Origin of the sequence: Mycobacterium sp. E136, from assembly GCF_001666865.1 — a bacterium.
Taxonomy (GTDB): Bacteria; Actinomycetota; Actinomycetes; order Mycobacteriales; family Mycobacteriaceae; genus Mycobacterium.
Genome location: NZ_LZJE01000370.1, coordinates 1 through 45,778 on the forward strand (window position 1 = coordinate 1; position 45,778 = coordinate 45,778).

42 protein-coding genes, 1 tRNA gene and 1 pseudogene are annotated in these 45,778 nt (G+C 67.2%); 18 read left to right on the forward strand and 26 right to left on the reverse strand.

The genetic code is table 11. The annotated features are described in order from the left end of the window. Nucleotides 1-186 (forward strand): annotated as a pseudogene (locus A5698_RS28250) (enoyl-CoA hydratase-related protein); the annotation flags it as partial. Here the strand turns inward: A5698_RS28250 and A5698_RS25130 are convergent. Next, nucleotides 123-542 carry an enoyl-CoA hydratase-related protein gene (locus A5698_RS25130; protein WP_084792615.1) on the reverse strand — a complete coding sequence of 140 codons (420 nt, stop codon included), beginning with the start codon at nt 540-542 and terminating at the stop codon, nt 123-125. The pseudogene A5698_RS28250 and the gene A5698_RS25130 overlap by 64 nt on opposite strands. Before the next feature lie 51 nt (nt 543-593). Between A5698_RS25130 and A5698_RS25135 the strand changes: the two genes are divergently transcribed. From A5698_RS25135 to A5698_RS25150, 4 genes are all read left to right on the forward strand, one after another. Next, entirely contained in the window at nt 594-1,157 is a 564-nt protein-coding gene (locus A5698_RS25135; protein WP_068302638.1) for a TetR/AcrR family transcriptional regulator, read from the forward strand. Between the two features lie 85 nt (nt 1,158-1,242). After that, the gene (locus tag A5698_RS25140) at nt 1,243-1,707 is read left to right on the forward strand and encodes a ribonuclease FAU-1 family protein (protein ID WP_197506889.1); all 465 of its coding nucleotides are present in this window, start codon (nt 1,243-1,245) and stop codon (nt 1,705-1,707) included. Continuing rightward, nucleotides 1,695-2,477: an Fpg/Nei family DNA glycosylase gene (locus A5698_RS25145; RefSeq protein WP_068302550.1), complete on the forward strand. Its 783-nt coding sequence runs from the start codon at nt 1,695-1,697 to the stop codon at nt 2,475-2,477. Before A5698_RS25140 ends, A5698_RS25145 begins: the two co-directional genes overlap by 13 nt. 86 nt (nt 2,478-2,563) lie before the next feature. Then, the gene (locus A5698_RS25150; RefSeq protein ID WP_068302554.1) at nt 2,564-3,088 is read left to right on the forward strand and encodes a hypothetical protein; all 525 of its coding nucleotides are present in this window, start codon (nt 2,564-2,566) and stop codon (nt 3,086-3,088) included. Between the two features lie 4 nt (nt 3,089-3,092). Here A5698_RS25150 and coaE read toward each other — a convergent pair whose 3' ends face one another. Together coaE and rpsA are read right to left on the reverse strand one after the other, a co-directional pair. Further along, entirely contained in the window at nt 3,093-4,304 is a 1,212-nt protein-coding gene (coaE, locus tag A5698_RS25155) for a dephospho-CoA kinase (protein ID WP_068302558.1), read from the reverse strand. Nucleotides 4,305-4,377: 73 nt separating this feature from the next. Next, nucleotides 4,378-5,826, reverse strand: a complete 1,449-nt coding sequence (rpsA, locus tag A5698_RS25160; RefSeq protein WP_068302562.1) for a 30S ribosomal protein S1 — start codon at nt 5,824-5,826, stop codon at nt 4,378-4,380. Nucleotides 5,827-5,993: 167 nt separating this feature from the next. Between rpsA and A5698_RS25165 the strand changes: the two genes are divergently transcribed. Next, a complete protein-coding gene (locus A5698_RS25165; RefSeq protein WP_068302565.1) occupies nt 5,994-7,160 on the forward strand; it encodes a PrsW family intramembrane metalloprotease in 1,167 nt (388 codons plus the stop codon). 3 nt (nt 7,161-7,163) lie between these two features. On the opposite strand, the gene polA is transcribed toward A5698_RS25165, so the two are convergent. After that, nucleotides 7,164-9,836, reverse strand: a complete 2,673-nt coding sequence (polA, locus tag A5698_RS25170) for a DNA polymerase I (protein ID WP_084792618.1) — start codon at nt 9,834-9,836, stop codon at nt 7,164-7,166. A 143-nt stretch (nt 9,837-9,979) separates the two neighbouring features. Further along, nucleotides 9,980-10,318, reverse strand: a complete 339-nt coding sequence (locus tag A5698_RS25175) for a hypothetical protein (protein ID WP_068302640.1) — start codon at nt 10,316-10,318, stop codon at nt 9,980-9,982. Nucleotides 10,319-10,459: 141 nt separating this feature from the next. On the opposite strand from A5698_RS25175, the gene A5698_RS25180 reads away from it, so the two are divergent. The 4 genes from A5698_RS25180 to A5698_RS25195 are packed head-to-tail and all read left to right on the forward strand — an operon-like array spanning nt 10,460 to nt 12,975. Further along, nucleotides 10,460-10,897, forward strand: a complete 438-nt coding sequence (locus A5698_RS25180; RefSeq protein ID WP_068302570.1) for a Zn-ribbon domain-containing OB-fold protein — start codon at nt 10,460-10,462, stop codon at nt 10,895-10,897. Then, nucleotides 10,894-12,093, forward strand: coding sequence for a lipid-transfer protein (locus A5698_RS25185; protein ID WP_067088437.1), 1,200 nt, complete (start codon nt 10,894-10,896; stop codon nt 12,091-12,093). Before A5698_RS25180 ends, A5698_RS25185 begins: the two co-directional genes overlap by 4 nt. Further along, a complete protein-coding gene (locus A5698_RS25190; protein WP_068302573.1) occupies nt 12,083-12,757 on the forward strand; it encodes a YwaF family protein in 675 nt (224 codons plus the stop codon). The genes A5698_RS25185 and A5698_RS25190 overlap by 11 nt, the downstream gene beginning before the upstream one ends. Next, nucleotides 12,754-12,975, forward strand: coding sequence for a DUF167 domain-containing protein (locus tag A5698_RS25195; RefSeq protein ID WP_068302644.1), 222 nt, complete (start codon nt 12,754-12,756; stop codon nt 12,973-12,975). The genes A5698_RS25190 and A5698_RS25195 overlap by 4 nt, the downstream gene beginning before the upstream one ends. Here the strand turns inward: A5698_RS25195 and A5698_RS25200 are convergent, their stop codons facing one another. The 6 genes from A5698_RS25200 to A5698_RS25225 form a co-directional block, all read right to left on the reverse strand. Continuing rightward, a complete protein-coding gene (locus A5698_RS25200; RefSeq protein WP_068302576.1) occupies nt 12,976-13,743 on the reverse strand; it encodes an ABC transporter ATP-binding protein in 768 nt (255 codons plus the stop codon). Continuing rightward, nucleotides 13,727-14,554 (reverse strand): ABC transporter ATP-binding protein, encoded by an 828-nt coding sequence (locus A5698_RS25205; protein ID WP_068302578.1) that lies wholly within the window; start codon nt 14,552-14,554, stop codon nt 13,727-13,729. Before A5698_RS25205 ends, A5698_RS25200 begins: the two co-directional genes overlap by 17 nt. Next, on the reverse strand, nt 14,551-15,720 hold the full coding sequence (locus tag A5698_RS25210; protein WP_068302581.1) for a branched-chain amino acid ABC transporter permease: 1,170 nt from the start codon (nt 15,718-15,720) through the stop codon (nt 14,551-14,553). The genes A5698_RS25205 and A5698_RS25210 overlap by 4 nt, the downstream gene beginning before the upstream one ends. After that, nucleotides 15,717-16,763 (reverse strand): branched-chain amino acid ABC transporter permease, encoded by a 1,047-nt coding sequence (locus A5698_RS25215; RefSeq protein ID WP_067088376.1) that lies wholly within the window; start codon nt 16,761-16,763, stop codon nt 15,717-15,719. The genes A5698_RS25210 and A5698_RS25215 overlap by 4 nt, the downstream gene beginning before the upstream one ends. 82 nt (nt 16,764-16,845) lie before the next feature. Beyond that, complete coding sequence (locus tag A5698_RS25220) at nt 16,846-18,060, reverse strand: branched-chain amino acid ABC transporter substrate-binding protein (protein ID WP_068302584.1); 1,215 nt, start codon at nt 18,058-18,060, stop codon at nt 16,846-16,848. A gap of 187 nt (nt 18,061-18,247) precedes the next feature. Next, the gene (locus tag A5698_RS25225) at nt 18,248-18,880 is read right to left on the reverse strand and encodes an ANTAR domain-containing response regulator (RefSeq protein WP_067088372.1); all 633 of its coding nucleotides are present in this window, start codon (nt 18,878-18,880) and stop codon (nt 18,248-18,250) included. Nucleotides 18,881-18,959: 79 nt separating this feature from the next. On the opposite strand from A5698_RS25225, the gene A5698_RS25230 reads away from it, so the two are divergent. Next, nucleotides 18,960-19,033 (forward strand) — tRNA-Leu (locus A5698_RS25230). A 50-nt stretch (nt 19,034-19,083) separates the two neighbouring features. Further along, nucleotides 19,084-20,385 carry an adenylate/guanylate cyclase domain-containing protein gene (locus tag A5698_RS25235; protein ID WP_084792617.1) on the forward strand — a complete coding sequence of 434 codons (1,302 nt, stop codon included), beginning with the start codon at nt 19,084-19,086 and terminating at the stop codon, nt 20,383-20,385. On the opposite strand, the gene A5698_RS25240 is transcribed toward A5698_RS25235, so the two are convergent. The 8 genes from A5698_RS25240 to A5698_RS25275 are packed head-to-tail and all read right to left on the reverse strand — an operon-like array spanning nt 20,360 to nt 27,573. After that, nucleotides 20,360-20,809, reverse strand: a complete 450-nt coding sequence (locus tag A5698_RS25240) for an SRPBCC family protein (protein WP_067088370.1) — start codon at nt 20,807-20,809, stop codon at nt 20,360-20,362. The genes A5698_RS25235 and A5698_RS25240 overlap by 26 nt on opposite strands. A gap of 50 nt (nt 20,810-20,859) precedes the next feature. Beyond that, on the reverse strand, nt 20,860-21,351 hold the full coding sequence (locus tag A5698_RS25245; protein WP_067088368.1) for a Dps family protein: 492 nt from the start codon (nt 21,349-21,351) through the stop codon (nt 20,860-20,862). Between the two features lie 38 nt (nt 21,352-21,389). Next, nucleotides 21,390-23,141, reverse strand: coding sequence for a DUF2339 domain-containing protein (locus tag A5698_RS25250; protein ID WP_068302587.1), 1,752 nt, complete (start codon nt 23,139-23,141; stop codon nt 21,390-21,392). A 43-nt stretch (nt 23,142-23,184) separates the two neighbouring features. Then, nucleotides 23,185-23,841 (reverse strand): response regulator, encoded by a 657-nt coding sequence (locus A5698_RS25255; RefSeq protein ID WP_068302590.1) that lies wholly within the window; start codon nt 23,839-23,841, stop codon nt 23,185-23,187. Next, complete coding sequence (gene macS / locus A5698_RS25260; protein WP_068302593.1) at nt 23,814-24,941, reverse strand: MacS family sensor histidine kinase; 1,128 nt, start codon at nt 24,939-24,941, stop codon at nt 23,814-23,816. Before macS ends, A5698_RS25255 begins: the two co-directional genes overlap by 28 nt. A 4-nt stretch (nt 24,942-24,945) precedes the next feature. Further along, entirely contained in the window at nt 24,946-25,698 is a 753-nt protein-coding gene (locus A5698_RS25265) for an amino acid ABC transporter ATP-binding protein (RefSeq protein WP_067088433.1), read from the reverse strand. Between the two features lie 5 nt (nt 25,699-25,703). Continuing rightward, a complete protein-coding gene (locus A5698_RS25270) occupies nt 25,704-26,636 on the reverse strand; it encodes an amino acid ABC transporter permease (protein WP_067088360.1) in 933 nt (310 codons plus the stop codon). 10 nt (nt 26,637-26,646) lie between these two features. After that, complete coding sequence (locus A5698_RS25275; protein WP_068302600.1) at nt 26,647-27,573, reverse strand: ABC transporter substrate-binding protein; 927 nt, start codon at nt 27,571-27,573, stop codon at nt 26,647-26,649. 181 nt (nt 27,574-27,754) lie between these two features. Between A5698_RS25275 and A5698_RS25280 the strand changes: the two genes are divergently transcribed. The 6 genes from A5698_RS25280 to A5698_RS25305 all read left to right on the forward strand — a co-directional run bounded on the left by A5698_RS25280 (nt 27,755) and on the right by A5698_RS25305 (nt 34,509). Next, entirely contained in the window at nt 27,755-28,357 is a 603-nt protein-coding gene (locus tag A5698_RS25280; protein WP_068302602.1) for an HdeD family acid-resistance protein, read from the forward strand. 62 nt (nt 28,358-28,419) lie between these two features. Next, the gene (locus A5698_RS25285) at nt 28,420-29,874 is read left to right on the forward strand and encodes a cytochrome ubiquinol oxidase subunit I (RefSeq protein WP_068302605.1); all 1,455 of its coding nucleotides are present in this window, start codon (nt 28,420-28,422) and stop codon (nt 29,872-29,874) included. A 13-nt stretch (nt 29,875-29,887) separates the two neighbouring features. Further along, nucleotides 29,888-30,928 carry a cytochrome d ubiquinol oxidase subunit II gene (gene cydB / locus A5698_RS25290; RefSeq protein ID WP_068302610.1) on the forward strand — a complete coding sequence of 347 codons (1,041 nt, stop codon included), beginning with the start codon at nt 29,888-29,890 and terminating at the stop codon, nt 30,926-30,928. Between the two features lie 23 nt (nt 30,929-30,951). Beyond that, entirely contained in the window at nt 30,952-32,502 is a 1,551-nt protein-coding gene (gene cydD, locus A5698_RS25295) for a thiol reductant ABC exporter subunit CydD (RefSeq protein ID WP_068302652.1), read from the forward strand. After that, the gene (locus tag A5698_RS25300; RefSeq protein WP_156670889.1) at nt 32,495-33,985 is read left to right on the forward strand and encodes an ATP-binding cassette domain-containing protein; all 1,491 of its coding nucleotides are present in this window, start codon (nt 32,495-32,497) and stop codon (nt 33,983-33,985) included. Before cydD ends, A5698_RS25300 begins: the two co-directional genes overlap by 8 nt. Next, nucleotides 33,982-34,509, forward strand: coding sequence for a DUF4190 domain-containing protein (locus A5698_RS25305; protein ID WP_067088347.1), 528 nt, complete (start codon nt 33,982-33,984; stop codon nt 34,507-34,509). The genes A5698_RS25300 and A5698_RS25305 overlap by 4 nt, the downstream gene beginning before the upstream one ends. On the opposite strand, the gene A5698_RS25310 is transcribed toward A5698_RS25305, so the two are convergent. The 7 genes from A5698_RS25310 to A5698_RS25340 form a co-directional block, all read right to left on the reverse strand. Further along, nucleotides 34,510-35,370 (reverse strand): acyl-CoA thioesterase II, encoded by an 861-nt coding sequence (locus tag A5698_RS25310; protein ID WP_068302615.1) that lies wholly within the window; start codon nt 35,368-35,370, stop codon nt 34,510-34,512. It abuts the gene before it with no gap. Continuing rightward, nucleotides 35,367-36,785, reverse strand: coding sequence for a pyruvate kinase (pyk, locus tag A5698_RS25315; RefSeq protein ID WP_067088343.1), 1,419 nt, complete (start codon nt 36,783-36,785; stop codon nt 35,367-35,369). Before pyk ends, A5698_RS25310 begins: the two co-directional genes overlap by 4 nt. A gap of 26 nt (nt 36,786-36,811) precedes the next feature. Then, nucleotides 36,812-38,329, reverse strand: a complete 1,518-nt coding sequence (locus tag A5698_RS25320) for a glutamate synthase subunit beta (protein ID WP_068302618.1) — start codon at nt 38,327-38,329, stop codon at nt 36,812-36,814. Then, complete coding sequence (gltB, locus tag A5698_RS25325; RefSeq protein WP_068302620.1) at nt 38,322-42,863, reverse strand: glutamate synthase large subunit; 4,542 nt, start codon at nt 42,861-42,863, stop codon at nt 38,322-38,324. Before gltB ends, A5698_RS25320 begins: the two co-directional genes overlap by 8 nt. Nucleotides 42,864-42,946: 83 nt before the next feature. Beyond that, entirely contained in the window at nt 42,947-43,357 is a 411-nt protein-coding gene (locus A5698_RS25330; RefSeq protein WP_068302622.1) for a DUF2752 domain-containing protein, read from the reverse strand. After that, nucleotides 43,347-43,784, reverse strand: coding sequence for an NINE protein (locus A5698_RS25335; protein WP_068302626.1), 438 nt, complete (start codon nt 43,782-43,784; stop codon nt 43,347-43,349). The genes A5698_RS25330 and A5698_RS25335 overlap by 11 nt, the downstream gene beginning before the upstream one ends. A 193-nt stretch (nt 43,785-43,977) precedes the next feature. Further along, nucleotides 43,978-45,405, reverse strand: coding sequence for an HNH endonuclease signature motif containing protein (locus tag A5698_RS25340; RefSeq protein WP_068302629.1), 1,428 nt, complete (start codon nt 45,403-45,405; stop codon nt 43,978-43,980). Nucleotides 45,406-45,778: the final 373 nt, after the last annotated feature.

Below are 45,778 nucleotides of genomic sequence, written 5' to 3' on the forward strand. Positions count from 1 at the left end.
CCGGTCGTCGCCGCGGCGCACGGGTGGTGCCTGACCCTCGGCATCGAGCTCCTGCTGGCCGCAGACATCCGCATCGCTTCCGAGGACACCCGGTTCGCCCAACTCGAAGTGCAACGTGGCATCTATCCCTTCGGTGGCGCGACGACGCGGCTGCCGCGGGACGCGGGCTGGGGCAACGCGATGCGGATGTCTGCGGCCAGCAGGAGCTCGATGCCGAGGGTCAGGCACCACCCGTGCGCCGCGGCGACGACCGGCTTCGTCCACGGTCGTCCGTCGTTGCGCCAGGGATTGCGCGCGTCGGCGGGCCACTCCATCACGCCGCCGACCAACCGAGGTGCGACGTCGACGAGATCCAGGGCTGCGGTGAAGTGGTCCCCCATGGCGTAGAGCACACCGACCCACAGCTCGTTGTCGCGTTCCAGCCGCTCGTAAGCGCGACCCAGCTCTTCCAGCATTTCGATGTTGAAGGCATTTCGCTTCGCGGGCCTGTTGAGCCCCATCAGGAGGAGGTGGCCGCGTCGCTCGACTATGACAGTTGGCATAATACAGAGCTTACTATGATGGTCGTCATAGCCAGTGACAGTCGCAGCAAGATGATTCAGAGTGCCGCCCTGCTGTTCCGCGAGAACGGCTACAGCGGCACCGGTTTTCGTGACGTCGTCGCCCACAGCGGGGCGCCGCGCGGTTCGATCTACCACCACTTCCCCGGCGGCAAGGAACAGCTCGCCGCCGACACGGTGGCCTGGGCGGCCGACGTGATCGAACGCCGGATCCAGCGCGCGACCAAAAGCGGCGATCCCATCGCGGCGCTCGACATGTTCGTCGAGTCCTGGCGGGAGATCCTCGAGGACAGCGCTTTCCACGCGGGATGCCCGGTCGTCGCTGTCGCCGTGGAGGCCCATGCGGGATCCGCGGCGACCAGCGCGGCCGCCGAGGCGTTCACGCGATGGCAGGACCTGATCGCGAAGTCGTTGCTCGATGCGGGTGTCGGTCGCGCCGAGGCTCGCCGATTGGCCACGCTCGTGATCGCCGGTGTCGAGGGAGCGATCCTGTTGTCCCGGGCCCGGCGCGACATCCGGCCGCTGCGCGACGTGCATCGGGCTCTGGAGGAAACGCTGCAGACCGCGATCTCCCCGCATGGTCGCGCCGACCGCTGACCCTCCCTATCCTGATCTCATCCACGCTCCCAAACACGAGACGTTCGACCTCGCCGCCCGCACCAACACCGATCCAAAGGGCATCGTGCGGGCCGTCGACGTCTACACGGTCCATCCGTGGGGCCTCTACATGGCCCGGCCGACCCCGGGGCGAGCGCAGTTCCACTACCTGGAGTCCTGGCTTCTGCCGTCGCTGCGGCTGCGGGCGACGGTGTTCCACTTCAACCCCGGTCACGAACGGGACCAGGACTACTACCTCGATGTCGGCGACTACCGGCCGGGTCAGCAGGTCTGGCACTCCGAGGACCACTACCTCGATCTGGTGGTCCGCACCGGGCGAGGTGTGGAACTGCACGACGTCGACGAACTGCTCACCGCGGTGCGCCACAACCTGCTGACGCCCGAGACCGGCGAGCGGGCGGTCCAGACCGCCGTGGCGGCGATCGACGGTCTGTCCCGCCACGACTACGACCTCAACCGCTGGCTCGCGGCCCAGGGCATGCCGCTGATCTGGCGGGGCGACGAGTACCAGCTGCCATGCCCGAACTAGCCGACGTCGAAGGCTTCCGCCGGGACCTGGCGCGCGCGCTGCCCGGGCGCCGTGTCCGCGGCGTCGATGTGCGCGATGCGGGAGTGCTGCGCAACACCAGCGCACGATCGCTGACCCGCAACCTGACCGGCCGTACCTTCGGCCGGCCCCGCCGGCACGGCAAATGGCTGATACTGCCGACGGATGGTTCCGCGCTGCTGGTGCACAGCGGGATGACCGGCAAGCCGTACTACGTGGACGGCGACGACGACACCAGACACGTGCGGCTGGTCATCGACCTCGACCGGGGCGAGTTCCGCTACGCGGACCTGCGCAAGCTCCGCGGCGTGTGGCTGCTGCCCGCCGACGAAGACATCGGCGAGGTGACCGGCGCGCAGGGACCCGACGCCTTGCATCTCGACCTGCGTACGTTCCGCGAGCTGCTGCGGGGACGGCGGGGACGCCTGAAACCGACGCTGATGGACCAGGCCGTCGTCGCCGGCCTGGGCAACCTTCTCGTCGACGAGATCCTGTGGCGCACGCGGCTGTCGCCGAAACTGCCGGTGCCCGCGCTGGCCGACGACGACGTCAAACGCCTCCACGAGTCGATGCGGCGCGTGCTCGACACCGCGGTCCGGCACGGCCGGGTGCCGGACCTGCCGCGGTGGCTGACCGGCAATCGGGACACCGCGGACCCCACGTGTCCGCGCTGCGGCACCCGGCTCGCCCGCGGCCGCATCGCCGGTAGGACGTCTGTGTGGTGCCCGCACTGCCAGCCGGAGCCCGAGTAACGAACCGCCTGCACACAGCGATCTTGATCCCGATGGACACCGCTTCGAATTTGTCTGCGCAGGTACGGTCGGTATTCTTTCGTCCCATGGGCCCCACCAATCGCATGTGGACCGCTGGCGTCGCGGTCGCGGCCATGCTCGTGGGCTCGGTGTTGTCCGCGGGAGCCGCCACGGCGCAACCGAGCGTCGAGACCGAGGTCGCACCCGCGCCTCCGGCGCCCGGGATCCTGCACAACGTGATCTACCGGGCCCGTGCGGACGGCACGTCCCGCGGTGCGGTGGTCGCGTACAAGATGGACGACCAGAACGTCAACAGCGCGCAGCCGACGCTGCTGCCGGGCCAGACGTTTGAGGTGAACGCGGTGCTGGCCGATCCGAAGCTGGCCGGCATGGAGATCTCCATCGAGTGGCCCTACGGCTCCAACCTGCACTGCGAGATCCTCGTCGACGACCAGGTGGTGGCCAAGGCCGACCAGTTCATCGCGCCGCGCCTCCTGCGGCCGAAGGACGACCCGATGTACGGGGTGCTGCAGTGCGGCGCGCCGCTGAACCTGCCGGCCGACGGGGCCGCGCCCGCGACGCCCGGCGTCGGCACACCGCCACAGGCCTAGCGCCTCACGGTCGCCAGCCCGTGGCGTCGGCCCAGTCCCACGCGCGCCGGTACGCGTCGAGGAACCAGGGCTCCTTGGCCTCGGCGTACGCGCCCACAGAGACATGCCCCTCCCCGGCCACCCGCCGTTTCAACGACAGGTAGTCGGCCTGGACACCGGGGTTGGCCCGCACCCAGTCGACGAAGAGAAGCGCGAACTGCTGCCCCGGCCACCCGTCGACACGGACATGGACGTTGGTCGGCCGGCCAGGGTCGGCGGAGCTGTGAACACGCTTGTGCCACAACGATTCATCGTTGGAGTGATCGAATTCACCGACCGTGCTGCGCGCATCCGGCTTACCGACGTCGGTCGTGATCGGCAGTCGAACGTAGCCCGCCGCCTTCAGCGCATCTTCGAGTTCGTCGGCGTCTGCGAGCGACCTGACCGTCACCTGGATGTCGATCACGTCCTTACCGTCCATCCCCGGCACCGCGGTGGAGCCGATGTGGTCGATGCGCACCGCGCGGTGTCCGCAGGCCGTGTTGAGCCGCGCCACGATGCGCCGCGCCTGGTCGGGCCACGACGGGTCATACGGCACCACAGCGGGTTTCGACTGCGCAGGCCTGTTCTCGTGCACGTTGCGGGCGAACGGCATTATGCGCTCGTGCCACAGCACACGGGCCTTCTCGACCAGTTCCCCCGCCGTACCGGAGTTGTCGAGCCAGACGTCGGCGACGGCGCGGCGCTGTTCCTCCGTGGCCTGCGCGGCGATCCGCGCACGGGCGTCCTCCTCGGTGAAGCCCCGATGCTCGATGAGGCGCGCGATCCGCGTCTCGGTGTCGGCGTGCACGATCATCACCAACGGAAACATCGGCGCCATACCGGATTCGACGAGCAGCGGGATGTCCTCGATGATCACGGCGTCCTCCGAGGCGGCCGCGATCAGTTCCGATCGACGGTGGGCCACCAGCGGATGCACGATCCCGTTGAGGGTCTGACGCTTCTCCTCGTCGCTGAACGCGATCGCCGCGAGCGCGGGACGATTCAACGCGCCGTCGTCGTGCAGGATCTCGCGGCCGAACGCGTCGACCAGCTTGGCCAATCCCTCTGTCCCGGGTTCGACGACCTCGCGGGCGATCACGTCGCCGTCGACGACGATCCCCCCGAGCTCACTGAACGTCGCGGACACGGTCGATTTCCCGGCGCCGATCCCGCCGGACAGCCCAATGCGCAGCACCGCACCAGTCTGTCAGGGCCGGTCGACGACGAAGGCCCCGGCTCACCGAGCCGGGGCCTTCGATCGTGATGACTTAGGCGTTGCCTGCGAGCTTCTCGCGCAGCGCCGCGAGCTGGGCATCGCTGGCCAGCGAGCCTCCCGCGGACTGCTCCTCGCCGCGTGATGCACCGTTGGATCGCGAAACGGACGCCTCCGCAGCTTCAGCTTCAGCGGCGGCGACCTTCTCCATCTGCGCGGTGTGCATCTTGTGGCGACGCTCGGCCTCGGCGTAGCGGGACTCCCACTCCTCCCGCTGCTTCTCGTAGCCCTCGAGCCATTCGTTGGTCTCGGGATCGAAGCCCTCGGGGAAGATGTAGTTGCCCTGCTCGTCGTAGCTGTCGGCCATGCCGTACTTCGACGGGTCGAACTCCTCGGTGTAATCCTCGTTGGCCTGCTTGAGGCTCAGCGAGATGCGGCGACGCTCCAGGTCGATGTCGATGACCTTGACCATCGCGTCGTCGCCGACCTGCACCACCTGGTCCGGGACCTCGACGTGCCGCTCGGAGAGCTCCGAGATGTGCACCAGACCCTCGATGCCCTCCTCGACGCGAACGAACGCGCCGAACGGCACCAGCTTGGTGACCTTGCCCGGCACGATCTGGCCGATCGCGTGGGTACGCGCGAAGTGGCGCCACGGATCTTCCTGAGTCGCCTTGAGCGACAACGAAACCCGCTCGCGATCCATGTCGACGTCGAGCACCTCGACGGTGACCTCGTCGCCCACCTGAACCACCTCGGACGGGTGGTCGATGTGCTTCCAGGACAGCTCGGAGACGTGCACCAGGCCGTCGACACCGCCGAGATCGACGAACGCGCCGAAGTTGACGATGCTGCTGACGACACCCTTGCGGATCGCGCCCTTCTGCAGCTGGTTGAGGAACTCGCTGCGAACCTCGGACTGGGTCTGCTCCAGCCAGGCGCGGCGGGAGAGCACCACGTTGTTGCGGTTCTTGTCGAGCTCGATGATCTTGGCCTCGATCTCCTTGCCGATGTACGGCTGCAGATCGCGGACACGACGCATCTCGACCAGCGACGCCGGCAGGAAGCCGCGCAGGCCGATGTCGAGGATCAGGCCGCCCTTGACGACCTCGATGACGGTGCCCTTGACGGCCTCGTCCTTCTCTTTGAGCTCTTCGATGGTGCCCCAGGCCCGCTCGTACTGAGCGCGCTTCTTGGACAGGATCAGGCGGCCTTCCTTGTCCTCCTTGGTGAGGACCAGAGCTTCGACCTCATCACCGACGGACACAACCTCGTTGGGGTCGACGTCGTGCTTGATGGAGAGCTCACGGGAGGGAATGACGCCTTCGGTCTTGTAACCGATGTCGAGCAGGACCTCGTCACGGTCAACCTTGACGATGGTTCCCTCGACGATGTCGCCATCGTTGAAGTACTTGATGGTCTTGTCGATGGCGGCGAGAAAGTCCTCGCTCGAGCCGATGTCGTTGACGGCTACTTGCGGCGAGGTGACGGAGGGACTTGGCATGTGGTGGGTTGCTCCGGACAGGTTTGATCGTAGGGACTAAGGGACTCGAGTTATTGGTGTTACCCGCCGCAGAAGAATGCAAAAACCACAGACAGGTACCCGTAGAGGTTACTCGACTGGGCACATGCTGGACAAACCCGGTCCCCACAGGCCGCTAGTCTGCTCTGGTGTCACATCCCGGCGCACCGCATCCCGCCTGGCTTCCAGCACCGCCGTTCCAACGCAAAGTCCGCAAGGTCGGGGCACCCCTCGCGGTGCTCATCCTGCTCGGCACCGTGGCCGGACTGATCATCGTCGGCCTGACCGCGCTGAACCCGGTCGGCGCCGGCATCGGGCTGGTCCTGTCGAGCCTGGCCATGGTGGTCGTGGTCCTGGCGTACGTATGGCTGGACCGGTTCGAGCCCGAACCGCCGCGGTTGTTGGCCTTCGCGTTCCTGTGGGGCGCCTCGGTCGCGGTGGTGCTGTCCGTGCTTCTGGGGCTCTACCTCGAGTCGCTGATCGTGCGGGGCGACTCCGACGGCGTCAGCGCGGTGTCGGTGGTGGTCATCGCGCCGATCATCGAGGAAGCGGCCAAGGGCGCGTTCCTGCTGGTCATGATGACCGGACGGCGCCGCCGTGAGCTGAACTCGCTGACCGACTGCCTGGTCTACGCCGGGTTGGTCGGCGCCGGCTTCGCCTGGCTGGAGGACATCCTCTACATCGCCAGCGGTGAATCGCTCGGCGACTCGCTTCTGACCGCAGCGCTGCGCCTGGTGATGGCACCGTTCGCGCATTCGCTGTTCACGACGTTCTTCGGCATCGGCGTCTACTTCGCGCTGCAGCGCCGCACGACGGCCGTCAAGGTCGGCGTCCTCGCGCTGGGCTATCTGGCGGCGGTGTTCACCCACGCGCTGTGGAACGGGTCGTCGCTGCTGGGCATCGGCTGGTATTTCGGCGTCTACCTCTACTGGATGATGCCGCTGTTCGCGTTGGCGATCGTCCTCGGCGTGCAGAGCCGCCGGCGCGAGCAGGCGATCGTCGCCGGCAAGCTCCCCGGCATGGTGCAGGCCGGTCTGGTGACTCCCAACGAGGCCACGTGGCTGGCCTCGCTTCGACAGCGCAAGCTGGTGCTCGCGCAGGCCGGTAGGCAGGGCGGACGACCCGCGCGCAAGGCGGTCAAGCGGTTCGCCGCCCAGGTCGTCGAGTTGGCGTTCGTGCGCGACCGCATCGACCGCGGGTTCGGCGACCCGCGCGTGCAGGCGATGCTGGTCGAGGAGGCCTACGCCCTCTACGCCGTACGCGCGTCGACTCCGGCGCTACACGCCCTGGCCGGGTACCGCGCACCGGCACGCTGACGATCAGTGGGCTGCGGTGTCCCAGCTGCGGCCGTAGCCGACCGACACCTCCAGCGGCACGTCGAGCGGATAGGCGTTGCCCATCTGCTCGCGGACCAGGGCCTCGAGCGCGTCCCGCTCCCCCTCGGCGACCTCGAAGAGCAGTTCGTCGTGCACCTGCAGCAGCATGCGCGACTTCAGGCCGGCGTCCTTGAGCGCGGTATCGACGTTGATCATCGCGACCTTGATGATGTCGGCCGCGCTGCCCTGGATCGGCGCGTTGAGCGCGGCACGTTCGGCGGCCTCGCGCACGTTGCGGTTGCTGCTGTCCAGCTCCGGCAGGTAGCGCCGCCTGCCGAACACGGTCGAGGTGTAACCGTCCTTGCGCGCCTGATCCACCACGTCGCGCAGGTAGTCGCGCACCCCACCGAACCGGTCGAAGTACTGCTCCATCTGCACCTTGGCCTCTTCGGTCGAGATCTTCAGCTGCGCGGCCAGCCCGTACGCGCTCAGTCCGTAGGCAAGCCCATAGGACATGGCCTTGACGCGGCGCCGCAGCTCCGCGGTGACCTCATCGATGGGTACCGAGAACGCGCGTGATGCGACGAAAGAGTGGAGGTCTTCGCCGGTGTTGAAGGCCTCGATCAGCCCCTCGTCCTTGGACAGGTGCGCCATGATCCGCATCTCGATCTGGCTGTAGTCGGCCGTCATCAGCTCCGAATAGCCCTTGCCGACGACGAACGCGTCGCGGATGCGCCGGCCGGCATCGGTGCGGATGGGGATGTTCTGCAGGTTCGGCTCGGTGGACGACAGCCGGCCGGTCGCCGCGATCGTCTGATTGAACGTGGTGTGAATGCGGCCGTCGGACGCCACGGAATTGAGCAGCCCGTCGACGGTGACCTTCAGCCGCGTGGCGTCCCGGTGCGCCAGCAGATGCTGCAGGAACGGGTGGCCGGTCTTGTCGAAGAGCGACTGCAGGGCGTCGGCGTCGGTGGTGTAGCCGGTCTTGGTGCGCTTGGTCTTCGGCATCTCCAGCTCGTCGAACAGCACCACCTGCAACTGCTTCGGGGAGCCGAGGTTGATCTGCTTGCCGATCACCGCGTACGCCGCCTCGGCCGCGTCGCGGATCAGGTCGGCGAACTCGCTCTGCAGCTGGCCGAGCTGCTCGAGATCCACCGCGATGCCCGCCGTCTCCATCTCGGTCAGCACGCGCTGAACCGGCAACTCCATGTTGTTGAGCAGCGCCAGTGAGTCGATGCGAGCGAGCTCCTCGTCGAGCGCGTCGGCCAGGTCCATCACGGCGCTGGCCCGCAGGATCACGGTCTGCACCGCCTGGTCGTCGACGCCCCCCGCTTCGTTCAAGCTGTCGTCGAGCAACGAAAGCTGTTGTTGCTCAGGGTTTTCAGCGCGAAGCTCACGCTTCAGGTACCGCAGCGACAGATCGTCGAGCGTGAAGCTGCGCTGACCGGGCCGGACCAGATATGCCGCCAGTGCGGTGTCGGAGGTGACGCCGGCGAGCTTCCACCCGCGGCCCTCGAGGTCGTGCATCGCCAGCTTGGCCTCATGCAGGGCCTTCGGCGGGCCGGGGTCGGCGAGCCAGGACGCCAGGGCGGCCTCGTCCTCGGTGGTCAACGTCGAGGTGTCGATGTAGCGTCCGTCGCCGTCCGGGGCGACGATGCCCAACGCCGTCGCGTCGGCGTCGAAGGCCAGATGCGTGCCGACGACCGCCAATCCGAACCGCTTGCCCGAGCTGTGCTCGGCGAGCCACGCCGCGAGCTCCCCCGGCTCGAGCGCCTGCCCGCGCACATCGAAGCCCTGGTCGACCTCGGGATCCGCGGAGGCCAGCGTGTCGAACAGCCGATCGCGCAGGACGCGGAACTCGAGATCGTCGAACAGCCGGTGGATCTGGTCGCGGTCCCACGGCTGCATGCGCAGGGTGTCGGGCGTTTGGGGCAGCGGCACGTCGCGGACCAGATCGGTCAGCTCGCGGTTCAGCACGACGCTCGACAGGTTGGCCCGCAGCGCGTCGCCGACCTTGCCCTTGACGGTGTCGACGTTGTCGACCAGCGCCTGCAACGAGCCGAACTCCGCTATCCACTTGGTCGCCGTCTTCTCCCCGACGCCGGGGATGCCGGGAAGGTTGTCGCTGGGGTCACCGCGCAGGGCCGCGAAATCCGGGTACTGCTGCGGCGTCAACCCGTACTTCTCGACCACTGCCTCCGGCGTGAACCGGGTCAGCTCGCTGACGCCCTTGCGCGGGTACAGCACCGTGACGTCGTCGCTGACGAGTTGCAGCGAGTCACGGTCGCCGCTGACGACCAGCACCCGGTAGCCGCCCTGCTCGGCCTGCGTGGCGAGTGTGGCGATGATGTCGTCGGCCTCGAAGCCCGGTTCGGCGAGCACCGTGATGCCCAGCGCGCCGAGCACCTCCTTGGTGATGTCGATCTGCCCGCGGAACTCGTCCGGCGTCGTCGAGCGGCCGGCCTTGTACTCCGGGTATTTGTCCACGCGGAACGTCTGCCGGGATACGTCGAACGCGGCCGCGATATGACTGGGCTGCTCGTCGCGCAGCAGGTTGATCAGCATCGCGGTGAACCCGTACACCGCGTTGGTGGTGAGCCCGCCCTGCGTCTTGAAGTTCTCGGCGGGCAATGCGTAGAACGCCCGGTAGGCCAGCGAATTGCCGTCGAGCAACATCAATGTCGGCTTCTGGTCGGTCGATTCCGACCCTGCCTTCTGGGATGCCGTCTTCTTGCCGGTGGCGGTGGTGGCTGGGCTCACGGCCCTACTCTAGGCACCGCCGCCGACACCAACATGCCCGCGGGCGGTTGCCGATGGGGTCAGTAACCGAGGAGCTTGCGGAACTGCTGACCGACGGCCATCGACTGGCCCATTCGCTGCACCCAACCGTCGAGGGCCGCCTTCGTGTCGCCCAGATTCCAGCCGCGCTCCGAGGCGATCGCGATCATGCCGGCTTCGTCGGTGACGCCGCGCGCACCGGCCTCGCGGGCGAGGTCGGCGTAGTCCTGAAGCGAGACGCCGTGGATCGGCTCCCAGATCGGGTCGTCGGCGGCCACCGACCGCGTCGACGGACCTCCGAACAGCGCGGTGTCGATCGGACCCGCCCCGCGCACGTGCACCATGCCGTCCGCGGACCTGGCCTTCCTGAACAGTCCCATCATTTCCTCCGATCTCCGTTGTCCGGCGGCGGATCCGACCGGCGGAACCCACTCCACCCCGCGCCGACGGCTACCGATCCCAACCTCCCGCTGAACTGGAACACGTTTCAGTTCTGCTTAGTGACTCGGTACGCTGAGCCGGTGTCAGCTTCCACTCAGTCCGCGATCGACGGCTGGTTCGCCACCGACGGATCCGGAGCGCCCTATCTGATCGGCGGCAAGTGCCACCAGTGCGGCACGTATGTGTTCCCGCCCCGTGCCAACAACTGCCCCAACCCCGCATGCGACGGTGACGAGCTCGCACAGGTTCCGCTGTCGCGGCGCGGGACGCTGTGGAGTTACACCGAGAACCGCTACGCTCCCCCGCCGCCGTATCCGGCGTCCGATCCCTTCGAACCGTTCGCGGTAGCGGCGGTGCAGCTCGCCGACGAAGGGCTGATCGTGCTCGGCAAAGTCATCGAAGGCACCTTGGCCGCCGACCTGAAGGTCGGGATGGAGATGCAACTGACCACGATGCCGCTGTTCGTCGACGACGACGGCGTCGAACGCGTCGTCTACGCATGGAGGCCTGCGTCATGAGTCCCGAACCGCTGTACATCCTCGGCGCCGGCATGCACCCGTGGGGGAAATGGGGCCGAGACTTCACCGAATACGGCGTCGTGGCAGCGCGGTCGGCGTTGGCCGAGGCGGGTCTGGACTGGCAACAGATCCAGCTCGTCGCCGGCGCGGACACGATCCGCAACGGCTACCCGGGTTTCGTCGCCGGCTCGACATTCGCGCAGAAGCTCGGCTGGAACGGTGTGCCCGTGTCGTCGAGTTACGCCGCGTGCGCCAGCGGATCGCAGGCGTTGCAGAGCGCCCGCGCCCACATCCTCGCCGGATTCTGCGACGTGGCGCTCGTGATCGGTGCGGACACCACCCCGAAGGGTTTCTTCGCCCCGGTCGGCGGTGAGCGCAAGAACGACCCGGACTGGCAGCGCTTCCACCTGATCGGCGCCACCAACACCGTCTACTTCGCCCTGCTGGCGCGCCGCCGCATGGACCTCTACGGGGCCACCCTCGAGGACTTCGCCGCGGTGAAGGTCAAGAACGCCAAGCACGGGCTCGACAACCCGAACGCCCGCTACCGCAAGGAATCCACGATCGAGGACGTGCTCGCCAGTCCTGTGGTCTCCGACCCCCTTCGGCTGCTTGACATCTGCGCGACGTCGGACGGCGCGGCCGCGCTGGTGGTGGCGAGCAAGTCGTTCACCGAGAAGCACCTCGGGTCCGTCGACGGAGTGCCCTCGGTGCGCGCGATCAGCACGGTCACACCGCAGTACCCGCAGCATCTGCCCGAATTGCCGGACATCGCAACCGATTCCACGGCCGTGGTGAACGCACCGGAGCGGGTGTTCAAGGACCAGATCCTCGACGCCGCCTACGCCGAGGCCGGAATCGGCCCCGAGGACCTGAGCCTGGCCGAGGTGTACGACCTGTCCACCGCGCTGGAACTCGACTGGTACGAGCATCTGGGCCTGTGCCCCAAGGGCGAGGCCGAACAACTGCTGCGCAGCGGCGCGACGGCGATCGGCGGGAAGATCCCGGTGAACCCGTCCGGCGGCCTGGCCTGCTTCGGCGAAGCCATTCCAGCACAAGCCATCGCGCAGGTCTGCGAACTGACCTGGCAGCTGAAGGGACAGGCCACCGGCCGCCAGGTCGAGGGTGCCAAGGTCGGCGTCACCGCCAACCAAGGCCTGTTCGGGCACGGCTCGTCCGTGATTGTTGCTCGCTAGGCAGTTCGAACCGTACGGCCCCTCCTACTGGGGCGCCATCGCGGTGTTCGCGGTGGGCGCGGCGCTGCTCGTGTGGGTCGGTCGCCGCGCCACCACCACGCAAGCACGGCGGCTGGGCCGCGGACTCGGTGGGCTGACCGCGGTGATCTACGGCGCGATCCTGGTCTACAACCTGGTGCCGCCGACGCTGGCCGGTTCGGTGCCGCTCCAGCTCACCGACCTCGCGACCGTCGTCGCGGCCTACGCGTTGTGGACCCAGCGGCAGTGGGCCTACGCACTGACCTACTACTGGGGTCTGGTGTTGAGCGTCCAGGCGTTGATCTCACCGGTGTTGCGGGGCCCCGACTTTCCGCACTACCGCTTCCTGGCGTTCTACGCGATCCACCTGCTGGTGGTGTGGGCGGCCATCTATCTGACGTGGGGACGCGGAATGCGGCCCGGCTGGCGAGACTTCCGACTGGCGGTGGTCGTCACGGGCGCGTGGGCCGTGGTGACCCTGGTGTTCAACAGGATCGCCGACACGAACTACGGCTTCACCAATTACAAGCCGGAAACCGCTTCGGTGTTGGACATTCTCGGCCCGTGGCCGGTGTACATCGTGAGCACCGCAGCCCTCGTCTTCGCCGTGTGGGCGCTGATGACGTGGCCGTGGGTGCGGCGATGATCGTGGCGGTCCGGGTCAAGCCCGGCAGCGCCAAGGGCCCGCTGGTCGAGGTCGACGACGCCGGCGAGCTGACCGTGTACGTGCGTGAGCAGGCCGTCGAGGGCAAGGCGACCAAGGCCGTCACCGAGCTGCTCGCCCAGCATTTCGGTGTCGCGCCCAGCCGGGTGAAACTGATCTCGGGCGCCACCTCGCGGATCAAACGCTTCGAGGTCGGCTGATCAGGCGACGCCGAGGTAGGCCGCGCGAATGCTGTCGTCGGCCAACAGCTCTCGGGCGACGCCGGTGCGGGTGACCTCACCGGTCTCGAGGATGTATGCCCGGTCCGACCGGCTCAACGCCTGCTGGGCGTTCTGCTCCACCAACAGCACCGTGGTGCCCTGGGCGTTGATCTCGGCGATGATCTTGAATATCTGCGAGATCACCATCGGCGCCAGGCCCATCGACGGTTCGTCGAGCAGCAGCACCCGCGGCCGGGCCATCAACGCACGGCCGATCGCGAGCATCTGCTGCTCACCACCGGACAGCGTGCCGCCGACCTGATTGCGGCGTTCGGCCAGCCGCGGAAACGTCTCCAGAATCCAGTCGAGTCGTTCCCTGTGCTCAGCCCGTGAGGCGAATTTCCGTCCATAGCAGCCCATTTCGAGGTTCTCGACAACCGTCATGCCCGGGAACACCCCGCGGCCCTCGGGCGCCTGCACCAGCCCCTTGATCGCCCTTTTGTGTGCCTTGACCTTGCTGATGTCCTGGCCCTCGAACCAGATGGAGCCCGCCGTCAGCGGCAGCAGTCCCGAGATCGCGCGCATGGTGGTCGTTTTCCCTGCGCCGTTGGAGCCGAGCAGCGTCACGAGCTCGCCCTCGTGCACCGTCAGCGAGATACCGTGCAGCGCACGTATTCTGCCGTACTGCACGACGATGTCGCGCAACTCCAGCACGACGGGGCGCTCGACGTTCGGCTCGTCATTCGGCCTTTCATTCAAGGCTGTCATCGGGCACCCCCAGATAGGCTGCGATGACCTTCGGGTCCTCGCGGATCTCGGACGGCAGACCGTCGGCGATCTTGCGCCCGAACTCGAGCACCACGATGCGATCGGTCACGCCCATCACCAGCCGCATATCGTGCTCGATCAGCAGCACCGTGTAGCCGTCGTCGCGAATCCTCTGGATCAGCTCGATCAGCGCGGCCTTCTCGCGCGGGTTGAACCCGGCCGCCGGCTCGTCCAGGCACAACAGCTTCGGTTCGGTGGCCAGTGCGCGGGCGATCTCGAGCCGGCGCTGATCCCCGTACGGCAGGTTCTTCGCCTTCTCCTCGCCGCGGTGGGCGATCCCGACGAAATGGAGTAGCGCAGCGGATCTTTCGATCGCCGACCGCTCTTCGCGGCGGTGGCGCGGCGTTCGGACCAATGCGCCGGGCACCGAGGTGAAGTGCCGGGCATCGGTGCCGACCATGACGTTCTCCAGGGCGGTCATCTCGCCCCACAGCCGGATGTTCTGAAAGGTGCGCGCGATACCTCGCCGTGTGATCTGGTGGCGTTTGATCCGGCCCAGCGGCGCGCCATCGAACATGACGGCCCCCGAGGTGGGGCGGTACACCCCGGTGATCGCGTTGAAGCACGTCGTCTTGCCCGCACCGTTGGGTCCGATCATGCCGAGGATCTCCCCGCGTCGGATGTCGAACGACACCGAGTCCAGCGCGGTCAGCCCCCCGAATTTCATCGTGAGATTGGTTGTCTTCAGCAGGATCTCGCCTTCGGCGGCCTGGATGTCGCGGTGGACGCCCGCCAGTTCCTCGATGGTCATCGCGCGGAATCCTTCTCCGGCGAGCGCAGCAGGTCGCGTGCGGCCTTGCCGTATGCCAGCAGCTGCGCTCGGGCCGGGAACAGACCCTGCGGCCGGAAGATCATCAGCATCACCAGCGCCAGACCGAAGAACAGGTACTTCAGGTCACCGAGGTTGATGCCGAGGAATTCGACACCCAGCAGCCGGTTCGGCAGGTAGACGATGACGAACGCGCCCACCACCACGCCAAGCTTGTTGCCCTGCCCGCCGAGCACCACTGCGCACAGGAACAGCATCGAGTTGATGATGTTGAACGTCGGCGGCGCGACGAACTGCACCTGGCCCGCGTACAGCGCCCCGGACAGCCCGCCGATCGCCGCGCCGATCACGAACGCCCACAGCTTGAACCGGAACGTGTTGACGCCCATCACCTCCGCGGCGTCCTCGTCCTCCCGGATCGCGATCCAGGCGCGGCCGACGCGGCTGCGTTCGAGGTTCCCGACCAGCAGCAGGATCCCGATCATCAGGATGATGCCGAGCCAGAACCACCACGTGCCGTAGTTGGCGTCGCCCGCGGAGTTGCCGCTCGAGAAGACTCCGTCGGGCACGCGGTCGGTCGCGCCGATCCGCGGGTAGGCGACCTCGTTGAGGCCACGGGGCCCGTTGGTCACCTCGGCGAGGTTGTCGGCCAGAAGCCGGATGATCTCGCCGAAGCCCAGCGTGACGATCGCCAGGTAGTCCCCGCGCAGCCTCAGCGTCGGTGTGCCCAGGATCAAACCGGTCAGTGCGGTGATGGCCATCGCCAGCGGCACACACGCCAACCACGCCCAGTGCTCGTTGAACCATCCGGTGGGTCCCATCTTGTTCCACGGGCTGTTGGGGCTGGTGAGCAGCGCGACGGTGTACGCGCCGACGGCGTAGAAGCCGACGTAGCCGAGGTCGAGCAGGCCCGCCTGGCCGACGACGACGTTGAGGCCGATCGCGATGATCGCGACCATCGCGAACTGGGCCATGGTGCCGCCGAAGCTGATGTTCGGCGTGGTCAAAAACGGCGGCGGGAACATGGGCAACAGCGCCAGCAGGCCGAAGGCGACCGCGCCGAAGCCCCACTTCTGTACGCGGGAAAGCCCGTCCCACCGACGACGCAACGCGTCGCCGGGCGCCAGGAGTTTCTCGCCGGTCTTCATGCTCGCGCCTTCCCGAGGCTTTCGCCGAGTATCCCCGTCGGCCGGAAGAACAGAACGAGAACGAGCAGGACGAACGCGACGACGTCGCGCCACTGCGTACCGAACACCGCCTGCCCGTAGTTCTCCATGATGCCGAGCAGCAGACCGCCCAGCAGGGCGCCGCGCAGGTTGCCGATGCCGCCGAGGACCGCGGCCGAGAACGCCTTGATGCCGAGCAGGAATCCGCCGGAGTAGATGATGCCTTGCGGAACCTTCAGCGTGTACAGCAGCGCGGCCGCCCCGGCCAGCAGACCGCCGATCAAGAACGTCAGCATGATGATGCGTTCCCGTGAGACGCCCATCAGGGTCGCGGTGTCCGGGTCTTGGGCCACCGCCCGGATCCCGCGGCCGAACTTGGTTCGGTTGATGGTCAGATCGGTCATCAGCGCGAGCACCAGCGCAGCGCCGACGATGATTAGCGTGATGTTGGAGACCGCGGACCCGAAGACGGTGAACTGCGTCTGCGGTGCGACGAGCCGGATCGGTTGTTGTGCGTTGGAGCCGCCGTACCCGTCGATGATCTTCGGCAGGATGAAGTGCACGAACTCCTGCAGCACGAACGACATACCGATGGCGGTGATCAGGAACGACAGGCGTTCGGCCTTGCGGCGGCGCAGCGGCCGGTATGCCACCGCCTCCAAACCGATTGCGGTTGCACCGGATACCGCCATCGCGAACAGCATCGCGATCGCCAGATACAGGATCGTGAGCGCGACGCCTTTGTTGTAGGTGTTACCGCTCGGCGTGAAGCCCAGGATCATGTCGAGGCAGAAGTACGCGCCGAACATGCCGAACATGAACACTTCCGAATGCGCGAAGTTGATCAGTTTCAGCACGCCGTAGACCAGCGTGTAGCCGACCGCCACCAGTGCGTAGATCGCGCCCCAGGACAGCCCGTCGATCGTCAACTGCCAGAAGCCGTCTCGCAACCCGTCCAGGTTGAAGCTGATGTTGGCGGCCAGGCAGGTGTACTGGTCGACGCACTCGGGTGGGATCCCGGTCATCCGGTGGCGGCTCCTCGCGGGAACGGGCCTCTAGCGAAAACGCGTCCGAGCCTTTCGGCCTCGGACGCGTTCCGTCTGCGGGCTATTGAACTTTGTAGATCCAGATCAGGCTGGTGGTCAGTTCGCCGTTCGGCGTCCACTGGTACTGGCGGGCCACACCGCGGCCGTCGTAGTTGCGGACGAAGTCGAGCAGCGCCGGCCGGGTGATGGCGCCCGAGTCGATGCCCTTCAACAGGACCGTGCCCAGGTCGTAGCCCTCGCTGCTGTAGGTGCCGGGTTCCTGGTTGAACTTCTTGGTGTACTCGTCGGCGAAGCTGCCGGTGGCCGGCCCGCACGGGCACGACAGCACCGCTTCCTTGGATGCGTCGCCGGCCTGCTTGACGAACTCCGGATCCTTGGTGCCGTCGGCGCTGGCGAACGTCCCTTCGTAGCCGCCGTCCCGAAGCTGCTGCACGAACGGCGCGGCTTCGGCGTAGTAGCCGCTGAAGAAGACCGAATCCGGGTTGGCGCCCTTGATCTGGGTCACCGCCGCCGAGAAGTCCTTGTCGCCCTTCTTGACCGAGATGTTGCACGACGAGTCGGCCACCGGGCCGAGCGTCTCGCGCACGGTCTGCGCCAGGCCCAGACCGTAGTCGGTGCTGTCGTCGACCACGCAGACCTTCTTGTGGCCCAGCGTGTTCTTCAGGTAGTTGGCGACCGACGGGCCCTGCACGCCGTCGTTGCCCAGGCCGCGGAAGAACGTCCGCCACCCCTTGTCGGACAGCGTGACGTTGGTCGCCGAGGCCGTCGCGGCGACGAGGCCGGCCTGGTTGAACACGTCGCCGGTGGCCATGGTCTCACCGGAGAAGGCGGGACCGATCAGACCGATGGTGAACGCGTCGTTGATGATCTGCGGCGCGATCTGGGTGGCCTTCTGCGGATCACCTTCGGTGTCGAAGGTCTTCAACTGAACCTGGCAGCCGGGGTTGGCGGCGTTGTGCTTGTCGACGGCCAACTGGATGCCGTTCTTGATGTTGATACCCAGTGCGGCATCGGGGCCGTTGAGCGCCCCGGCCATGGCGATCGACACCGGCGGGCACTGCGCGTTGCCGTCCCCTGCGGGGTCGGCGGGCGCGGCGCCCTCGTCGGCCTTGACCTCGGCACCGTTTTCGTCGATCTGGATCTGTTCGACGATCTTGAGATCGGTCTGCGCCCCGCCGCCCTCACTCGGCTCCGACTGTTGGCAGCCGGCTATGCCGAGTACGACCAGACCAGCGCTGCTGATAGCAAATGCTCTCCGTGCCATGCGACCGCGCACGCTTCACCTCCGGGTCATTGGGTTAGTCGGCGACGGCGCCTCAGCCCGGGGGGCGGGGGCGGCGACGTTCCGGGAAGACCATAGCCAACGGTTGACGCTGGTGCGCGTTGTTGACCCATGCGTGGCGGGTGTCGTGGCCGAACCGCATCTTCGGAAACCGGATTCTTTCGGGCTGCCGGGCCGGGAGTTAGCTCGACTCTGGTGCTTCGCTCGGCGTGTCGAGGGTTTCGAGCACCACTTCGGCTACGCGTTTCATGGTGGTGCGCCGGTCCATCGCGGCGCGCTGGATCCACTTGAACGCCTCGGGTTCAGTCATCCCCTGCTTGGTTTGCAGCAAACCCTTGGCCCGCTCGACGAGCTTGCGTGTCTCCAATCGCTCGGACAGCGTCGCCACTTCCTGCTCCAGCGCGGCCATCTCCCCGAAGCGGCTCACCGCCACCTCGATGGCCGGGATGAGGTCGGTGATGGTGAACGGTTTGACCAGGTAGGCCATGGCGCCGGCGTCCCTGGCCCGTTCGACCAATTCCCGCTGGCTGAACGCGGTCAGGATGACAATCGGTGCGATGCGCTTACCGGCGATCTCGGAGGCCGCGTCGATGCCGTCGCGGCGGGGCATCTTGACGTCCATGATCACGAGGTCGGGCTTCAGGCTCTCGGCCAGATCGACCGCCTCCTGCCCGTCACCCGCCTCTCCGACGATCTCGTAGCCCTCTTCGCGGAGCATCTCGGCGAGATCCATCCGGATGAGCGCCTCGTCCTCGGCGACGAGAACTCGGCGGGCCTTCACGGCGTCGGGCGGTGACCCAGCAGCGGTTGCCATGGAAGCCATTGTGGCGGTAGCAGTGCCGTTCAGCGAGTTCGGGGCATCATCTATGGTGGTAAGCCGCGCCACAGCGAATGCCCTCGTAGCCCAATTGGCAGAGGCACACGACTCAAAATCGTGACAGTGTGAGTTCGAGTCTCACCGAGGGCACCGAGAATCAGCAGGTCGAATGTGTTCGGCGTTACGCTCTAACCGTGGAGATGAGGCTGCGGCCGGTCTGCGTGCCCGAAGTGGCGCTCGAGAGCCGGACGCCCGCCCGGATTCGGCACCACGCGGAAATGTCCGTGCGACGCCGGCGAGTCCTCGACGTCACAGCGATGATCAGCGCGGCCATCAGCGCCTTCTTCGGTTTCCAGGGTCTGATCGTCGGGGTCGAGGTGTGGTGGATTCCGGTTCTCAGCCTCATCAGCGCCGTGGCGTTCGCAGCGATCCCGCTGCTGTGCCGCTTCGGCGAGCTCGTCGCGCCGCTGGTGTTCTTCGTCGTCGCGTTCGTGACCATCACGATCCAGTGCATCCAGCTCGGCACCGGATCGGGGTTGCAGTTCTACTTCGTCGTGGCGGCCGCGATCATGGTGGTCATCCTCGGCATCGACCACATCCTGCTGGCGTCGGTGCTGTCGGCGTTGGGTGCGGTGACGGTGGTGCTTCTGGAGTACTTGGTGCCGGATAACACCGGCATACAACCGGATTGGGCCCGTACGACCTCGTTCATCCTGACCGTCGCCACCGCGTGGATCCTCGTCATCGCCACGTTGTGGTTCGCGCTGCGGGAGATCCGCCGGGCACGCCTGGCGATGGAGGCCGAATACGAGCGGTCTGAACGCCTCCTGGCCAACATCCTTCCCGCGACCATCGCCGAGCGGCTCAAGGACCCGAGCCGCACCGTCATCGCCGACCGGTACGACGACGCGTCGATCCTGTTCGCCGACATCGCCGGCTACACGTTGCGGGCCAGCGACACCAATCCGTGCGATCTGGTCCGGTTCCTCGACCGGCTCTACACGGACCTGGACGCGCTCGTCGACCGCCACGGCCTGGAGAAGGTCAAGACGAGCGGCGACTCCTACATGGTGGTCAGCGGTGTGCCACACCCCCGCCCGGACCACCTCGAAGCCCTGGCCTGCCTGGCGCTCGACATGGCCGACGCCGTCGCCGACCTGCGCGACCCGCGGGGCCGCAGGGTGCCGCTGCGCATCGGTCTCGCCGCCGGCCCGGTGGTCGCCGGGGTTGTCGGGGCGCGCAAGTTCTTCTACGACGTGTGGGGTGATGCCGTCAACGTGGCGTCCCGCATGGAGACCACCGACGTCGAGGGCCGCATCCAGGTACCCGACGATGTCGCCGAACGCCTGCGCAGCACGTTCGTGCTCGAGCCCCGCGGTGAGGTCGAGGTCAAGGGCAAGGGCGTCATGACGACGTGGTACCTGGTCGGACGGCGCGACGATGCCGCCGTGCGTGAGGCGGTCGAGCTCGAACCGCTCAGTCGTCGACCTCAGTCGGTTTGAGCCGCTCGGCCAGCGCCGCGAGCCGCCACAGGGTTTCCCGGTTACGGGGATAGGCGGCGATATCGGTCAGCTTGTTCGGCATCATCGCGGCGGGTCCGCTGACCGGGAACTCGGTCATCTCAACCCGGCAGCCGTCGGGAATGTCGAAGAGCCGCAGGATGATTCGCGCCCCGCCGAAGGGACGGCCCTTGGCGTGCAGCACCAGTTCCTCGGGCGGGGTGCTCTTCTCGACGACGGTGACGTCGTTGAGCAGCAGCGGCCAGACGCCCACCGAATGCCGGATTTCCGCTCCCGGCGCCGGCCAGTTCGGGTCGACGGCGCGCATGCGGCTGTTGCCGACCACCCATTGTGAGTACGTCCACCCGTCGGCCATGACGTCCCAGACCTGCTGACGGGAGGCGTGGATATCGCGTGTCACAGTCACGCCCCGAGATATACCCCGATCGCGGAAAACGACGCACTGTGGAATGTGCGCTAGACCTTGCGGTTCTCCGACTTGATCAGCCACGCCTGCTTCTCCAGGCCATCGATCAGCTGGTGCAGGACGTCGGCGGTGCTGGGGTCCTCGGCGTCGACGGCGTCATGCACCTGGCGCATCGTGTCGACCGCGGCGTAGATCCGGCCGGCGATCAGATCGACCGCCTCCTGGGTGCTCACCTCGTACGCCGGGAACTGCGGCAGCGTGGTGGTGGCGGCGACCGTGTCCGTGCGACCGTCCGGCGTGGCCTCCAAGGCCCGCATTCGCTCGGCGATCGTGTCGCTGCCCTCGCGGGCGAAGTCGACCAGCTCGTCGAGCTGGAGATGGAGGTCCCGGAAGTTGGTGCCGACGATGTTCCAGTGCGCCTGCTTGCCCTGCAGGTGCAGCTCGATCAGGTCCACCAGAACCCGCTGCAGGTTCGCGGCGAACTCCGGCGACGCTTGAAATCCCTGTACTTCTGTCTCCGAACGACGTGTAGATGTGCTCATGGCCTCTACAACACCTCCTATTCTGGACTCAGTCCAGTTTAGCATGTGTCACCGGTCACATTTGGGCTCCGCTGGTCCTGCTTCTCCAGTAGGCGGGCGTAGCCGGCGCCCATGCCGAGGAGGACGAGACCGACGACGATGAACACCACAACGCGGAAGATGCCGTCGAGCGTGCCGAGGTCGAAGAGGAACAGCTTGGCCATCGCCGCGGCCACCAGGGCCAATCCCCCGCCGATCGGCACCGACCGGTCCGCCCGCGGCAGCCGCGCCGCATAGCCGAACAATGCGGCCGCCAGTGCGATCCAACTGATCGTGGCGACCATGTGGCCCGCATAAAACCCGCTGTCGGTGCCCCCGACCAGCACACCCACGGTGACGGTGAACGTCGTGATCGCGTATCCAGCCACGGCGGCCGCGACCGCCCACAACGCGGAATTACGCGGATCGAACGCCCACACGATCGCGACGCTCCACGCGATCAGCAGCACGCTCGCGACCAGCGTCGACGCGGCCACGCCCCCGCTCATCGACGTTCCCCACAGCAGCGTGTCGGGCGGCGCCCAATGCAGGTAGTAGAGCGACCCGACGGCCGCAAAGCCGATCGAGACCGCCTCGGCCGTGACGTGTTCGCGCCCGGCCAGTGCGACCATCAGCGCCATCGCCAGCAGGACCGGTCCCGCGATCGGACCGTCGAACGCCACCATGACCGCGACCACCGCCGATATCGCCGAGAGCACCGCCCAGATCCGGCGTACCGCGCTGTCGACCCCCGGCAACCGGTCGGCCACGAACACGATCGCCAACAGTCCTGCGGCGAGCGCCGCCGCCATCAGCGCGGCGACGACACGGTCGACCGCCAACGAGACCGACAGCACAGGCAGCATGCCGGCCCCGGTGAGGATGGCCATCACCCGCTTGTTCGCGATGTACGGCAACAGAATCAGCGCACCGGCGATCGCGAGCAACGCCGCGATGCCGCACGCACCGGCCAGCCACGCATCGTGTCCGTCGTCGAAGTACACGCCGACGAGCGCCATCAGCAGCGGCAGCGTGGCCGCCGCGACGCGTGCGGCGTGCAGCCAGAGCCAGTCCTTGCCGATCTGCACCGGCAACGAGGCCGCCGACAGCGCGAGCATGAACGCCACGAGCAACAGCGTGACGCCACCGACCACCACCGGGGCCAGCGCCAGCAGCGGGATCAGGACGAGCAAGCCCAGCTGCTCGGAGTTCCAGCGGCGGGCCAGCGTGAGCCCGCCTCCCCCGATCAGGGCGGCGAGCACCAGACCGACGGGCGGAGACATCCACTCGTAGATGGTGGTCACCGCGATGACGTCCATGTAGGCCGCAGCGATACCGGTCGCCGCCAACGCGATCGCGCCGGTGCGGCCGCCGGGCCTGCGGTTCAGCCACCAGCCGGCGCCAACGAGCCCACCTGCCAGGACCACACCCGCCGCGACGCGGATCTCCGGTCGCAGCAGGCCCGCCTGCGCGGCCAGCACGAGCAGGAACACGACGCCGATCAGCGTCACGGCCACGCCGGCGACCGCCAGTAGCTTGCCGATCCATCCCTCGTCGCGGGGCGGCTTCGCCACGGGCGCACCGTAAGGCGGCGGATACGCGGCAGGAGCGGCGTAGGGCTGCGGCGGGTGCTGCGGCTGTTGTTGCGCCGGCGTCGAGACCAGCAGCCTGTCGAGCTCGGTCAGATCCGACGACACCCGCGCCAGATATGCGGAGATCGCGGAGACATCGGCGGACAGGCGGGCGATGACGGCACGCTGCGGTTCGGTCATGCAGCCATCGTCACAGCGCGACGGCCCGACCGGATGAGTAGGACTACTCGTCTAGCCCGTGTTCGATCGCGTAGCGCGCCAGTTCGACACGGTTCGCGACCTGCAGCTTGCGGAAGGTGGCCTGCACGTGGTTCTCGACCGTGCGGTGGCTCAGCGACAGTCGGGCGGCGATCTGCTTGGCAGTCAGACCCTTGGCGACATAGCGAAGGATCTCGGTCTCCCGCTCGGTCAGGCTCGGGGTTTCCGGTCCGTCGCCGCGATTCTGGGCGATCCGCCGGTACTCGCCGAGCACCAGCCCCGCCAGGCCGGGCGTGAAGACGGCCCTGCCCTCGGAGGTGGCGCGAACCGCGTCGCCGAGTTCCTGCTTCGAGGCGCTCTTCACCAGATAGCCGGTCGCCCCGGCCTTCACGGCTTCGAGAACGTCCTCCCGCTCGTCGGACGCCGACAACACCAAAATCTTCGATGACGGCGACACGGCCAGCACTTCCGCGGTCGCCTGCGCGCCATCACCGTCGGCGAGCCGCATGTCCATCACCACGACGTCCGGCTGGACCGCCGCCGCGCGGCGCCGCGCCGCACCCACCCCGTCGGCGGTCGCGACCACGGTGAAGCCGTCCTCGGCGAGGTCGCGGGCCACCGCGTCACGCCAGATGGGATGGTCGTCGACGACCATCACCGTCGGGGTAGCGTCAGTTCCCATTCCGTCCCGCTCTCCGGCCCGGTGATCAGCTTGGCGCTGCCACCGAGCCACTTCATCCGTCCCACAATGGATTTCGAGATGCCGATGCGACCCTCTCGCTCCGCCTCCGCCAACCGCCCCTCCGGAATGCCCGTGCCGTTGTCCCGGATGCTGACCGTGACCGCGTCGCCGAGGTCTTCGAGCAGCACGTAGGCGTGCGCGTCCGGTCCGGCGTGGGCGACCACATTGTCGAGCGCGTTGACTACGGCAGCAGACAACTCGGTGGCGACGACGGCGTCCAGCAGAACGGGATCGGCGGGCAGGCTGACCGATACTCGGTCCGACGCACGCTGCCGCAACAGCGCCCCGACGTCGGTCATCGCCCCGACGCGGGGTTCGCTCTCCCCAGAGCTGACCAGTCGCCTCAGCGCACGCTCCTGCTGGCCGGCGAGATCGGCGAGTTCGGCGGTCTCGCCGCCGATTTCGCGGCCGCGGCGCGACACCAGCGCGAGCACCTGGATGGCACCGTCGTGCACCTCGCGGGACAACCGCTCCCGCTCCTGGTGGGCCGCAGCCAACCGCGCGGCCTGCTCCAGTTCCGTATGCGCCCGCCGCGCGGTCTGCGCGGCCATACCCACGGCGAGGCCGACCGCGAGTTCGATGACAATCGTCGCGTTGCGCCAGACGTCGTAGTTGATGAAGCCTTTGACGAGGGTGCTGGCAACCATCACCGCCACTCCGGCGAACATGCCCGCGATCGGGCCTGCGACGATCGCCGCCGAAATGGTTGCGTTGGTTGCCCACAACGTCGTTGGCCAGGACTGGTTGTCCAACGCCCACTGCGACGACGCGACCAGTTCGGTCGACAGGACCAAAGCCACGACCACCGCAATCTCGGCCAGCACCCAGGCCGGGCGTCGGCCGAACCCCTGCAGATAGGCCACCGCGCACACCGCACTCCACCCGATCAGCACGGCGAACAGCGACCACGCCAGCCCCGGCCGCTCCAGGTCGGGATTCACCGACACCTGGAACCCGAGGGCGTACAGGCAACTGAGCAATCGGAAGACCTGTGCCGCGCGCCACAGCGGTGTGGCGGGATCCGGGGTGCTTGCCGGCATCTGTCTACAGCACCTTGGACAGAAACGCTTTCGTGCGTTCGTGTTTCGGGTTGGACAACACTTCGCGCGGTGGCCCGCTCTCGACGACCACCCCGCCGTCCATGAACACCAGATGGTTGGCCACCTCGCGGGCGAACCCCATCTCGTGCGTCACCACCACCATCGTCATACCCTCGGCCGCAAGCTTTTTCATCACCTCGAGCACCTCGCCGACGAGTTCGGGGTCGAGCGCCGAGGTGGGCTCGTCGAACAGCATCAGCTTGGGGGTCATCGCCAGTGCGCGGGCGATCGCCACGCGTTGCTGCTGACCACCGGACAACTGCGCCGGATAGGCGTCGGCCTTCGCGGACAGGCCCACCTGATCGAGCAGGTCGCGGGCGCGGGCGATCGCCTCGTCCTTCTTGACGCGTTTGACGTGGATGGGCGCCTCGACGACGTTCTCCAGCGCCGTGCGGTGCGGAAACAGGTTGAAGTGTTGGAACACCATGCCGATGTCACGGCGCTGGCGGGCGGCCTCCCGCGCAGGCATCTCATGAAGTTTGTTGCCCCGTTGGCGATATCCGATCAGCTCGCCGTCCACGTACAGTCGCCCGGCGTTGACCTGTTCGAGATGGTTGATGCACCGCAGGAACGTCGACTTGCCCGAACCGGACGGCCCGACCATGCACAGCACCTCGCCGCGACCGATCTCGAGCGTGACGCCCTTGAGCACCTGCAGCGCACCGAAGTTCTTGCAGACGGCCTCGGCCTTCACCATCGGTGTCACGGGTGGGCCTCCCCCAGCGTCTGCGCCTTGGCCAGCGCCTCGAGTTGTTTGGTGGTGAGCTTGCGCGACGCACCGCGCGAGTAATACCGCTCGAGGTAGTACTGGCCGATCATGAGCACGCTGGTGATCGCCAGGTACCACGTCGCGGCGACCAGCAGCAGCGGCACGGGTTCGAAGATGCGCGCGGCGATCTCACGCGAGGTGATGCCGTACAGGTCCAGCGTGAACGGCACCGCGGTCACCAGCGAGGTGGTCTTGAGCATGCTGATGACCTCGTTGCCGGTCGGCGGGATGATCACCCGCATCGCCTGCGGAAGGACGGTGCGCCGCATGGTCATTCCCCACGACATACCCAGCGCTGTCGACGCCTCCGCCTGGCCTTCGGGCACGGAACTGATTCCCGCGCGGATGATCTCGGCCATGTACGCGGCCTCGTTGAGCGCAAGACCGAGAATCGCCAGCAGGAACGGGATCGACAGCGACTGCAGGTTCACCTGTAGCAGCGAGGGTCCGAACGGCACGCCCAGCTGAATGTTCTGGTAGATCGTCGGCAACAGCCCCCAGAACACCAGCTGCACGTACACCGGGGTGCCGCGGAAGATCCACAGATACACCCACGCAACGGCTTTCAATACCGGATTCGGCGACAGCCGCATCACCGCGAGCAGCACGCCGAGTGCGATGGCGAGCACCATCGAATAGATGGTCAGTTGCAGTGTGTTGAGGACACCGACCTTCAACACCCGCTCGTTGAACAGGTACTCCCAGTAAGTCGACCAACGGTAGGACTCGTTGGTCGCCGCGCCGTAGAGGAACAGGGCGACGAGAATGACGATGACGACCGCCGCCACCCACCGCCACGGATGGCGCAGGGGCACCGCGTCGATGGCGGCCGGGGCTACGGGTGACGGCGTGTCGACATCGGTCATGAAACGTCCTCTACGAGACGGCGCCGTTGATGACTGGCTTGTCGATCATCCCGTTCTCGACGCCCCAGTTGGCGGCGATTTCGCGGTATGTGCCCTCGTTGATCAAATGCTCGAGCGCCTTCTGCAGCGACTGGGCGAGCGCCGACCCCTTCTGCACCGGCCAGCCGTACGGCGCCGAGTCGAAGATGTCACCGGCGGGTTCGAGTTTGCCGTTGCTCTGCTTGATCGCGTACGAGGTCACCGGCGAATCCGCCGACATCGCGTCGACCTGGCCGAGCACCACCGCGTTGGTGGCGGCGTCCTGTCCGTCGAACGGAACGATCTCGATCGGCGGATTGCCGGCATCGATGCACGCCTTGTTCTTCGCCGGAAGTTCTTCCGCCTCTTGTGTGGTGGTGGCCTGCACCGCGACCTTCTTGCCGCACGCGTTGTTCGGGTCGATCTGCGAACCCGGCCGTTGCGCCCACATCGTGCCCGCATTGAAGTACGTGACGAAATCGACCGTCTTCTCACGTTCCTTGGTGTCGGTGAACGACGACATCCCGACGTTGTAGGTGCCACCCTGGATCGACGGGATGATCTTCGCGAAATCCGATTCCCGGTATTCGGGCGTCAACCCGAGCGTGGCCGCGATCGCGTTCATCAGATCGACGTCGAAGCCGACGATCTTTCCGCTGGGATCCTTGAATTCGTTGGGCGCGTAGGGAATGTTGACGCCGATGACCAACTTGCCGGACGACTTGATGGCCTCTGGCACGGTGTTGGCGATCTCGTCGACCTTGGCCGCCGAGACGGTCGCCTGTGCGCTGGTGGAATCACCACCGCCGCCGCCTCCTTCGCCGCTGGCGCAGCCGGACAGCGCCAGCACGCCGGACGCAGCGAATACGACTGCGAAGCGCCAGAATTTACCTCGACGGTTGTGACAGTCACCTAACACGGATGCCCCTACTTTCTACGTCGTGTAACCGGTACCAAGCACCGGTAACGGAACAGTAGTAGAGAGCACACGCCGCGGCAGGGGAACCAAACGCGTGCGTACGTGGCGGTTCGGGGACTGGGGGTCGAATCGATACCGAAATGCGACGATCCCTTCCGCTCAGCTATGCCACACTGCGCCAATGACTAGCACCACCCCGCCCAGCTTGCTGCGGCATCTCTGGAAAACGACCCTGGTCTCCGGACTCCTCGCGGTAGCGCTCGGCGTAGCCGTCTGGTTGTGGCCGGGTAAGACCATCGTGATCGCGGCGATCTTCTTCGGCGCCTACCTGCTGGTCGCCGGCATCGCGCAGGTGATCTTCGCGTTCAGTCTCCATGTCTCGGCCGGCGGCCGGGTCCTGCTGTTCATCTCCGGTGCCGCGGCCCTGATTCTCGCCGTGCTGTGCTTCCGCAGCCTGCAGGAATCGATCCTGCTGCTGGCGATCTGGATCGGCATCGGCTTCATCTTCCGTGGTGTCGCCACAGCGGTCTCGGCGATCAGCGATCCGACACTGCCCGGCCGCGCATGGGAGATCTTCGTCGGCGTGGTCAGCCTGATCGCAGGCGTCATCATGCTCGCGGCCCCGTTCGAGTCGCTGGCGATCCTGACCGTGGTGGCCGGCATCTCGCTGATCGTGATCGGCGTCTTCGAGATCGTGACGGCGTTCGGCATCCGCAAGGCGTCCAAAGATCTCGGCACCGGCGGATCGGCCCCTTCACCTGCGGCTGAAGAGTCGGTGAGCTAACCCACACTGACGTCTACTACACCCTGTCGTAGGCTGGTGCCACAGCCACGGGAGAGGGTGAGATGGACGCGCTCGATGTGTCGCGGTGGCAGTTCGGAATCACCACCGTCTACCACTTCATCTTCGTTCCGCTGACCATCGGGCTGGCGCCGCTGATCGCGGTCATGCAGACCGCGTGGGTGCTCACCGGCAACACGTCCTGGTACCGCCTCACCCGCTTCTTCGGCAAGCTGTTCCTGATCAACTTCGCCCTGGGCGTGGCCACCGGCATCGTCCAGGAGTTCCAGTTCGGCATGAACTGGAGCGAATACTCGCGGTTCGTCGGGGACGTCTTCGGCGCACCGCTGGCGATGGAGGGCCTGGCCGCCTTCTTCTTCGAGTCGACATTCCTCGGCTTGTGGATCTTCGGCTGGACCCGGCTCCCCCGACTCGTCCACCTCGCCTGCATCTGGGTGGTCGCCGTCGCAGTGAACCTGTCGGCGTTCTTCATCATCGCCGCGAACTCATGGATGCAGCATCCCGTCGGCGCACGGCTCAACCCGGAGACCGGTCGTGCCGAGTTGACCAGCATTGTCGCGCTGTTCACGAACAACACCGCGCTGGCCGCATTCACGCATGCGGTGTTCGGGGCGCTCCTCACCGCAGGGACGTTCGTCGCCGGCGTGTGCGTCTGGTGGATGATCCGCGCGCGCAACGACGACCGCGACGAGGCGCAGACCATGTTCCGCCCCGCCGCGGTACTGGGGTGCATCGTCGTGCTGGCCGCGACGCTTGGCCTCGTCGCCTCCGGCGACGTCCAGGGCAAGCTCATGTTCGAGCAGCAGCCGATGAAGATGGCGTCGGCGGAATCGTTGTGCCACACCGCAACCGATCCGGACTTCTCCATCCTAACGGTCGGCACCCACAACAACTGCGACAGCGTCGTCCACCTCATAGACGTCCCCTATGTGCTGCCGTTCCTGGCCAAGGGCGAGTTCGAGGGGGTGCGCCTCGAAGGTGTCAAAGACCTTCAGAGCCAGTACGTAGAGAAGTTCGGGCCCGGCGACTACCGGCCCAACCTGTTCGTGACGTACTGGTCCTTCCGCGCCATGATCGGCCTGCTCGCCGTGCCGGTGCTGTTCTCGGTCGCGGTGCTGTGGCTGACGCGCCGACGCCGGATTCCTCGCTCTCGCTGGCTTTCCCGCTTCGCGCTTGTCGCGATGCCGGCACCCTTCCTGGCCAACAGCGCCGGGTGGGTGTTCACCGAGATGGGCCGCCAGCCCTGGGTCGTCGTGCCCAACCCGACCGGCGACCCGATGATCCGGTTGACCGTCGCCGAAGGGGTCTCCGGGCACTCGGTCGGCATGGTCGTCCTTTCACTGGTCGCGTTCACGGTGATCTACGCGGTGCTCGCGGTCATCTGGTTCTGGCTCATCCGCCGCTACACCGTCGAAGGGCCGCAGGAACACGATTCGGAGCCCGCCGCCCCGCTACCGCCCGGCAGCGACGAGGTGGCTCCGTTGTCGTTCGCGTACTAAGGAGCTGGTGGCAATGGCGCTACAAGAGCTGTGGTTCGTCGTGATGGCCGGGTTGTTCCTCGGGTTCTTCGTCCTCGAGGGATTCGACTTCGGTGTCGGGATGTTAATGGGGTTGTTGGGCCGCGGCGCGGGCCAGGACACCGAGCGGCGCCGACGCGCGGTGCTCAACACCATCGGCCCGGTTTGGGACGGCAACGAGGTCTGGCTGATCACCGCGGGCGGCGCCATGTTCGCCGCCTTCCCCGACTGGTACGCAACGATGTTCTCGGGCCTGTACCTGCCCCTGCTGACCATCCTGGTGTCGATGATCCTGCGCGTCGTGGCGATCGAGTGGCGCGGCAAGGTCGACGACCCCGGTTGGCGCCGTTGGGCCGACATCGGGATCGCCGCCGGGTCGTGGGTGCCCGCCGTGCTGTGGGGTGTCGCGTTCGCCGCGCTGGTGCGCGGCCTTCCCATCGACGCCGACAAGCGGCTGCATGCGTCGATCGGCGACCTGCTCAACGGCTACACATTGCTCGGCGGCGTCGCCACTGCCGGGCTGTTCCTGTTCCACGGTGCCGTGTTCGTGGCGCTGAAAACCGATGGCGCAGTGCGCGAAGAGGCTCTGCGGTTCGCCGGCCGGGCGGCGCTGCCGGTGACGGTGGTACTGGCGTCGTTCGGGCTGTGGACACAGCTCGAGCACGGTAAGGACTGGACGTGGGTCGTGCTCTTCGTCGCCGGTCTGGCGCAGCTGGCGGCCACCGCCCGGGTGTGGCGTGGTGTCGGAGAAGGCTGGGCGTTCGCGTACTCGACAATGGCCGTCGCGGCGGTCGTGATTCTGCTCTTCGGCGTGCTCTACCCGAACCTGATGCCGTCGACGATCGACCCGGCCTACAGCCTCACGATCGACAACGCCGCGTCGAGCCCGTACACGCTGACGATCATGAGCTGGGCCGCGCTGGTGTTCGCGCCGCTGGTGCTGCTGTACCAGGGTTGGACGTATTGGGTTTTCCGGCAACGCATCTCGGCTGACCGGATACCCGACCCCGTGGGATTGACGCGGCGCAGGCCATGAATCTGTGGCGGGCCTCGCGGGCGATGCGGCGCTATCTCGTCGCGTCGGTGGTGTGCGGGGTGCTCATCACTGGGGCGACAATCGGCGCGGCCGTGGTGCTCGCCGATATCGTGGTCGGGATCATCACCGATCCCGGCACCCGCCACCTTCGGCATTGGACCGGTCCGCTCGCACTTCTGTTGGGGCTGTGGGCGATTCGCACCGCCGCGCACTGGCTGCAGAGCAGGCTGGCGTCGACCGGTGCCACACAGGTGATCGCCGACCTGTCCGGTCAGGTTCTGCGAACGGTCACCGCGCTGCCACCGCGCCTTCTCGCGGCCGAACGCGATACCGCCGCGGCGCTGATCACCCGTGGACTCGACGGTCTGCGACCGTTCCTGACGGCGTATCTGCCCGCGGTGTTCCTCGCCGGTATTCTCACCCCGGCGGCCGTGCTGGTGATCGCCGCGGTGGACTGGCGCTCGGCGCTCATCGTTCTGATCGCGCTGCCGCTGATCCCGATCTTCATGGTGCTGATCGGGTTGCTGACCAAGGAACGCTCCGAGGCCGCCCTGACGGCGATGAGCACGCTGCAGTCGCGGATGCTCGACCTGGTGGCGGGCATCCCGACGCTGCGCGCGTTGGGCCGGCTGGAGGGATCGGTCACCCGCATCACCGAACTGTCTGCGGCGCATCGGCGTTCGACGATGGCCACGCTGCGGATAGCGTTCCTGTCGGCGCTCGTCCTTGAGCTGCTGGCCACCTTGGGCGTCGCACTGGTCGCCGTCGGCATCGGCCTGCGACTGGTGTTCGGCGAGATGACGCTGACCGCGGGGCTGACCGCGCTGCTGCTCGCACCCGAGGTGTTCTGGCCGCTGCGCCGGGTCGGGGTGGAGTTCCACGCCGCTCAGGACGGCAAGACCGCCGCCGACGCCGCGCTGCGGTTCCTCGACAGCGTGCCGGACCACCGCGCGGGCACCCGTGTCATGCGCGCAACGGGGGCCACCATCCACCTCGGAGCGCTCGACGCTGACGCGGAGCCGGGCCGGGTGACGGTGCTGACCGGTCCCAACGGCGCCGGGAAATCCACGCTGCTGCACACGATCCTCGGCCTGCACCCCGGCGACGTGTCGATTAACGGAGTCGATGTCGGCGACCTCGACCTGCCATCGTGGTGGGCCCAGGTCGCCTGGTTGCCGCATCGCCCGATGCTGGTGCCGGGCAGCGTCCGCGACAACCTCGAACTGTTCGGCCCCATATCCGACCTCGACGAGGCCTGCCGCGCAGCCGGATTCGACGAGGTGCACACAACGCTGCCCGACGGCCTGGACACCCAGCTCGGCCGAGACGGTACCGGCCTTTCGCTCGGTCAGCGCCAACGGCTCGGGTTGGCGCGGGCGCTGGGCTCCTCGGCGCAGGTGCTGCTGCTCGACGAGCCGACCTCACACCTCGATGCGGCCATGGAAGCCCGTGTCCTCGACGCGATCGTCGATCGGGCGCGCGCCGGCGCGACGGTGGTGGTCGTCGGGCACCGCGCCCCGGTGCGCGCGATCGGTGACCGGGTCCTGTCCGTGGGGGAATTGGTCGATGCGTGAGTTGTTGAGGGCTCGGCTGGGGCGGCTGTCGCTCGCGGTGCTGCTCGGGGTGCTGTCGTTGGGCAGCGCTCTGGCGCTGGCCGCGATCTCGGCGTGGCTGATCACGAGGGCATGGCAGATGCCTCCCGTGCTCGACCTCACCGTGGCGGTGGTGGCCGTGCGCGCGCTCGGCATCTCCCGCGGTGTCCTCGGTTACTGCCAGCGGCTGGCGGCACACGACACCGCGCTGCGATCGGCGGCGGACACCCGAGAGTCGCTGTACAGACGGCTGGCGGACGCGCCCGCCGACACCGCGATGCGGATGCCCAGCGGCGAGCTGGTCGCCCGGATCGGCGCGTCGGTCGACGACCTCGCCGACGTCCTGGTGCGGGCGGTGCTGCCGATCGCCGTCGCCGCCGTGCTGGGAGTGGCGGCCGTGGTCGGGATCGGCCTGATCTCTCTCGAAGCGGCGGTCGTGCTGGCGTTGTGTCTGCTGATCGCGGGCGTCATCGCACCGGTGCTGGCCGCCCGCGCCGCCGAAGCGACCGAAGAAGCTGCGACACAGCATCATTCGGGACGTGACGTGGCGGTGATGCGTGCCCTCGAGCATGCGCCTGAGCTCCGTATCGGCGGCCGACTCGATGATGTGCTCGCCCAGGCCGAGCGTCGGCACCGCGACTGGGGACGGGCCACCGACCTGGCGGCGAAGCCCGCCGCGATGGCCGCCGCGGCGTCGACAGCGGCGATCGGCGCCAGCGTGGTCGGTGCCGTCATCGCGGCGATCGGCATCGCCGACTCGGTCGCGCCGACGACGCTCGCGGTCCTGATGCTGTTGCCGCTGTCTGCGTTCGAGGCGAGCGCCGCGCTGCCCGCGGCCGCGGTGCAGCTCACCCGATCACGCATCGCCGCGCGTCGGCTCGCCGAGATCACCGATCCGATCGACTCCAAGCGTGAGCGGCCCGACGTTCCGGAGGTGTCGCTGGCGGCCGGTGATCGACTGGCGATCGTCGGCCCGAGCGGGTCGGGCAAGACGACGCTGTTGCTGTCGCTCGCCGAAAGCGACCCAACTGCGGTCTTTCTCGCCGAGGACGCCCACCTGTTCGCCACCACGGTGCGCGACAACATGTTGGTGGCACGCGGCGATGCGAGCGACGACGAGATCCTGGCCGCTTTGCGACGGGTCGGTCTCCGTGACTGGCTCGACGCGCTGCCGGAGGGGTTGGCGACCGTGCTCATAGGCGGGGCGGCCGCCGTATCGGCCGGTCAGCGCCGGCGCCTGTTGCTGGCGCGCGCATTGCTCTGCAGGGCGCCGACGGTATTGCTCGACGAACCCACCGAGCACCTCGACGCCGCGGATTCCGACCGGATTCTCGTCGGTCTGCTCACTCCTGGCGCACTGTTCGCCCCCGATCGCACGGTCGTCGTCGCCACGCATCATCTACCTGGCCAGATTGAGTGTCCTACCCTCATTCTCGCTGGTCGCGGAGTAACCTCCTCGGCATGAGCGAGCCGGAACAGCCGTCACAGCCACCACCGCCTTCGCAGCCTCCACAGCAGCCGCCACCGCCGCCTCCGCAACAGCCGCAGTACGGCGCCTACCCCGGCGGCTATCCCCAAGCTCCGCCGCAGGGTTACGCCTATCCCCCACCGGCGAACGCACCGAAGAACGGCATCGGCATCGCCGCCCTGGTCGTCGCGATCATCGCGCTGCTATCCGTCTTCGGCGGCGTCGTGCTCGGCGTCGTCGCCGTGATCCTCGGCTTCATCGGATGGAACAGGGCCAAACGCGGTGAGGCCACCAACGGCGGCGTCGCCATGGCCGGCATCGTGCTCGGCATCTTGAGCATCATCGAGGCCATCGTCGTCATCTGGCTCGCCGTCTGGGGCTTCAACGAGGTGGGCGGCTCCGACTACATCGACTGCATCTCGCGCGCGGGCAACGACCAGGACGCGGTGCAGCAGTGCGCCGAGCAGTTCCAGCAGCGCGTGGAGGACCAGTTCGATGTCACGCTGACACCGACACCGTGATCAGCGCGGCGGGAAGTACTTGACGATTCCTTCTTGCACCACGGTGGCGACCGGCTGACCGGACCGGTCGAAGAAGTGGCCGGTGCCCAGGCCGCGGGAGTCGGCGGCCACGGGTGAAGTGGTGGAGTACAGCAGCCATTCGTCGAAGCGCACGGGCCGGTGGAACCACACGGAGTGGTTGGTGGTGACCGCGAAGATCCGGTCGTAGCCCCACGACAGGCCGTGGGTGGTGATGATCGAGTCGAGCACGGTGGTGTCCGACGAGTAGACCAGCGCGGCGGCGTGCAGCACAGGGTCCTCGGGCATCTGTCCGAGCGCCTTCATCCACACCCGGTTGTGCGGCAGCTTCTCGCCCTTGTCGCGCATCACCCAACTCGGATCGTTGGTATAGCGCCACTCGATCGGCCGCAACGCGTTGACGAAATGCGGGACGACGTCCTCGTAACCGCGTAGCAGGTCGTCCACCGGCGGCAGCGACTCCGGGTCCGGTAGGTCCGGTGGTGTGATCGCGTGTTCGAGGCTGCGGCCCCCGGCCAGGTACGACACCATCGCCGTGGTCAGCAGCTCACCGTCCTGGATGACGTCGACGCGGCGGTTGGCGAAGCGGCGTTCGTCGCGGAGCCGCACCACGTGGTACTCGAGGTCCTTCTCCGGATCGCCGCCGGCGATGAAGTGAGCCGACATCGCGCTCGGCGGCGTCGCGTGCTTCAGGCTCCGTCCGGCCGCGACGAACGACTGGGCCATCATCTGCCCGCCGAAGGTCCGCACGGGGTTCTTGCTGGGGTGCGAGCCGAGGTAGACGTCGTCGGCGATCTGGCGGAGGCTGAGTATCTCGAGCAGCTCGTCGAAGTCCGCCCTCACACGTCGTCCTCGCCGATCCGGTGCACATGGATCAGGTTCGTGGATCCCACTGTGCCCGGCGGGATACCGGCGATGACGACCACCAGATCGCCGCGCTTGTAGCGGCCGAGTTCGAGCAGCGACTTGTCGACCTGGCGGATCATTCCGTCGGTGGTCTGAATATGGGGAACGATGAACGTCTCGGTGCCCCAGCTCAGGGCGAGTTGGCTGCGCACCTCGGGCAGCGAGGTGAACGCCAGAAGCGGCAGCGGGGTGTGCAGCCGTGCAAGCCTGCGCACCGTGTCGCCCGACTGGGTGTAGGCCACGAGAGCCTTCGCGTCGAGACGCTCGCCGATGTCGCGGGCGGCGTACGAGATGACCCCGCGTTTGGTTCGGGGCACATGTGTCAGCGGCGGCGCGGCCACCGAGTTCTCCTCGACCGCATGGATGATGCGGGCCATCGTCTTGACCGTCTCGAGCGGGTACTTGCCCACGGACGTCTCGCCGGAGAGCATGACCGCGTCGGCGCCGTCGAGCACGGCGTTGGCGACGTCGGAGGCCTCGGCGCGGGTGGGTCGCGAGTTCTCGATCATCGACTCCAGCATCTGCGTCGCGACGATGACGGGTTTGGCGTTCTCCCTTGCCATTTGGATCGCGCGCTTCTGCACCAGCGGGACTTCCTCGAGCGGCAGCTCCACGCCGAGGTCGCCGCGGGCGACCATGATGGCGTCGAACGCCAGCACGACGGCCTCGAGGTTGTCGATGGCTTCGGGCTTCTCGAGTTTGGCGATGACGGGCACCCGGCGTCCGACGCGGTCCATCACCTCGTGCACGAGTTCGATGTCGGCCGGTGAGCGGACGAACGACAGCGCGACGAAGTCGACGCCCAGGCGCAGCGCGAACTCCAGATCGTCGACGTCCTTCTCGGACAATGCGGGCGCCGACACGTTCATCCCGGGCAGCGACATGCCCTTGTTGTTGCTGACCGGACCGCCCTCCGTGACGGTGCAGATGACGTCGTTGCCCTCGATGCGCTCGACGACCAGGCCGACATTCCCGTCGTCGACGAGAACCCGGTCCCCGGGCGTGGCGTCCTCGACGAGGCGCTTGTAGGTGGTCGAGACGCGATCCGCGGTGCCCTCGATGTCGTCGACGGTGATGCGCACCGTCTCTCCAGCGGCCCAGAAGGTGGGACCGTCCTTGAACCGGCCGAGCCGGATCTTGGGGCCCTGGAGGTCGGCGAGGATGCCGACCGCGCGGCCGGTGGCGTCCGACGCGGACCGGACGCGTTTGTAGTTGGCTTCGTGATCGGGATAGTCGCCGTGGCTGAAGTTGAGCCGTGCGACGTCCATTCCGGCCGCCACCAGCGCACGAACGGCGTCATCGGTCGCGGTGGCCGGACCGAGGGTGCAGACGATCTTCCCGCGTCTATTCACGACACTCGAGCATAGTCGTTATCGATTCAGACGACGGCCAGCGGAAGTGCGCCCGGAATGACCGGCGCCGGCAGATCCGACTCCCCCATCAGATAGGTGTCGACCGCGTGCGCCGCGCTGCGGCCCTCCGCGATCGCCCAGACGATCAACGACGCACCCCGGTGCGCGTCGCCGCAGACGAACACGCCGGGCGCGTCGGTCTGCCAGTCCGAGCCACACGGTAGAGCGCCGCGCCCGTTGAGGCTCAACCCCAGTTCGTCGAGCAGCGGCATGTGTTCGACGCCCTCGAAACCGATGGCCAACAGCGCGAGCTCACAGGGGATCTCCATCGGTTCCCCGACCGGGGTGATGACGCGGCGACCTACCGGGCTTTTCATGTCACGCTCGACCTTGACCTCGGCGATCTCCAGCGCGCGGAGGTGACCGGAGTCGTCGCCGACGAAGCGCTGCACGGCGACCTCGTAGCGGCGGTCACCGCCCTCGGCGTGTGCGGGTGAGAGCCGGGTGCGCAGCACGAGCGGCCACGTCGGCCACGGTGTGCGGGAGTCGTCGCGGGTCTCGGGCGGTTCGGGGTTGTAGTCGAGTTGGGTGACCGACAGCGCGCCCTGCCGATGCGCGGTGCCGAGGCAGTCGGCACCGGTGTCACCGCCGCCGATGATCACGACGTGCTTGCTCTCGGCGCTGATCGTGCTCGGCCCGTCGCCCTCGCACTCCTTGTTGGCGGGCACCAGGTGCTCCATCGCGAGGTGGACACCCTTGAGGTGACGGCCCTCGACCTCGTTGTCGCGCGCACGCAGCGCGCCGACGGCCAGCACAACGGCGTCGTACTGTGCGCGGAGCTGTTCGACGGACACGTCGACGCCGACCTCCGTCTCGGTGACGAATCGCGTTCCCTCCGCGCGCATCTGGGCCAAGCGCTGATCCAGCGTCGCCTTCTCGAGCTTGTACTCGGGGATGCCGTAGCGCATCAGCCCGCCGATGCGGTCGTCGCGCTCGTAGACGGTGACCTCGTGGCCGGCGCGGGTGAGCTGTTGTGCCGCAGCCAATCCCGCCGGGCCGGAGCCGACGATCGCGACGCGCTTACCGGACGCGATGGCCGCGGGTTGCGGTTCGACCTTGCCGTTCAGCCACGCGTGGTCGGCGATGGTCTGCTCGATGCGCTTGATCGTGACACTGCCGCCGGTCTGCTCCTCGGAGATCGACAGGACACACGCGGCTTCGCACGGTGCGGGACACAACCGGCCGGTGAACTCGGGGAAGTTGTTGGTGGCGTGCAGGCGGTCGCTGGCCGCGTCCCATCGGCCGCGGCGCACCAGGTCGTTCCACTCGGGAATCAGGTTGCCCAGCGGGCAGCCCGCGGTTCCGGAGTGGCAGAACGGGATTCCGCAGTCCATGCAGCGCCGGGCCTGCTGGGCCACCTCGGCCGCTCGACGGTTCGGGTCCTGCTGTTCGTAGACCTCACGCCAGTCGCCGACGCGTTCGTCGACGGGGCGCTTGGCCGCCTCGACCTTCGGAACTCTCAGAAATCCGGTGGGATCAGCCACGGCTGGCCTCCATGATCGCGGTGTCGACGTCGCGTCCCTCCCGCTTGGCGGTGAGTGTGGCTTCCAGGACGCGCTGGTAGTCGCGGGGCATGATCTTGGTGAATTGGGTGCTGCGCCTGGGCCAGTCCGACAGGACGGACGTGGCCAGGCTGCTGCCGGTGTACTGGGCGTGCCGGGAAATCACTTCCCGCAGCCAGGCGAGATCCTCCGGGTCCAGGCGTTGCAGCTCGACCATCTCGGTGTTGACCCGTCGCGGGTCCAGGCCGAGGACGAACGCGATGCCACCGGACATGCCCGCGGCCATGTTGCGACCGGTCTTACCGAGGACCACCACGCGGCCTCCGGTCATGTACTCGCAGGCGTGGTCGCCGACGCCCTCGACGACGGTCAGCGCTCCGGAGTTGCGGGCGGCGAAGCGTTCTCCGGCGCGACCCCGCAGGTAGACCTCGCCCGATGTCGCGCCGAACAGCAGGGTGTTGCCGGCGATCACGTTGTCCTCGGCGAGGAACAACACGTCGTCGGGCGGTCGCACGATGATCCGGCCGCCCGACAATCCCTTCCCGACGTAGTCGTTGGCGTCACCGACGAGTTCCAGTGTGATGCCGGGCGGCAGGAACGCACCGAGCGACTGTCCGGCGGAACCGGTCAGGGTGATGTGGATGGTGCCGTCGGGCAGGCCCTGGGCGCCGTAGCGGCGGGTCACCTCGGAGCCCAGCAGCGTGCCGACGGTCCGGTTGACGTTGCGGATGGGCAGTTCGAGGCGGACCGGATGGGCGTCCTCGAGCGCTCCCTCGGCGAGCTGGATGAGCGTCTGGTCGAGGGCCTGGTCCAGTGCGTGGTACTGGTCGCGGATCTTGCGTCGCGGCGTGGGCTCGCCGGTGTGGCCGTCCTGCGGCACCGCGAAGATCGGCGACAGGTCGAGGCCCTGACTCTTCCAGTGCGCGACACCCTGGTCGGTGTCGAGCAGCTCGGCGTGCCCGATCGCCTCGTCGAGGGTGCGGAACCCGAGCTCTGCCAGGTATTTACGGATGTCCTCGGCGATGAAGCGGAAGAAGTTCTCGACGAACTCGGGCTTGCCGGTGAAGCGGGCGCGCAGTTCCGGGTTCTGGGTGGCCACGCCGACCGGGCAGGTGTCGAGGTGGCAGACGCGCATCATGATGCAGCCCGAGACGATCAGCGGGGCGGTGGCGAAGCCGTACTCCTCGGCGCCGAGCAAGGCGGCGACGATGACATCACGCGCGGTGCGCATGCCACCGTCGCACTGCACGGTGATGCGGTCGCGTAACCCGTTGAGCATCAACGTCTGTTGCGTCTCGGCGAGCCCGATCTCCCAGGGCACACCGGCGTGCTTGAGGCTGGTCAACGGCGCCGCGCCGGTACCGCCGTCGTAGCCGGAGATCAGCACGACGTCGGCGTGGGCCTTGGACACACCCGCGGCGACGGTGCCGACGCCGACGCTGCTGACCAGCTTGACGTGGATGCGCGCCTGGTCGTTGGCGTTCTTGAGGTCGTGGATCAGCTGCGCGAGATCCTCGATGGAGTAGATGTCGTGGTGCGGCGGCGGCGAGATGAGGCCGACGCCTGGTGTGGAGTGCCGCGTCTTGGCGATGTTGGGATACACCTTGAATCCCGGGAGTTGGCCGCCCTCACCGGGTTTCGCGCCCTGAGCCATCTTGATCTGGATATCCGTCGCATTGACCAGGTAATCGCTGGTGACGCCGAAGCGGCCGGAGGCGACCTGTTTGACGGCGCTGCGGCGTTTGAGATCGTAGAGCCGGTCGGTGTCCTCGCCGCCCTCACCCGAGTTCGAGCGACCGCCGAGATTGTTCATCGCGATCGCCATCGTCTCGTGCGCTTCGGCGGAGATCGAGCCGTAGCTCATGGCGCCGGTGTTGAAGCGCTTGACGATCTCTTCGACGGGCTCGACTTCGTCGAGGGGCACCGGCGGTCTGACCTTCTTGAAGTCGAACATGCCTCGCAGGGTTCCGCCTTCGCGGGAGAGTCGGTCCACCTCGTCGGTGTAGCGCTGGAAGACGTCATAGCGCGCGGTGCGGGTCGAGTGCTGCAGCAGGAACACCACTTCGGGGGTGAACAGGTGCAGTTCGCCTTCCCGACGGAATGCGTACTCGCCGCCGACCTCGAGGCGCCGGTGGACGCGCTCGGTCGGGTTCTCCGGGTAGGCCCGGCGGTGGCGTTGTTTGACCTCCTCGGCGATGACGTCGAGGCCGACGCCGCCGAGTTGGCTCGGCGTACCGGTGAAGTACTCGTCGATGACGGCCTTGTCGATGCCGACGGCCTCGAAGACCTGCGCGGCCGTGTAGGAGGCGACGGTGGAGATGCCCATCTTGCTCATCACCTTCATCACGCCCTTGCCGAGGGCCTTGCAGTAGTTGCGCACGGCGGCGGCGGGTTCGATACCGGTGAGTTCACCTTCGCGGACAAGGTCTTCGATCGACTCGAATGCGAGATACGGGTTGACCGCGGCCGCGCCGAAGCCGATGAGCATGGCGATGTGGTGGACCTCGCGGGCGTCGCCGCTCTCGACGACGAGCGCGACCGTGGTGCGTTCCTTGGTGCGCACGAGGTGGTGGTGCACGGCAGAGACGGCCAGCAGCGATGGGATGGGCGCGCGCCGGTGATCGGAGTCGCGATCGGAGATGACAAGGGTGCGAGCGCCTTTGGCGATTGCCTCGCAGGCTTTGGCACGAAGGTCCTCGAGGGCCTCGGCGAGGCCTTCGCCGCCGCGTTCGACGTCGTAGAGGGCCTTGAGCACGGTGGTGCGAAGGCCGGGGTGTTCACCGTCGTCGTTGATGTGGACGATCTTGTTGAGTTCGTCGTTGTCGAGAACCGGCCAGCGCAGCACGATCTGGCGGCACGATGCGGCGGACGGTTCGAGCAGGTTCTGCTCGGGGCCCATGATGCGGGCCATCGAGGTGACGATCTCCTCGCGGATGGCATCCAGTGGCGGGTTGGTCACCTGGGCGAAGAGTTCGACGAAATAGTCGTAGAGCAGTCGTGAGCGCTGCGAGAGCACCGCGGCGGGGGTGTCGGTGCCCATGGAGCCGAGCGGTTCCGCCCCGGAGGCGGCCATTGGTGTGAGCAGCACGCGCAGGTCTTCTTCGGTGTAGCCGAAGGCGATCTGGCGCTTGACGACGTTGTCGTGGTTGGGCTGGACGCGGGTGCGGTCGGGCAGGGTGGCGATGTCGAGGAGGCCGGCGTGCAGCCACTCGGCGTAGGACTCCTGTGCCGAGAGGTCCGCCTTGATCTCGTCGTCGGAGACGATGCGGCCGGCGGCGGTGTCGACGAGGAACATCTTGCCCGGCTGCAGGCGACCCTTGGCGACGATCTGAGCGGAGGGCACGTCGAGGACACCGCTCTCGCTGGCGAGGATGATGCGGTCGTCGATCGTGCGCCACCATCGGCCGGGGCGTAATCCGTTGCGGTCCAACACCGCACCGACGAGTGTGCCGTCGGTGAAGGTGACGCAGGCGGGACCGTCCCAGGGTTCCATCAGCGACGCGTGGAACTGCCAGAAGGCGCGCTCGGCGTCGTCCATGGTGGTGGCGTTCTCCCAGGCCTCCGGGATCATCATCAGCACGGCGTGAGGCAGGCTGCGGCCGCCGAGGTGCAGCAGTTCGAGGACCTCGTCGAACGAGGCGGAGTCAGAGGCGTCCGGAGTGCAGATCGGGAATACGCGGGAGAGGTCGCCGGGGATGTTGGCGCTGGCGAGCATCGCCTCGCGGGCGCGCATCCGGTTGCGGTTGCCGCGGACGGTGTTGATCTCACCGTTGTGGGCGACGAAGCGGAACGGATGCGCCAGGGGCCACGACGGGAAGGTGTTCGTCGAGAAGCGGCTGTGCACGATCGCGATCGCGCTGCGGCAACGTTCGTCGCGCAGATCCGGAAAGTATTGGGGCAGCTGCTTTGTGGTCAACATGCCCTTGTAGGCCATGGTGCGGCTGGACAGCGACGGGAAGTAGACGCCTTCGCGCTCGGCGCGTTTGCGGAGCGGATAGACGCGACGGTCGAGGTCGATGCCGCCGACCTCGTTGGTCGAGGTGACGAACAGCTGCTCCATGTGCGGCATGCAGCCCAATGCCGTCGCGCCGAGGTCGGCACCAAGAGGGTCGATCGGAAGGACGCGCCAGCCGAGGACCTTGAGTCCCTCGTCGTCGGCGATGGTCTCGACGGTTTCGCGGGCGGCGGCGCGGGCCGCGGGTTCTTGGGGCATGAAGCAGATGCCGGCGGCGAAGGTGTTGCTCCCGTCGAGGGCTGGGGCCGGGAGGTCGAAGTCGACGACGTCGCGGAGCAGCTCGACCGGCAGTTGGATGAGGATGCCGGCGCCGTCACCGCTGTTGGTCTCTGCGCCTGCGGCCCCGCGATGGTCGAGGTGCTCGAGGGCGGTCAGCCCGTCGGCGACGATGGAGTGGGAGCGTCGGCCCTGGATATCGGCGACCATGGCGACACCACAGGAGTCTGCTTCATTGGTCGGGTCGTAGAGACCCTGGGGTTCGGGGAATGCCGAGAAGAGCATCGAGAGGCACCTTCGCAGTCCGGAAGAGTTCATGTCCGGGACTGCACCGGCCCGTAGCCGATTGTATCAGTGCAGTTACGGCCTCACCCGTCGAGAACGGTCGGGACCAGCGGGAATCCGGCGAGGTTGCGCACCACTGTCCAGGTCAGGGCCGAGACGACAATCACGATGGTCATTTGCGTGTTCATCAGCGGTTTGCCTTGTCGCCACCTGACCAGGAGCCAGGCCAGCAGGAGTGGCAGCCCCACGAGCAGGTAGACGTTGTCGACGACCGCTGCCGCGAGGTCGCCGTGCAGAAGGTCGTGCGTCATGCGCAGGCCACCGCAGCCGGGGCAGTTCCACCCGGTGATCGCCTTGAACGGGCAGGACGGGAAGAAGGAGTTCCGGCGGTGTGGGTCGGCGATGCCGATGTAGGTCAGTGCGCCAGCGAGTACGGCGCCGGTACCGAGCGCGCCGTACAGCTGTTTGCGGCGTGTGCCGGCGCTAGGTGCCATCGCGCAGAGGGCGCCCCTGAGGATCGCGGACCTTGTCGGTGAGCAGCAGGATGGCGTCGATGATGCCCCAGATGATCGCGCCGATACCGCACGTGATCAGGCCGACGACCAACTGGGCGATGCCGAGGCCGGTGTAACCGAGGTAGATGCGGCCGATGCCGACCAGGCCGAAAAGTCCGAGCAGCTGCAACAGGCCCGCGACCAGTTTCGACTTGTCGGAATACGGCTCACCGGTAATGGGATGACGGCCGTAGGGAGCCAACGGATCGTTGTATACGGGCGGGTAGCCGCCAGGGGGCGGGCCGTACTCGCCGGGCTGGCCGTACTCGCCGGGCGGCGGCGGATATTGCTGCTGGTAGTCCGATTCCTGTGGGGGCGGCGGAGGGGTGCTGCCATGCTCACTGCCACCGAACTGCGGCTCCGTCATGGCCCCAGCATGCCAGACGGGGTGGTTCGGGTCAGTAAGAATTTCGTGGCCACACAGACGCACGGCTTAGCCCCGGCGCTTGCGGTGCTGACGAGAACTGCCGGATACCGGCACCTCGCTCAACAGTATGTCGCTCAGGGGGATTCGCTGGACGGCGGTGAAATGTGTTCGCGGTTCACGCCGGCCGGGCGTGTCAGAACGGTGGGGGTTGATAGTTGGCGGCCAACCAGGCTTGCCGTTGTCGCTCTTCCTCGGCGATCAGTTCCGCGCGTTGGCGGCGTTCGGCCTTGATCCGGTCGCGACGGTCGTCCTCACGGGTCTGTTTGCGACGCGGCATCATCAACGTTCGATCCCCGGCGCCGTCGGCGATATCCGCCGGAACCTCGAACTCACCCATTGGTTGTCCGAGTGCTGGAAACATGCTTGCGCCATGGGCTTCGGTACGCCATACGTGACCCGTGGGCGCGATCAACTCGATCGTGCCGTCTGCGAGCTGTCGATCGGTCCAGCCGCGCGGACCACAGAAGAATGTCTTCAGCAGGTGATGAGTTCGACAGTAGTGCTTGGTATTCGAGGGATGCGTGGATCCTTCGGGCCAGGGAACCGTATGGTCGACATCGCATTGTTGTACCGGTTTGTCACATCCTGGCCACCGACAGGTCAGGTCCCGCCACTGCAGGAATTCACGCAGCGCGACGTTAGGCCGATAACTGTTGTTGGCCTTGCCATCCGGGGTATTCAGCGGCTTCAACTGCGCAGTCTTGGCGGCGTCGCGTACCGACTCGGCGGGTAGCACCCCAAAGCCCTTCAGATAGCCGGGCTTGTTGCTGGTGCCGTCGAGCGTTGCCTGTTCGGCCAGCACATGGATGACCGCCGTGGTGACAGCCGCGCGTTCTTTGACCGCAGGGCAGTCGTCTCGCCCACATTCGCAGGGCATCGTCGCTTCCAGGCGAGCGAGCGGTCCGCACGCGTCGGCGCGGCGCTGGTCCTTCGTTCTCGGGTCGTTCTCGCACACGGTGGCGGCGATCGCGTCGAGCCGATTGTCCAGTGCCGCACCGTCGGTGGCGCGCAGATTGCCTGCGAGCCAGGCCATTCCCGGACACCCCGGCTCGACGTGGACGTGGCGGTTGTCTTCTGCTTTGCGAGGAACCCGCACCGCCTCGGGGTCGAAACGACATACGAACATGTCGACACGGTCGATGAGTTTGGGACCGGAGAGTTTCATCCACTTCTCGGCCCTCGCGGCCAGGGCCTCGTCGAGTGCGGGCATGATGTCGGGCTCGACGTTCTCCGTGCGCGACATGATGGTGGACACCACGCGGTAGTCGATCCACCCGCGCCGGAAAATCTCGGCTATGCGAGGAAGCCTCTCGTGCAACGCATTTGCCGCATGAACCTGCCCGAGTGCCCGTGCGTAACTGATGTTCTGGACAGGCGATATCTCTGATGCCACGACGACCGCGACGTCAGTGAAGAACATGCGCGCTTCCCGATGTTCTTTCACGCGCCGCGCGTAAAGTTCGGCGACCAGTGCGAGCCGGCGCCCCATGGCCGCAGATTCCTCGCGAGCCTCTTCACCCATCAAGGTGAGCAGGTCGCCACTCGAGGCATCTTCGAACATGAGTTCGACACTACTCCGAGCCCCTGACATTGATTCCGTTAATCGGGTTCGGGTGAGGATGGTCTTGCTCGTTCGCCGCCGGTGATGACTCGGCCTGTGACTGGCGCCCTGCTGGGTTGTCTTCCAATTGATTTGTCTCACCGGCGACGTGCGTGCAAGTACCACAACAGCCCTGGTAGGGCGGACATGACTTAATCAGGAGCCTGTCCGCTGCCTCATCAATGTCTTGTCTGCCCGCCCTACCGGGTTGTCACCCAGCCGCACGGTTCATTGCACGGAGAGGACACCACCATCGTGACATCCCCACGCCGCGTCGTCATCGGCGCTGACACCCACCTCGACACCATCCACGTGGCTGCGATCACCGATACCG

What these genes read in the sequence shown, in the direction of transcription:
- A5698_RS25130 (WP_084792615.1), bottom strand. Translation starts at nt 542, where the DNA reads ATGCCAACTGTCATAGTCGAGCGACGCGGCCACCTCCTCCTGATGGGG.
- A5698_RS25135 (WP_068302638.1), top strand. Translation starts at nt 594, where the DNA reads ATGATTCAGAGTGCCGCCCTGCTGTTCCGCGAGAACGGCTACAGCGGC.
- A5698_RS25145 (WP_068302550.1), top strand. Translation starts at nt 1,695, where the DNA reads ATGCCCGAACTAGCCGACGTCGAAGGCTTCCGCCGGGACCTGGCGCGC.
- A5698_RS25150 (WP_068302554.1), top strand. Translation starts at nt 2,564, where the DNA reads ATGGGCCCCACCAATCGCATGTGGACCGCTGGCGTCGCGGTCGCGGCC.
- rpsA (WP_068302562.1), bottom strand. Translation starts at nt 5,826, where the DNA reads ATGCCAAGTCCCTCCGTCACCTCGCCGCAAGTAGCCGTCAACGACATC.
- polA (WP_084792618.1), bottom strand. Translation starts at nt 9,836, where the DNA reads ATGTTGCTCGACGGCAATTCGCTGGCCTACCGGGCGTTCTACGCATTG.
- A5698_RS25175 (WP_068302640.1), bottom strand. Translation starts at nt 10,318, where the DNA reads ATGGGACTGTTCAGGAAGGCCAGGTCCGCGGACGGCATGGTGCACGTG.
- A5698_RS25185 (WP_067088437.1), top strand. Translation starts at nt 10,894, where the DNA reads ATGAGTCCCGAACCGCTGTACATCCTCGGCGCCGGCATGCACCCGTGG.
- A5698_RS25195 (WP_068302644.1), top strand. Translation starts at nt 12,754, where the DNA reads ATGATCGTGGCGGTCCGGGTCAAGCCCGGCAGCGCCAAGGGCCCGCTG.
- A5698_RS25200 (WP_068302576.1), bottom strand. Translation starts at nt 13,743, where the DNA reads ATGACAGCCTTGAATGAAAGGCCGAATGACGAGCCGAACGTCGAGCGC.
- A5698_RS25205 (WP_068302578.1), bottom strand. Translation starts at nt 14,554, where the DNA reads ATGACCATCGAGGAACTGGCGGGCGTCCACCGCGACATCCAGGCCGCC.
- A5698_RS25210 (WP_068302581.1), bottom strand. Translation starts at nt 15,720, where the DNA reads ATGAAGACCGGCGAGAAACTCCTGGCGCCCGGCGACGCGTTGCGTCGT.
- A5698_RS25215 (WP_067088376.1), bottom strand. Translation starts at nt 16,763, where the DNA reads ATGACCGGGATCCCACCCGAGTGCGTCGACCAGTACACCTGCCTGGCC.
- A5698_RS25225 (WP_067088372.1), bottom strand. Translation starts at nt 18,880, where the DNA reads ATGGCAACCGCTGCTGGGTCACCGCCCGACGCCGTGAAGGCCCGCCGA.
- A5698_RS25235 (WP_084792617.1), top strand. Translation starts at nt 19,084, where the DNA reads ATGAGGCTGCGGCCGGTCTGCGTGCCCGAAGTGGCGCTCGAGAGCCGG.
- A5698_RS25245 (WP_067088368.1), bottom strand. Translation starts at nt 21,351, where the DNA reads ATGAGCACATCTACACGTCGTTCGGAGACAGAAGTACAGGGATTTCAA.
- A5698_RS25250 (WP_068302587.1), bottom strand. Translation starts at nt 23,141, where the DNA reads ATGACCGAACCGCAGCGTGCCGTCATCGCCCGCCTGTCCGCCGATGTC.
- A5698_RS25255 (WP_068302590.1), bottom strand. Translation starts at nt 23,841, where the DNA reads ATGGGAACTGACGCTACCCCGACGGTGATGGTCGTCGACGACCATCCC.
- macS (WP_068302593.1), bottom strand. Translation starts at nt 24,941, where the DNA reads ATGCCGGCAAGCACCCCGGATCCCGCCACACCGCTGTGGCGCGCGGCA.
- A5698_RS25265 (WP_067088433.1), bottom strand. Translation starts at nt 25,698, where the DNA reads ATGGTGAAGGCCGAGGCCGTCTGCAAGAACTTCGGTGCGCTGCAGGTG.
- A5698_RS25270 (WP_067088360.1), bottom strand. Translation starts at nt 26,636, where the DNA reads ATGACCGATGTCGACACGCCGTCACCCGTAGCCCCGGCCGCCATCGAC.
- A5698_RS25280 (WP_068302602.1), top strand. Translation starts at nt 27,755, where the DNA reads ATGACTAGCACCACCCCGCCCAGCTTGCTGCGGCATCTCTGGAAAACG.
- A5698_RS25285 (WP_068302605.1), top strand. Translation starts at nt 28,420, where the DNA reads ATGGACGCGCTCGATGTGTCGCGGTGGCAGTTCGGAATCACCACCGTC.
- cydB (WP_068302610.1), top strand. Translation starts at nt 29,888, where the DNA reads ATGGCGCTACAAGAGCTGTGGTTCGTCGTGATGGCCGGGTTGTTCCTC.
- cydD (WP_068302652.1), top strand. Translation starts at nt 30,952, where the DNA reads ATGCGGCGCTATCTCGTCGCGTCGGTGGTGTGCGGGGTGCTCATCACT.
- A5698_RS25300 (WP_156670889.1), top strand. Translation starts at nt 32,495, where the DNA reads ATGCGTGAGTTGTTGAGGGCTCGGCTGGGGCGGCTGTCGCTCGCGGTG.
- A5698_RS25305 (WP_067088347.1), top strand. Translation starts at nt 33,982, where the DNA reads ATGAGCGAGCCGGAACAGCCGTCACAGCCACCACCGCCTTCGCAGCCT.
- gltB (WP_068302620.1), bottom strand. Translation starts at nt 42,863, where the DNA reads ATGCTCTTCTCGGCATTCCCCGAACCCCAGGGTCTCTACGACCCGACC.
- A5698_RS25330 (WP_068302622.1), bottom strand. Translation starts at nt 43,357, where the DNA reads ATGGCACCTAGCGCCGGCACACGCCGCAAACAGCTGTACGGCGCGCTC.
- A5698_RS25335 (WP_068302626.1), bottom strand. Translation starts at nt 43,784, where the DNA reads ATGACGGAGCCGCAGTTCGGTGGCAGTGAGCATGGCAGCACCCCTCCG.
- A5698_RS25340 (WP_068302629.1), bottom strand. Translation starts at nt 45,405, where the DNA reads ATGTTCGAAGATGCCTCGAGTGGCGACCTGCTCACCTTGATGGGTGAA.